This window comes from Comamonas antarctica (assembly GCF_013363755.1).
GTDB lineage: Bacteria > Pseudomonadota > Gammaproteobacteria > Burkholderiales > Burkholderiaceae_C > Comamonas > Comamonas antarctica.
Genome location: NZ_CP054840.1, coordinates 1 through 54,597, shown reverse-complemented (window position 1 = coordinate 54,597; position 54,597 = coordinate 1). Strand labels below are relative to the sequence as shown.

Genomic DNA, 54,597 nt, shown 5'->3' with positions numbered 1-54,597 from the left:
TGGCCGTGGTGCTGTGGGTCGTGCCGCCCGAGCCGCTGCAGCACAAGGACGCGCCGCGCGGGCGCCTTGCCGACCTGCTGCAGCAGCCCGATCTGCTGCGCCTGAACCTGGGCGTGTTCGTCTTGCACACGGTGCAGATGGCAATGTGGGTCGCGGTGCCGACGCTGCTGCTGCAGGCCGGCCTGCCCAAGGGCGCGCACTGGCACATCTACCTGCCCGCGGTGCTGCTGTCGTTCCTTGCCATGGGCGGCATGTTCTCGCTCGAGCGCAAGGGCAAGCTGCGCATGGCGCTGCTGGGCGCGATCGCGCTGGTGCTGGTGGTGCAGCTGGGCCTGGGCGCCGTGGCCGCGAGCGGCGCCACGCCGTCGCTGTGGACCATGGGCCTGCTGATGCTGGTCTTCTTCTGCGGCTTCAACATCCTCGAAGCCAGCCAGCCCAGCCTGGTCTCGCGCATGGCGCCCACGCCGCTGCGCGGCGCGGCGCTGGGCAGCTACAACACGCTGCAGTCGCTGGGACTGTTTGCGGGCGGCGCGATCGGCGGCGCGATTGCGAAATGGGCCGGCATGCCGGGGCTGTTTGCCACCACCGCCGTGCTGACCGCGATCTGGCTGCTCGTGACCTGGCCGCTCAAGCCGGTCGGCAAGGCCGGCGGCCACTGAGGAAGCACACCCCGCCCATGGCAATATCACGGGTTTGCCCGTAGTCTTGGGCAAACGGATATGCTCCTGCCTGTGACGTCTCCGAGGGGGACGGAAGCATCCAGGCATCTGGCGCGGGCTCCCTCAACCCATGGTTCGCGCTACTTATTTTTCGAGGTTTTTTCATGGCATCCGTCAACAAAGTCATCATCGTCGGCAATCTGGGCCGCGATCCTGAAATGCGCGCCTTCCCCAGCGGTGACCAGGTCGCCAACGTGACCATCGCCACCACCGACCGCTGGCGCGACAAGAACACCGGCGAGAACAAGGAAGCGACCGAATGGCACCGCGTGGTGTTCAACGGCCGCCTCGCCGAGATCGTCGGCCAGTACCTGCGCAAGGGCTCGCAGGTCTATGTCGAAGGCTCGCTGCGCACGCGCAAGTGGACCGACCAGGCCACGGGCCAGGAACGCTACGCGACTGAAATCCGCGCCGACACCATGCAGATGCTGGGCAGCCGCCAGGGCATGGGTGGCGGCCAGGGCGGCGGTTATGGCGACGACAGCGGCTATGGCGACAACGGTGGCGGCAATGGCGGCGGCAACGGCGGCTACGAAGCCCCGCGCCGCGCCGCGCCCGCACCGCGCGCCGCGGCTCCGGCCCCGCGCATGGCGCCTCCGGCCCAGGCACCGATGGCACCCGCGCCGCAGCGCGCGGCCTCGGGTTTCGACGATATGGATGACGATATTCCGTTCTGATCCGTACTGCTGCAATAGTTGACAAAGGGCCTACAGCCCAAAGCTGTAGGCCCTTGGTCTTATTGACATCGATTTGAATATCGAATCGCACGCCATAATCCTATGGATGTGAGTTTGCGTCGCTTGCCATGCGTGCCTCATTGCGATTTTTCCTGCTGAACAAGGGAACGCCGGACTGAATCACGGCAAGAACCTGCGATTGCCAGCGCACAGTCGCAGATATTTGAAAATCCGTAGCGCGGACCCGACGTAAATACCGAATCCTGTTTTTCAATATCCCTTGAATCGATATTGAATGGCCCGGCATGCGCGCGAGCCATTCATAGAATGAACCCCAAACAAACCAGGGGTTCATATGCTCGGTCCTCGCGCTGCATTCGTCCTTTGTTCCGCCCTTTCCATGGCGGGTTTTCAGGCCAGCACGGCGGCGGCACAGACCCGCCCCGATGACAAAACCCTGGCCGACAGCTATGTCTACCTGCTGGGACGCGGGCTCGTCATCCGCCAGGAACACCTGGATGCCAAGGCGCCGGGCTTTGCGTACAACCAGATCAAGTACAACCCGCTGGGCTCGGCAGATTTCGTCAACCCGAACTTCGATGTGGCCTATCTCGAGGCCTGGTTTGCGGTCGACGACCACACCCCCGTCATCCTCGAAGTCCCGAAGGTGGAGGGACGCTACTACACCGCCCAACTGCTCGATGAGTGGGGTGAAGTCATCGCTAACATCAACGAGCGCGCCTTCCCTTCCCGGCCTTATGGCAAGTTCGCGCTCGTCAAGCCGGGCTCCCGCCCCCAGCTGCCGCCGGACGTCGTGCCCATTGCCCTGCATTCGAGCAAGGCCAAGTTCCTCGGGCGCGTGGAAATCAAGGGAGATCCGGAGGGTGCCTTGAAGCTGCAAAAGCAGTTTCTCGTGCATTCGGCGGGCACGCCGTCGATCGCGCCGCCGCCCGACATGCCTGAATTCGACAACAACGCGCTGATCGGCGCGGCGCTGTTCGACCATCTCGAAGAGCGCCTGGGCAGTGCCCTCGATGTGGCGCCGAACGCCGCGCGCATGCAGCAACAGGCACGCTCGATCGCGGCCTACATCGCGTCGGGCAAGGCGGCCCGCGACGACATCGATGCCCGCCTGGTCCAGGTGGTGCGCGCGTTCGAGACCTACGCGCTGACCAAGAGCGCGCCCAACCGCAACCACTGGGTCGGCGGCGCCGCGGCGGGCAATTACCTCGGCAATTACTGGCTGCGCACTTCCGTGAACTATGCCGGCATCTGGGCCAATACCGCCGATGAGGTGCTGTACTTCGTCGCCACCAAGGATTCCGAGGAGCGGCCGCTCGATGGCTCGCAGCAGTATGTGATGCACTTCCCCGCCGACCGGCTGCCCGACGCGGTGGTCGACGCCTACTGGTCGGTCATCCTGGTCGGCGTGCCCGACTACCGCGTGGTGCCCAATGCGCTCCAGCGCTACAACTTCAACAACCATTCGGCGCTGCAGAAGGAGGCCGACGGCTCGCTCAAGATCGGCGTCGGGCCCCAGCCGCCCGCCGGGGTGCCGCAGTCCAATTGGATTCCCTCTGCGCAAGGCAAGCCGTTCTCCCTGACCTTCCGCACCTACGTGCCCAAGGACAGTGTCATCCGGGGCGACTGGCAACCGGTGCCCGTGGCACGTGTTCCGTAGCAGGACCGGCCTGTTGCTTAACCCATTCATTCGGAGAACGACCATGGTCAGCTGCGCACAGAGCATCGCCCCCTCCCCCGGCTTCGCCGCTGCAATGCCCGCCGGCCCCGTGCCGGGCACGCGCATCACGCCCGCCTATGCCCGGCTGGTGGCGCGCGATGCCTATTTCTGGGCCTGGCCCCTGCTCAACCTTGCCGCTCGCCGCGCGTCGTACGCGAAGGTGCCCGAACGGTTCTACCTGGGGGCGGCGCCGATGGCGCCGTTGAACCAGTTCACCATGCTCACGGACTACTTTCCGCCCGAGGTGCGGCTGGTGGCCTGCCCCAACCAGGATGTCGTCTACGGCGGGGGGTTGCTGGCGCTGGACCAGTCCCCGGTGGTGATCCAGGTGCCCGACTTCGGCAGCCGCTTCTGGGTCTACCAGGTCGTGGATTCCCGAACCGATGGCTTTGCGCAGCTGGGAAAGATGTATGGCACGACGCCGGGCTTCTACCTGCTGGTGGGGCCGGACTGGCACGGTGAGGTTCCCAGGGGCATCACGCGCGTGTTCCGGGCTTCGACCCACACCGGCAATGTCATACCGCGGCTTTTCCTCGATGACACGCTGCAAGACCGCGCGGCCATCCAGGAGCCGCTGCAGCAGGTGATGATGTATCCCCTGGACCAGTTCGACGGCACGCTCAAGCGCACGGACTGGTCCGCGCTGAAGAAGCTGCCCGCCCAGGACGGGGGCGATGCCGAAACACCCTGGGTGGCTCCCGGGACCTTCCTCGACCTGTTGCCCCAGGCCCTTGCCGACGCCCCGCCTCTTCCCGGCGAAGAGGCACGCTACGCGCAGGTGCTGGCCGTGATCGCGGCAGTCAAGGCCGATCCCGCGTTGCGCAAAGCGGTCGAAGAGGAACTGGCGCAGGCCGATGCCGAACTCATTGCGCCGCTGTTCCAGTTCCGCAATTTCGGCATCCCGCTGCCGCACCACTGGAGCACCACCAGCAACACCGCCGCGTTTGGCACGGACTATTTCACGCGGACGGCGGTGGCCAAGTCGAACATCTTCGTCAACGCGCCGAACGAGACCAAATATTTCTACCAGGACCTGGACGAGGACGGCAACCGGCTCCAGGGCGGCGGGCGCTACACGGTGACTTTCGCCAAGGACCAGACGCCGCCCGTCAACGGATTCTGGTCGCTCACGCTCTACAACGAGCATCACTTCTTCGCGCCCAACGCGGCCAATCGCTACTCGCTCGGCACCAAGAACAAGACGCTGAAGTACAACGACGACGGCTCGCTGACGCTCTACGTGCAGTCCGACGCGCCGGCCCCGGACCAGGAAAGCAACTGGCTGCCGGCGCCAAAGACCGGCGCGTTCTCGCTGTACGTGCGCGCGTACTGGCCAAAGGCGGCGATTGTGGACGGCTCGTGGACGCCACCGGCGGTGCGCCCGGGCGCATAGGCCGGGCTACCTTGGTCAGTCTTTCGGCCGTCTCGCGCGGCGCGGCCGACACAGCCATGCCGCCAGCACGGCCAGCACGCCCGCGGCCGCGAGAAAGGTGGCGCGGAAAGCCGCGATGATGGCCGGCATGGAGCTGTCCGCGACCGGGCTGCCCAGCAGGGCTGCAAACAGCAGCGGCAGCAATGCCGCGCCCGCCAGGAAGCCCAGGTTGCGCGACAGGCCCAGCAAGCCCGAGGCCAGGCCCTGGTGCGCGTCCGCGGCCCCCAGCATCACGGCGGTGTTGTTGGCCGCCAGGAACAGCTGGAAGCCCGGCGTGAGCAGCAGCAGGCCCAGCACATAACCGGCAACCCCTGTCCACCCGGGCAGGAGCGCCAGCGCGCCCAGGCCGATGGCCGCCATCAGCAGCCCGGCCACCAGCGTACGGCCCGCGCCAAAGCGGTCGGTGAGCCGTCCCGCGGGCCACCCCGAGAGCGCCGCCGCGGCCGGGCCCGCGGCCATTGCCAGGCCCGTGCCGGCGGCATCCAGGCCCAGGCCGAACGCCAGGAAAAACGGGCCGACCACCAGTGTGGCCATCATGATGGCCGCGACCAGCAGGTTCATTGCCAGGGCGCGCGCCAGCGCCGGTGCGCGCAGCAGCGCCAGCCCGTTGCCGGCCCGGTCCATGCGGGCGCCGGCGCGCTCCGGTGTTGCGGGTACCGCCAGCCACACCATCGGCAGCAGGACGGCGCCGCTGAGCGCCAGCAGCGCAAACGCGCTTTGCCAGCCGAGCGCACCAATCAGCAGGCCGCCCAGCGCCGGGCCGGCGGCGGTGCCCAAAGCCGACATGCTGCCCAGCAGCCCCATGGCCGAGCCCACGCGCTGCCTGGCCACCAGCCCCTTGGCCAGCGCCAGCGGCAGCGCCATCAGCGCCGCCGCGCCCAGGCCCTGGGCAACGCGCGCGGCAATCAGCCAGCCCAGGCCCGGCGCGAGCGCACAGGCGGCCGAGGCCAGCATGAACAGCGCCAGACCGGCCAGCAGCACGCGCCGGCTGCCGCAAAGATCGCCCATGCGGCCCACGCCGGCGATGGCCACCGTGACGGCCAGCAGATAAGCCAGCATCACCCATTGCACCTGCTGCAGGTCGGCCGAGAACGCGCGCGTCAGCGTCGGCAGCGCCACCGCCGCGCTGCTCGCGCCCAGCGCTGCCAGCAGCGTGGCGCCGGCCAGTGCGGCCAGCAGCAGCGGCCGGCCCTTGGATTGGAAATGGGTTTTCATGGGAGATCGCACGCCTGTTCGTGAGGGAGCAGCTACTATGCGACTTCAAGCCCACTTGAAGTCAAGCATGTCTCTCATCGATATCGGCGCGCTCGCCAGGGCCAGCGCCCTGCCCACTTCCACACTGCGCTACTACGAGGACCTGGGGCTGATCGAGTCAGTCGCGCGCAACGGGCTGCGCCGGCAATACCGCGAAGACACGCTGCTGCAGCTGGCCCTGATTGCCTTGGGCAAGGGCGCGGGTTTTTCGCTCGCGCAGATCAAGGCCATGTTCGACCAGGACCGCCAGCCCGACCTGCCGCGCCCCGGCCTACCGCGGTCCGGCCTGCTGCAGCGCGCCGAGGAGCTCGACCGCCAGGCACGGCGGCTGGCATCGCTGTCCAAGCTGCTGCGGCATGTGGCGGAGTGCCCCGCGCCTTCGCACCTGGAATGCGCGCGCTTTCGCAAGCTGCTGCAGGCGGCCTGCCCTACGCCGGCGCTGGCACGGTTGCTGGCCCCTGCCGCGCGCAAAGACTAGCGCCGTCAGCCGGGCGCCGCCGCGAATTCCCAGTCCCTTGCCTCCACCAGCTGGCAGAACGGCCCGGCCAGCGTGGCGTTGTGGTGCGCGACGATCTGCGCCGCCGTGAGCTGCGGCGTGTCGGTGCAGCTATGGGCGTCAGCCACCAGCACCGCCGCGAAACCCAGGTCGCGCGCCGCGCGGCAGCTGCTGTCGACGCAGTATTCGGTTTTCATGCCGGTGATCACCACGCCGCTGGCGCCCGCAGCGCGCAGGCGCTCGGCCAGGCCGGTCATGGCAAAGGCGTTCGGGCGGTGCTTCTCGAACACCTGCTCGCCGCCCGCGAGCCTGAGCTCGGGTGCCAGTTCGGTCAGCGGGCTGCCGGGCCCGATCGGCGAGCCTTCGGGGCCGATATGCCGCGCCAGGAAAATCGGCGCACCCGCGCGGCGCGCCTTCTCCATCAGCGCGTTGATATTGGCGAGCAGCTGCGCGCAGCGCCAGGGCGGGTCGGCGGCGTGGACCAGGCCGACCTGGACGTCGAGAATCAAAAGGGCAAACATGAAGCATCTCCTTGCGTGGTGCCAGCGACAAGGGATGTGAAAAAGGCCCTGTCCATCGCTGGCGGGCCTTTGAAGCGGGTCGGGCTAGGCGCTCACGACACTTCGCACGCGCCGCGGCAAGCGGTCGTGGTGGAGGTGGTGGTGGTGGTGGTGAGGCAAAGCGGAACCATGGGCTGACACTTTAACCGATGGCCGCGGGCCGCCGATGCGCCGCCAGGCACGACAGCACGCCCAGCACCACGCAGCCGAAGGCCGCCATCTCGGCCGGCGTGGGTGCGCGCTGCTCCCAGAGCAGGCCATAGACCAGCGCAAACGCCGTCTCGAACAGGATCATCTGGCCGACCAGGGTCAGCGGCAGCAGGCGGCTCATGCGGTTCCAGAAGGCATTGCCCAGCAGCGAAGCCAGCACCGCCACGGCCAGCGACACCGCAGCCAGCCGCGCCCATTCGTGCGCGCCATGCTGCGCGTTCTCGAACGCCCAGGCCAGCGGAATCAGCAGCAGGCTTTGCGCCCCCGTGACCAGCCCGGTCAGCAGGTTCCATTCGTGGGCCGAGACCTGTTGCTGGCGCGCCAGGCAGCGCGCGTTGCCGACGGCAAAAGCCGTCCATGACAGCAATGCCCCCACGGCGCAGGCCAGGCCCAGCAGCTTCTGGCCGCTGGCCTGCGCACCGGGATGCGCCAGCGCCTGCCAGCCGATGCACAGCGCCCCCAGCGCGCACAGCAGCAGCGAAGGCAGCATGCGCCGCAAGGGCACGGCGCCCTGGTCGCGGCTGCCGATCAGCGTGACGGCCACGGGCAGGAAACCAATAACCAGCGCGGTCATGGCGATGCCGCCGTTTTGCACCGCGGCCGACAGCAGCAGGTAGTACAGCGTGTTGCCCGCCAGCGCGAGCCAGAACAGCTGGCCCCATTGGCGGCGCGACACCCGGGTGCGCAGCCCGCGCCAGCGCGGCTGCCACCAGCAGCAGCGCCAGCAGCCCGTAGCAGAAGTAACGGCCGGCGCTGAGCTGCAGCGGACCGAACCCGCCCACCAGTTCGGGCGCGACAAAGACCAGCCCCCACAGCGCACCCGCAGCGGCGCCATAGGCGACGCCAGTGCTGCGGTGCCCGGCAGGCGAAGGAGTGGACAGAGGAAGCGAAGACATGCTGAATGCTATGCTCGCTGGCGCTTGAATTGGACTCGAATATCGGCCTTGAAACGCAAAAATTACTCGCCATGCCCCGCAAACTGCCGTCCTCCCCTGCGCTGCTCGACCGCTATGACAAGGCCATCCTGCGCCTGCTCCAGCGCGACAACCGCACTGCGCAGCGCGTCATCGCCGAGTCCGTGGCGCTGTCTACCGCCGCCGTGCAGCGCCGGATCGCGGCCATGGAAGCCGCGGGCGTCATTGCCGCCAATGTGGCGCTGGTGAACCCCGAAGCGGTCTCGGCCACCATCACTTCGATCGTCGAGGTGCTGCTGCACGACGAAAGCGCGGCCCGCGTCGATGCTGCGAAGGCGCTGTTCCGCGCCACGCCCGAGGTGCAGCAGTGCTACTACGTGACCGGTGGCTCGAGCTTCGTGCTGGTCATCGTCGCGCCCGACATGCGCCGCTACGAGCGGCTGACGCGGCTGCTGTTTGCCGAGAATCCCTGCGTGAAGAGCTACCGCAGCCTGATTGCGCTGGACCGCGTGAAGACCGGCGGCACCATCACCATCCCGGACTGACGCCGCAGCCGGCCACAAGCGCCCGGCGCGCCGTCCCACGCGGCCGCGCGTGCGCGCTCCCTACAGTGGATCGTTCCATCCATTTGAAAGGAAAGCGCCATGAGCGACAACCAGCACGGCGAGCCCAATCCCATCGTAAATGCCCTGTCCAACGCCGTGGCCGCGCTGCGCGCCGATGAAGACCAGCTGGCGCTGGCCAAGGCCCATGAGGCGTTGCATCCCAAGGCCATCGAGAAGCTGTCGGTGGAAGAAGCGCGGCGCCAGCCCACGGTTGCCGATGCCGTGCACCACCTGCTGACGCTGCAGGGCCGCTCCACGGACCCCGAGCAGCTGGTGCCGGGCGTGCGTGCGGCGCCGCTGTCCATCGACACCGGCAGCACGCTGCTGTCCGCCACGGTCTACACGCCGGTCGATACCGAAGTGCCCACCGGCCTGCCCGTGATCCTGTACTTCCATGGCGGCGGATGGGTCATTGCCAGCAAGGAAGTCTATGACGGCGGCGCGCGCGGCCTGGCCAAACAGGCCCATGCCATCGTGGTGTCGGTCGACTATCGCCAGGCGCCCGAGTTCAAGTTCCCCACCGCCTGGGAAGATGCGCTGGAGAGCTACCGCTGGCTGACCCACCATGCGGCGCGCATCGGCGGCGATCCCAGCCGCCTGGCGCTTGCGGGCGAGAGCGCGGGCGGCAATCTGGCCGTGGCCACGGCCTTTGCCGCGCGCAATGCCGGCCTGCCCATGCCGCGCCACATCCTGAGCGTCTATCCGGTGGCGCAGACCAGCCTCAACACCGAGTCGTACATCGAGAACGCGATTGCCAAGCCCCTCAACCGCGCCATGGTCAAGTGGTTTGTCGACCACCTGATCCGCACCCAGGACGACCTCGCCGACCCGCGCCTGTCGCTGATCGACGCCGACCTGCATGGCCTGCCGCCCGTGACCATCATCAACGCGCGCCTGGACCCGCTGCGCAGCGACGGCGCCAAGCTCGAGGATGCGCTGCAGAAGGCGCAGGTGCCCGTCGAACGCCGCGAATACGAAGGCGTGGCGCATGAATTCTTCGGCGCCGCCGCGGTGCTGGAGAAGGCGCGCGAAGCCCAGGCCTATGCCGGCGAACGCCTGCGCGCGGCGCTGAGCGGCTACTGAGCCGGCGCGCGCCGTCCCGCCTGATGCGCTTGGTTACAGCGACGGGCGGGGGTCTCTGCGAGCATGGAAGCACCTGTTTTCAAGGAGCAGCGCATGAAATACGTCGATGGCTTCGTGGTGGCCGTGCCGGCCGCCCACCAGCAGCAATACCTGGACCTGGCAAGGCGCGCGGCCCAGGTGTTCAAGGACCATGGCGCCACGCGTGTCGTCGAATGCTGGGGCGACGATGTGCCCGACGGCAAGCTGACCGACTTCCGTGGCGCGGTCAAGGCCGAGGACGGCGAGATCATCGTGTTTTCCTGGATCGAATACCCGTCGCGCGAAGTGCGCGACCACGTCAACCAGGAAGCCATGAAGGACCCGCGCCTCGAAGGCATGGACCAGCAGATGCCGTTTGACGGCAAGCGCATGATCTTTGGCGGCTTCGTGCCGCTGCTCGACACCTGAGGAGCCGCGCCGGCACGGCGGCGATCAGCGCGCGCGTGTAGTCGTGCGCGGGCGCGGTCAATACCTGCGCGGCATCGCCCACCTCGACCAGCCGGCCCTGCTGCATCACGCCCACGGTGTCGCACATGTGGCGCACCACGGCCAGGTTGTGGCTGATCAGCAGATAGGTCAGTCGAACTCGTCCTGCAGGTCCTGCATCAGGTTCAGCACCTGCGCCTGCACCGACACATCGAGCGACGATGTCGGCTCGTCGCAGACGATGAACTCGGGCCGGCTCACCAGCGCGCGCGCAATCGCGATGCGCTGGCGCTGGCCGCCCGAGAACTGGTGCGGATAGCGGCGCACGTCGTCGGGCGAAAGCCGCACGCGGCGCAGCGCCTCCTGCACGCGTTCGGCAGTTTCCGCGGCGCTGCTGCTCAGGCCCAGCACCTGCAGCGGCTCGGCAATGAGCTGACCCACCTTCCAGCGCGGGTTGAGGCTCGCATACGGGTCCTGGAAGATCATCTGGAAGCGCCGGCGCAAGGCCGCCGCCGAGGCGGGGTCGGCCCAGCGGTCGTGCCATCGATCACGATGCTGCCCGCGGTAGGCCGCGTCAGCCCGGCGATCATGCGCGCCACGGTGGACTTGCCCGAGCCCGATTCGCCCACCAGGCCAAAGCGCCCGCGCGGCCCATGGCCCAGACCAGTTCGAACCCCGCGCCGCGCAGCGCCTCGCCGGCCCATTCGCGGTACTGGCCGCCGTGCTGCACGGCCAGCTGCCGCACGGCGGCCGCCAGGGCCTCGGGCCCGAGCTGGTTGGCGGGCTGGTTCACCAGCTGGCGCACTTCGGCAATGGCTCCTGCGAGCCCAGCGGCCGCTTCGTGCTCGCGCAACTGCGGCGCGGGCTGCGCCGCCTTCAGCGCCCAGCCCAGGTGGCGCAAGGCATCGTCGGCACGAGCTTCCCCGGCCAGCGCGTAGACACCCGCCGGCAGTTGCCGCGGCAGGCCTGCAAGCTGCCACATCGGCTGCGCCAGGTCCACGCCCGCCAGCACTGCGTCCAGCACGCCGCCGGCGTCAGGCAGCAGCAGCACGCGCGCGGGGCTCGCATCGAAGCCGCTGGATTGCCCCCACTGGCGCTGCGCCAGCGTCATTGCCTCCCGCAGCGCGGGCAGCGCGGCCGGCGTGCACAGATGGACAGGAATGGCTGCGGCCTGCAGCGGGGCGAAGGCCGCGGTGGTAGCAGAGGTCATGGCGAGAAAAGGCGGGAAAACCCGCCAAGTCAGCCGCGTCGCCCCCGCCTTCCAAGCTGGATTTCCAACTTAGCTTATGCGGCCGCGCGGCGCGCTGGCGGTTTGGAACCATTGCGTTGCCTGGCGTTACCCATGCCAGGCAGGAAACCCGCGCGCGCCCGGCTCGCGCGCCACCTGCCGTTTCATTGGGAGTTGGCATGGAGTTTTCTACCTTTTTGCAGGAGATCGGCGCCGCGGCCCGGCTCGACACCAGCGCCGCCGCACAGGCGGGTGGCTGCACCATCGTGTTCAGCGAAACCATGGAGGTCACGTTCGAGCACGATGCCGACAAGTGCATGGTCCAGCTGTTCGCGCCGGTCATTGCCACCGGCAAGTGGCCTACCGAACTGCGCGCGCGCATGCTGGCCAGCGTGCTCCAGCTGCACCTGTTCGGCATGGGCACCGATGGCAACTATTTCGGCTTCGACCCTGACCTCGGGCGCATCGTGTTCTTCCGCAGCATCGCGCTGCCCGGGCTCACTCCGGAGCAGGCGGTGCAGGCGGTGGAGTCCTTCGTCAACCAGCTCGAACGCTGGCAGGCGCATCTGGTGCGCGCATCGGTGGCACAGGACAAGCCGGCCGACCTCGCCGTCCCAGCCCCGTCGCGCGAACTGCCGATGCAGCGCGCCTGACACCAGGAGACACGCGGAATGCAGATCGGCAGCATGCTCGGCACCGGGGTCAAGGCCCTGGCTTTCGCGGCACTGAACCGCTTCGACACGCTCAATTCGCTGGTCAATCGCATGACCGGCGGCAGCATCAACCGCGACACGCTGGCGCAGAAGGTGCTGCGCGACGCCGTGCACATGGGCCTGGAAATGCAGTTCGCCAAGCTCGGGATGGGCGAACGCAGCGCCACGCTGGTGCCGCTGGCGGGCAAGATTGTGTACGGCAACAACACCGACGAAATATACGCGTCGATCAAGGGCCTCACGCACGAAATGGTCCTGCACGACACCAATTACGGCGCGGGCGTGATCGCGGGAATCAAGGGCGTGGGAGCGGCCGGCTTGAAGCTCGGTGCCGCGGGGGTCGCGGAAGGGGTGGCGCAGGCCGTCACGGAAACCCAGTTCACCGAAAAGCTGCTGGCCACCATGCTCAAGCAGCACTCGTTCGAGACGCTCGCAGCGTACATGGACAAATCGCTGGCGGGAATGCCCTTCAAGGGCTTTGCCGGCGACCTGGTCAAGAACGTGCTGCAGCGCGCCGTGGTCGACCAGCCGGGGCTGGACCAGAGCGAGCGCCCGGTGTTCCGCCTGCTCGCCAATCTGGGCAATGACTTTCTCCGCAGCGGCAGTTACGGGCAATCGCTGAGCGACTATTTCATGGAATCGACCCAGGCCGCGCCGCACGATTTGCTGGAGGCCACGGGCAGGGGCATGGGGCAGGCGCTGATCAAGGTCGCGGGTGCCGCGGCCGACACCATCGGAGTCATCGCAGAGGGCTACTCGGACACCCGGGACCATCTGGCCAACGGCGAATACTTCCAGGGTGCCATCAAGGCGGTGAACACGGTGACGAATGCGACCGCCGTGGCGGCCGTCGGCGTGGTTGCGGGCACGGTCCCGGTGCTGGTGTCCACCGCCGCGACGCTGACCGGCATCACCGCGAGGGCCGCCGTCGGCGCCGTGGTTTTTGCGGCGCCGACGGTGCAGGCTGGCGCCACCACCCTCTACCAGGGTGCCATGACCGAAGCCGGCCGCATCTACGACACCGCCGCCGGCCCGCCGGCCTACCGGAATGCCTGGGATGTCTTCACCAAGGAGATCGACCAGGCCGCCCAGAGCGACAAACCGCCGGAACTGCCCCAGCCCGATGCACGCACCAGCGACAGCCAATGGGCCCACGCGCTGATCAGACAGCAGACCGCCCTGCAGTACGGGCTGCCGGGCACCTTGCCCGGCCTGGCGCTCTCGGTGGACGCCGTCGACCAGGCATTCGAGCAGGGACATATCGACGCCGCGCGCCGCGACGCCCTGCTCGGCCTCGCGGACCAGCTCTCGCCCGCCCAACTGTCCCCGCTGGGGCCGTTCAGTGCCACCCAGCAGGTCGCGCACAACGTCGTGACGGGCCATCTGGCGCGCATGGCCGCGGAATGCAAAGCCCGGATCCCGCTTGCCGGGCCCACGACCCAGGCGATGGCCCAGGCACTGGACACGTCGCCGGTCAAGCCCAGTGAAAAGGCCGGCTACAAGATGGCCGACACCTATGCCGCGCACGTGGGTCGGCTGGACCTGGACTTCCCCGACGGGGTCTACAGCTATACCGATGCCAGCAAGGACAACCTGCAAGGCGCAAGCAACCTGTGGTGGGGCGAGAACGTCTCCCTCGCCGACCGAGCCGAGCTGCGCAAGCTCTACAACACCTGCGGCGGCAACGAGGCGCAGATGCTCGAGGTCAGCAGCTACCTGGACCCGGCCGTGGCCCTGCAGGCGCTGTCCGCGCCGGTGCAGGCCGAGCTGGACCCCGGCGGCCAAGGCGTGCTGCAGTTGCCCCAGCCGCAGCCGGATGGACTGCAACTGAAGCTCGCCGACACCACGCCGCAATACCGCTACCAGCTGCGCCGCGAGGGCGACAACGTGCAGGTGACCATCACTTCCACCTGGAACATCGCCCAATACGGCCCGGATGCGCAGCAGTGGCGCAGCCCCCGCGGCGCGCAGGCCAGCCAGCTCACGTCCTCGATCACCATCACGGTGCCTCCGGGCGGTCCGGCGCGCCATTCCGCGCCCAGGCTGGAATGCACGATACGCAACGAATTCCAGTTTGCGGCGCATGGCCAGATGGAGCTTCCCGCCACCACGGCGTGACCAGATCGCTCGGCCGCGCGCAGGAGCCGCCACCATGAGCACCTCGATTCCCCTGACGGCCACCACCCAGCTGTCGCTGAGCGGCGCACGCTTCGCCCAGTTGATGGATGCCGACCTGCAGCGGGCAACCAAGCTCAATGTCTTCGACCGGGTATTGGATTTCTTCCGGCCGCAAAGCAAGGAAACGGCGCTCAGGCAGCTGCATACCATGCTGCATGACGGCGGCATCAGCGTCTTTGCCCGCTTCAACCTGCTGGCGCAGCTGGCCACACCCGACAGCCGTGCGCTGTTCACCCTGAGCGTGGCCGCCCACCCCACCGAACGCGAGCACTACACGGTGGAATACGCGGTCAACGGCGAAACGATCAAGACCGACACCATCAGCGCGCATGAGAAGGAAACCATCAACCGGCATCTGGGCAAGCCGGTGGATACCGCCCTGCTGCGCCAGCAGTTCACCAGCATCGACCGGCACCGGCTGGACACCCAGAAGTTGGTGGCCCGGGTGCGCAACGAGGATTTCCGGGTCGGCGGCGTCAACAAGAAGTTCCATGCGGGCAGCGGCCTGCTGCGCGCCGACACCCGCACTGGCAAGGAGGACTTCGAGCGCGAGTTGAAACTGGCGCAGCATGCCGAGGACCGGCCGGAACTGGCCAGCTACATCTCCACGCAGAAGAAGATCACCGACCCCGGCCTGCTGCACGCCGACCTGCGCAGCCCGGAAAACTCGGCCCGGCATGCGTATGCGGTAGTCGACACCTATGATCCGGCGCATGTCGCCAGCCATGAAATGGACCGCTGCATCCACCAGCTGTCACGCGAGCAGGCCAGCAGTCTGCTGCCGCAACTGGTCGACATGGCGCGCGTGCTCTACAAGAGCGAGGTTGCCCACCGTGACCTGCACATGCACAACCTGGTCGTGCACCAGGTCAAGGACACCGGCAGCGTGCATCTGAAAGCGATTGATTTCGGCCGCATGGTCATGCAGGAGGACTTCAAGGCCCGCAAGTTCGAGGACATCGATTACCTGTTCTCGCGCCAAGGCGCGACCGTGGCCGAAACCATCGGCCGCAACCATCTGGCACGCGCCGGCTCGGAAGTGGACATGAAGCACTATCCGATCCACAAGCTCTGTGAGAAATTCAACGACAAGGGCATCCCGATGAATGCGCTGCTGTCGCGTATCGGCGAGCATCTCAAGCACGATCTGCAGTATGCCGGCAAGGATGGAAAGCTGATCGATGCGGCCTTCCAGAAGGCCTCGGAGTCGCTGCAGCTGAGCTTTGCCCAGCTCCAGCGCAACGACTTCACGAAGATTTCCTTCGCCTGAGCCGTGCGTGCGCAGCCGCGCCGGCGCAGCGGCCTTCAGCCCTGCGCGGCCTGCGGGTAGGCCGCCACGGCCGAGATCAGCCCCCCGCCCAGGCAGACATCCCCGTCATACAGCACGGCCGACTGGCCCGGCGTGACCGCCCATTGCGCTTCGGGAAAGTCCAGGCGGAAGGTCTCGCCGGCGGCTGCGCTGATGACCGCCGGCGAATCGGGCTGGCGGTAGCGCGTCTTGGAGCCATAGGTGCCCGCGGCCGGCGGCTCGCCCGCGACCCAGCTGGCGCTGTCGGCATCGAGCTGCTGCGTCAGCAGCCACGGGTGGTCATGGCCCTGCACCACGCGCAGCACGTTGCGGTCGAGTTCCTTGCGCGCCACAAACCACGGCTGGTGTTCGCCACCGCCGCGCTGCGCGCCCTTTTCCTTGACGCCGCCGATGCCCAGGCCCTGGCGCTGGCCCAGCGTATAGAACGACAGGCCCTGATGGCGGCCGAGCTTGCGGTCGCGGTCGTCGAGGATCCAGCCCGGTTCCTTGTTGATGTAGCGGTTCAGGAAGTCACGGAACGGCCGCTCGCCAATGAAACAGATGCCGGTCGAGTCCTTCTTCTTTGCATTGGGCAGGCCGATTTCCTCGGCAATGCGCCGCACTTCGGTCTTGTGCAGCTCGCCCACGGGAAACAGCGTCTTCGACAGCTGGGCCTGGTTCAGGCGGTGCAGGAAATAGCTCTGGTCCTTGGCCGGGTCGAGCCCCTTGAGCAGCTCGAAGCGCTGCGTCTGCGCGTTCTGGCGCACGCGCGCATAGTGGCCGGTGGCGATCTTCTCGGCGCCCAGGCGCATCGCGTGGTCGAGAAACGCCTTGAACTTGATCTCGGCGTTGCACAGCACGTCGGGATTGGGCGTGCGCCCGGCCTGGTACTCGCGCAGGAACTCGGCAAACACCCGGTCCTTGTACTCGGCCGCGAAATTCACATGCTCGATCTCGATGCCGATCACATCGGCCACGGCCGCAGCGTCGACGAAGTCGACGTTGGACGAACAGAATTCGCTGTCGTCGTCATCTTCCCAGTTCTTCATGAAGATGCCGACCACGTCATGGCCCTGCTGCTTGAGCAGATAGGCGGTCACCGCCGAGTCCACGCCGCCTGAAAGGCCCACCACCACCCGATGCTTTGTCATAGGGGGGCGATTATCCCAGCCGCCCGCACGCAGCGGTGCGGTGGGGACAAATTGCAACTGCCGGGCGGCCCGAACGCTTCAGGAATGGACGCCGCTGCGCTGGCCTGCACGCGCAGCCAGGCGCGGCGACGGCGCCGGCACCTCGTAGACGCTGTCATCGACATGCAGCATGGAGAGATCGAAGCGCTGGCCTGCAAGATAGTCGCGAACCGACTGCAGCACCACCGGGCTGCGGTGGCGCGTGGCGCTCGATTCGAGCTCGGCCAGCGTCATCCACACGGTGCGCAGGATGCCGTCGTCCAGCGTGCGCTGCGCATGGTGCGTGCCCAGTTCGCCGGTGAACGCAAAGCGCACATAGGTGATGTCGGCCCCGGAGCGGGTGCGCGTGAAACGGTTCATGTAGATCCCGACCAGCGCCGTGGGCGTGAAGCCGAAGGCGGTCTCCTCGAGCACCTCGCGCACGCAGGCATCGATGGGCGATTCGGCAGGATCGAGATGGCCCGCGGGCACATTGAGCTTCAGACCATCGGCAGTCTCTTCTTCAACCAATAGGAATCGTCCATCTCTTTCGATGATGGCGGACACGGTGACATTGGGTTTCCAGCGATCAGGCATATCCCGCATTATCGCCAGAGTCCGTGCGCTGCATGAAGAGCGCATCCTCCCCATAGCTTGTCAGCCGCAACCTCTGCTCGGGGTCCGGCAGCGCTTGCGGCCGGTAGCCGTGGCGGCGCCAGTAGTCCTGCGTGCCCTGGACCGAGACCAGGCAGGAAACGTGGATGCCGCGCGCGCGCGCCTGCGCCCACAGCGGCGCGAGCAGACGCCTTGCGAGGCCCTGCCCCGCATGCGCGGGATGCACGGCCATGTCATGCAGATACAGCACCCCGGGCGCCGTGCAGGGCTCGAAATCGCCATGCAAAGGCGTGACCTTGCCTGCCTCGGACCAATAGGCCGCCAGATAGCCCAGCAGTGCGCCATCGCGCTCCAGCGCCAGCGAGCAATGCAGTGGATGCGCAAGGCGGCGCGCAAACACGCTTTCACTCTCGGCATACGCGGCGCCATAACAGGCGCGCTGGATCTCCATCAGGCCCTGCAGGTCGCTGTGCTGCAGGGGGCGTACGCAAGGTATCAGGTCTTTGGCGGCGGTCATGGCCGCAGTGTGCCGAACATCGGCTATCAGCGTATTTCAATCAATCAATTGGCACTATTAAACGCGAATGAATACCATTTGAACCAGCCCCCAAGCCAGGAAAGATCCAGATGACCCGCCTCAAGAACCTGCTCAAAGCCAACCAGCCGACGTTGATGAAGACCGGCAGCTATTACCTGATCCACATCACCGTCGCGGCCTGCGTGGCCTATGCGGTCACGCGCAATTTCTGGGCCTCGCTGACCTTGAGCCTGCTTGAGCCCACCGTGCAGGCCGTGGCCTATTTCTTCCACGAGAAGGCCTGGGCCCGGGCGGCCGCGCGACGCGCGCCGCAGCCGGCGCTGGCAGCGGTGCAATGATGCGCAGCCCGCACCCTCGGAGCCAGACCTTTGCTGCCTGGGCCGTGCAGCGGCTCGCAGCCTGGGCGCAGGTCCGCTAGAGAATGGGGCCTGGGCGGAGCGCGCAAGGCGAACTCCGCAACGCTTACTTGCCGCCGTCGAGTTCCTGCTTGGCGCCGTCGCCACGTGCATCGGTGATGCCCTGGGCATAGCCGGCAGCCGGGCTGGAGCCTCCGTCCGCCTGGCCATCGTTCGATGCGCCGCCAGGCGCGATCACCGGCTTGGGCGGCAGCGGCACGGCCGCCGGCAGCGTCTGCGTCTCGGCGACCTTCACGGGGTAATGCGGCGTGTGCTGCGGGTTGGAATCGGCGAGCAGCGGCGCGCGCGGCGCGGGCTGGTCAGGTGCCGGCCGCTCAGCCATCGGCATGCCGGCGGCGCCGGCTTTGGGCGCCGGCGTCGATTGCGAATCGCAGCCGGCGAGGGCCGCGGCGGCCAGGCAGGCCGCCGCGAGGGAAACGGAAAAAGTACGCATGTCAGTCACCTCCATGGACAAGGCCGGCGGCGGCTTGCGCCGCCGGGCCCGGCCTCCATCATGGCGCCAACCGGCCGCAAAACGTGCAGGAAGAAACCGCAGCCTGCGTCAAATCGCTCAGTCCAGTGTGATGTGGGCGCTCTTGATGACCTCGCGCCACTTCGCCACTTCGACCTTGTGGAACTCGGCCGATGCCGCAGGCGTCAGCGCCGAAGGCAGCACGCCCATGGCATCGAGCTTGGCCTTGACCACCGGGTCCGGCAGCGCCTTGGCAATCTCGGCATACAGGCGGTCGACGATGGGCTTGGGCGTGCCCGCGGGCACGGCGGCCATGAACCAGGCATCGGCCTGGAAGCCCTTGAGGCCCTGCTCGTCCATGGTCGGCACGTCGGGCAGCGACGCCAGGCGCTCGTTGTGCGCCACGGCCAGCGCGCGCAGCTTGCCGGCCTTGAGCTGGCTATCGACGGTCACGGCCGTCAGGAAGCCGAAATCGGTTTCACCCGCGACCAGCGACACCACCGACGGCGCGCTGCCCTTGTAGGGGATGTGGCTGATCTTGACCTTGGCCTGCATGGCATACAGCTCGGCGCCCAGGTGGTTCGGGCCGCCCGTGCCCGACGAGGGGTAGTTGAGCTTGCCCGGCTGGGCGCGTGCGGCCGCCGTCAGATCCGCCACCGACTTGAACGGGCTTTGCGCGCCCACGGCCAGCACCAGCGGGCTGCGTGCCACCAGGCTCACGACCGCGAAGTCCTTGAGCGGATCGTAGGGCAGCTTGGTGTACAGGCCGGGGGCCATGGCCATGCAGCCGACGTCGCCCAGCACGATGGTGTAGCCGTCGGCAGGCGACTTGGCCACCTGGTCGCAGCCCAGCGTGCCATTGGCGCCCGGCTTGTTCTCGACCACCACCGTGGCATTCATGTTCTCGCCCATCTTCTGCGCCAGCAGGCGTCCCAGGATGTCCGTCGAGCCGCCCGGCGAGAACGGCACCACCAGGCGGATCGGCTTGCTCGGATAGCCCGCGGGGCCAGCAGCCTGTGCCCAGGGCGCGAGCAACGCAGCGGCCGCCACGGCACTGCCCAGGGCCAGGCGCAGGCCTGCACGGCGGGTGGCTCCGGAAGCGGAAGAAAGACGGGAAGTGGGCAGCGACATGAATTCCTCTTAATGCGGGTTAGCGTTATTGCCGGCGCGTAGCATAACCCTGTTTAGGCCTGGTGAAACCGCGTCCTGACCCCGTCCTCGCCCGCTGTTTTTGCCCCAGCTTGGTGCATCCCCACGCAAGCCCATCCGGTCATGGGTGTTTGACCCTGCGCCCACAGCATCCGGGTTCTGAACTGGAAGACGCTGAGCCTACAATGGCGCGCATACAACTGGCTCCCGCCACCGGGCCGCTCGGGCAAATGCGCTGCATGCGACGCCTGCACGGGGCGTGGGCCAACCCCATAAATCGCCCCCCGCTGCCTGCCACGCTCGTGCTGCGGATGGATTCACCCTCGAGCTGGAGACGCTTGATGTCCGACAATACGGCCCCCCCTACCCCCCTCGACAAGCGTGCGCTGCTGCGCCGTGCGGCCCTCGAATACCACGAGTTCCCAAAGCCCGGCAAGGTGGCCATTGCGGCCACCAAGCCCATGGCCAATCAGCACGATCTGGCGCTGGCCTATTCCCCGGGCGTGGCAGCGCCCTGCGAAGAAATCGTCAAGGACCCGAATGCCGCTTTCAAGTACACCAGCCGCGGCAACCTGGTGGGGGTGATCTCCAACGGCACGGCCGTGCTGGGCCTGGGCGATATCGGTGCGCTGGCGTCCAAGCCGGTCATGGAAGGCAAGGGTGTTCTTTTCAAGAAGTTCGCCGGCGTTGACGTCTTCGACATTGAAATCGACGAAAAAGACCCGCAAAAGCTCGTTGATGTCATTGCCGCGCTCGAGCCCACCTTTGGCGCCATCAACCTCGAAGACATCAAGGCGCCCGAGTGCTTCTTTGTCGAACGCGAACTGCGCAAGCGCCTGAAGATCCCGGTTTTCCACGACGACCAGCATGGCACCGCCATCACCGTGGCTGCGGCCATGATCAATGCGCTCAAGGTGGCCGGCAAGAACATTGGCGAAGTCAAGCTGGTGGCATCGGGTGCGGGCGCCGCAGCACTGGCCTGCCTGAACCTGTTGCTCGAAGTCGGCCTGCGGCGCGAGAACGTGTTCGTCACCGACCTGGCAGGCGTCGTCTATGTCGGACGTACCGAGCTGATGGATGAAGACAAGGCGCTTTTCGCGCGCGATACCGACATGCGCAAGCTGTCGGAAGTGATTGCCGATGCCGATGTGTTCATCGGCCTGTCGGCGGGCGGCGTGCTCAAGCCGGAAATGGTGGCACGCATGGCCCCGCGTCCGATCATCTTTGCACTGGCCAACCCCAATCCGGAAATCACGCCGGAAGATGCAAAAAGCGTGCGTGATGACGTCATCATGGCAACAGGACGCACGGATTACCCGAATCAGGTCAACAACGTCCTGTGCTTCCCCTATATCTTCCGCGGTGCGCTCGATTGCGGCGCGACCACAATCACGCTGGAGATGGAAATTGCTGCGGTGCATGCGATTGCCGATCTGGCGCAGGCCGAGCAAAGCGAAGAAGTGGCTGCCGCCTACGTGGGCGAGCCACTGGTGTTCGGTGCCGAATACCTGATCCCCAAGCCCTTCGACCCGCGCCTGATGATGAAGATTGCGCCGGCTGTGGCGCAGGCTGCGGCCGATTCGGGCGTGGCCCAGCGTCCGATCCAGGACATGGACGCCTACCGCGAGCAGCTGCAGACCTTCGTCTACGCTTCGGGCACGACCATGAAGCCGATCTTCACCGCTGCCAAGCAGGCCGCACGCAAGCGCGTGGCCTATGCGGAAGGCGAAGAAGAGCGCGTGCTGCGCGCCGCGCAGATCGTGGTCGACGAACGCGTCGCTCGCCCGACGCTCATTGGCCGCCCGGCCATCATTGCCCAGCGCATCGAAAAATTCGGCCTGCGCCTCGAGCAGGGCCGCGACTATGACGTGGTCAACGTCGAGGACGACCACCGCTACCGCGACTTCTGGCAGTCCTACCACCGCATGACCGAGCGCAAGGGCATCACGGCGCCGATCGCCAAGATCGAGATGCGCCGCCGCCTGACGCTGATCGGCGCCATGCTGCTGCACAAGGGCGAAGTCGACGGCCTGATCTGCGGCACCTGGGGCCAGACCACGCACCACCTGAACTACATTGACCAGGTGCTGGGCAAGCGCGCCGGCGTGGAAACCTATGCCTGCATGAACGGCCTGCTGCTGCCCGACCGCCAGGTGTTCCTGGTCGACACCCATGTGAATTACGATCCCACGCCCGAGCAGCTGTGCGAGATCACCATCATGGCGGCCGAGGAAATGATGCGTTTCGGCATCAAGCCCAAGTGCGCGCTGCTGAGCCACTCGAACTTCGGCTCGAGCGTGCAGCCCAGCGCAGTCAAGATGCGCGCCACGCTGGAGCTGCTGCGCGTGCAGGCGCCCTGGCTCGAGGTCGACGGCGAGATGCATGGCGACGTGGCCCTCAACGGCAAGGCGCGCTCGGCGCTCATGCCCAACAGCACACTGGTCGGCGATGCCAACCTGCTGGTGCTGCCCAATATCGATGCCGCCAACATCTCCTACAACCTGCTCAAGACCGCAGCCGGCGGCGGCATCGCCATCGGCCCGGTGCTGCTGGGCGCGGCCCAGCCGGTGCATGTGCTCACGCCCAGCGCCACGGTGCGCCGCATCGTCAACATGACCGCGCTCACCGTCGCCGACGCCAACGCCGCGCGCTGATCTCCCAGGGGCTTCAGGCTCCCTGCCATGTAGGCGCCTGCCCAAAATTTGGGCAGGCGCTTGCTTTTTGGGGGGTGATGCGGCACACTAGCAGGTCGAAATTTCAGGCATGACCTGGGTTTCTGAAAGGTGTTTTAGATGCTGAAGGCTGTCGCCGCCCGTTGTTTGCAGACAGGTTTTGCGATCGTTCTAGGGACAGCCTGTGCCGTTGCGCCAATGCTGGCTTCAGCGCGCGGGGCCGATGCGCTCCCCGATCTGTCGACCATTGCGCTATCCGACTTGCCTCCCCAGGGACGCGTGACGCATGAATTGATCCGCGCAGGCGGACCTTTCCCCTTCGCCAAGGACGGCACCGTCTTTGGCAATCGCGAGCGCATCCTGCCCGGACGCAAACGGGGCTATTACCGGGAATACACCGTCAAGACACCCCGTTCCCAGGATCGCGGCGCCCAGCGCATCGTTTGCGGCGGTTCCGAACCGCGCCTGCCCGATGCCTGTTATTACACCCGCGACCATTACGCGAGCTTTTATTACATCACCGAATGAAGACGCAACCGACTTCGGCCAATGCAGGCCGCGAAGGATGCCTTGAGGGGCCCTTTGCCTCGTCTTATGTTTCGCAACCGGGCGACAGCTTTCTCGCGTCCGCCCCGATTGTGGACAGTCCCGCCAAAGAAAGAACCACGGAGATGGAAACACCACTTCGTAAGAATGCCGATATTCCCCTGCGCAATGTGCGACAGAACATCGTGCAGTCGATCCGTGCCTACCGTGTGCAGGATCTGCAGGAGGCCGCGCGGGTGCTGGGCAACCACTTCCTGTATGCCAATCTGGCGCATGCGCAGACCAAGCAGGATATTCTTGACCTGATTGCCACCCAGTTCATGTTTCCGGCCCACTTCGGCAAGAACTTCGACGCGCTCTACGACTGCCTGACCGATCCGCTGCACAAGGCCGGGCCGCAGCCGGGCTTCATCCTTGTGCTCGACCAGATCCCGACCACGACCAAGTTCGACAAGGAAGTGCGCGAGCAATTGCTCGACAGCTTCCGCGATGCAGCCGACTACTGGGCCGAGCGCAAGATCTCCTTCCGCTGCTTCTACTCGTTTCTCTGAGTCCGCCGCCCCATGAACAAAGCCCCTCGCGGGGCTTTTGTGCGTTCGAGACCAGGGCATGGCCTCAAGCGGCTGCGCCCACCTCTGCAGCCAGAGCCACATACTCGTCCACCGAGACTTCCTCGGCCCGGCGCTTGACATCGAAATCACCGGCATAGGCCTTGGTCTCCAGCCAGCGGCCCAGCGTATGGCGCAGCAGCTTGCGACGCTGGCTGAAAGCCACCTGCACCAGTTCCTCGAGCAGCCGCTTGTCCACGGGCGCGGGCGTGGCGCGCGGCACCATGCGCACCACGGCGCTGTTGACCTTGGGCGGCGGGTCGAAGCTCTCGGGCGGCACGAACAGCACCTCCTGCATCGCATAGCGCCATTGCAGCAGCACCGACAGCCGGCCGTAGGCGGCAGTTGAGGGCGCGCCGACCATGCGGTCGATGACTTCCTTTTGCAGCATGAAATGCTGGTCCTGGATCAGGTCGACATATTCCAGCAGGTGGAACAGGATGGGGGTGGAGATGTTGTAGGGCAGATTGCCCACCACGCGCAGCTGCCGGGTTTGCAAGCCTTGCGCCACGGCGGCAAAGTCGACCTTGAGCACGTCGGATTCAATGACATCGAGTTGCTGGTGCAGGCGCAGGCGCGAAGCCAGATCGCGGTCCAGCTCGATCACGGTGAGCCGGCCGACGCGTTCCACCAGCGGCTGGGTCATGGCCATCAGGCCAGGACCGATCTCGACCATGGGATCGCCCGCTTTGGGATCGATCGCGTCGACAATGGCATCGATGATGCCGCCATCGGTCAGGAAGTTCTGGCCGAAGCGTTTACGGGGAATGTGTTTCAAACCAAACCTTATTGCGGGGGCTCGCGGTACTCGACATAGGCGCGTCCGCGCACTTCCTGGACCCAGGTGCTGTAGGCCTTGTCCAGCTTCTGCTCGCGCACCACGTTGCGCAGCATGTCGCGCTGCTCGCGCGGTGTCAGCGTCGCCTGGCGGCGTTCGACCAGCTGGATCAGGTGCACGCCAAACCGCGAGACCACGGGCTGGCTGATCTGCCCAGGTTCAAGCTGGTTCAAGGCCTCCTCGAACTCGGGCACGAACTGGCCGGGACCGGTCCAGCCCAGGTCGCCGCCTTCCTTGGCGCTGCCATCCTGCGAGTACTCGCGCGCCAGGTCCTCGAATCGGGCCTGGCCGGCCTGCACGCGGCGGCGGTAGTCAGCCAGGCGCTCGGCGGCCTGACCCTCGTTGAGCTGTTCCGAGGGGCGCAGCAGGATATGGCGTGCATGGTTCTGCGTGACCACGGCTGCCACGCCCTGCTGCGAACGGTCCTGCACCTTCAGCAGGTGAAAGCCCGCGCCCGAGCGCAGCGGCCCGACCAATCCGCCCTTGGGGGTGGCAGCAACGGCACGTGTGAACAGTTCGGGGTAACGGTCGGCGGGGCGCAGGCCCAGTGTGCCGCCTTCGCTGGCTTCGGGCGCCTCGGAATACGCACGCGCCACGGCCGCGAAATCCTCGCCCGCACGCAGCTTCTCGAGTGCTTCGCGCGCGCGCGCCTCGCGCTGCGCCACCACGGCCGGCGCCGCATTCTCGGGCACCGCAATGAACACATGGCCCAGGTTTAGCGCGGTATTGGACAGGTCGCTGCCGGTGCGCTGCTCCTTGATGTACTGGTCAATGTCCAGCTCGGTCACCTTGACGCGGCCATCGACTTCACGCTCGCGCAGGCGCTGCAGCAGCAGCTGGTTGCGCAGCTCCTCGCGGAAGCGCGTCTTGCTGATGCCGTCGGCTTCGAGCCGCGACATCATCTGCTCGAGCGAGAGGCTGTTCTGGCGCGCGACGTTCTGCGCCGCCTGGTCGAGCGCGTAGTCGTCGACCTTGAGGCCCAGTTCGCGCGCGCTCTGCAGCTGCGCCTTTTCCAGGATCAGGCGCTCGAGCACTTCGCGCGCCAGCACGCTCTCGGCAGGCAGCTGCCCGCCCTGGCCCTGGATCGACTGGGCCACGCGTGCCATGCGTTCGCGCACTTCGGTGTTCGTCACCGGTTCGGAATTGACCACCGCCACGATGTAATCCGCCGAGCGCGCGCCCGTGTTGCCGGGCACGGCGCGGGCGCTGCCATCGAGCGCCCGGGACAGGGAGGCGCCCGCGCCACCGGACAGGGATGCGCCCGAGCCGCCGGAGGGGCGCAGGCCCTGGGCCTGGGCGCCGACGGCGGCAAGCGTGGCCAGGCACACGAGGCCCGTGGCAAAGGTGCGAGGGTTCAGGGAAAAAAGACGCATGAGCTGATGCTTTGTTTAATCGTAATTGCTGAAGCGGCTGGGCACCGTGGTGGTCTGGCGCAGGGGCTGATAGCGGGGGATATTGTCCTTCAAGCTCTGCAGCGGGTTCGCGCCCAGGCTCAAGCGGGAGAAGCCGACAAACTCGACCTGGAACAGCAGCCGGGTATTCGAGGTGGTGACACTGCTTTGCAGGCGCTCGAGCACGACACGCCCGACCCAGCAGCAGCTGTCGTATTCAAAGCCTACCACGGTGTCCACCAGCTTGCGGTCCTGCAGACTGTAGTTCAAACGGCCCACAGAGTACCAGCGCCCGCCCTCGCGGCCTTTGTCCTCGGACGCCCAAGGGTTTCGGATCGGCCATTGCCAGCCCACGTCGACCTGCTCGCTGGTGCCGCGCTGCAGCCGGTAGGCCGCACTGATGGTGCGGTAGTTGCCCGGGGAGTAGCGCGCGGCCACGGTGGTGCGCTCGGAATGCGCGGTCTCGCGGTTGTACTGCACGGCGGCATCGAGCGCCCACTGGGGCGTCCAGTTGATCGATGCACCGAACAGGATGTCCGACAGGCGGTCCGTGGCAGGCACCTCGCCGGGCAGCGTCACGCGCTGGTCGGAAAAACGCACCCGCTGGGCAACGCCGAAACGCGCCGACTCGGCGCCGGTGTCGGCGTCGATCAGGCGTGTGGTCAGCCCCAGCGTCAGCAGGTTGTTGTCGGCGAAGCGGTCATGCCCGCTGTAACTGTTCTCGCTGTAGATCGTTGCCAGGTTGAAGTCGTTGAGCCCGGTGTCATACACCGGCAGCATGCTCTGGTCGCGATAGGGCGTATAGGTGTAGAAGGCACGCGGCTCGAGCGTCTGCAGCAGGTTGCGGCCGAAGAGTTGCGTCTCGCGCTCGAAGACCAGGCCGCTGTCCAGGCTCAGCGTGGGCAGCGTGCGTGCCGCCGAAGTCATGCCGTTGCTCAGCGCACCGTCGAAATCGTACTGGCTCGCATGCAGCTTGAGCTTGGGCGTGAAGAACGCGCCCGGCGACAGGAAGGGGCGGCTGATTTCCGCCGACAGATAGCTGCGCTGGGCATTGGGCTGGCCGGTCAGCGTCGGATCGGCCTCGAAGCGTGTGGTATCGGCTTCGACCGTCATGTCCAGGCCATGGCCCAGGTTCAGCGGCGTGTAGCGCCACTGCAGTTGCGGCATGCGGTCATAGGGCGGCGTGATCGGCGATGCCACATCCTGCAGCGTCTGCCATTTGAGCGTGCGCAGCATCAGCGTGCTGTCCTGGCCGCTCCAGCCCAGCGTGGCATCGCTGGGCAGCAGGCGCGAGTTGAGCAGGCGGTTGGTTTCGCCGCGGCGCGTGAAATCGCGCCAGTAGTTGTCGTCGCTGACGCGGTTGAGATTCAGGTTCAGCCCCAGCGCTCCGAAAGGCGAGGCAATGGTGCCCTGGTGCAGCACGCCATAGGCCCAGCGGTCGCGGTCGCGCAGCCGGTCGCCGGGCATGTAATCGAGCCGCAGCTTGCCCTGGTAGGTGGGCTCCAGGTAGCGGAACTCCCCGCCCACGTTCACCCCGCGCTTGGTCATCAGCGTGCTCGACAGCGTCGCGTCGCGGTTGGGTGCAATGTTCCAGTAATACGGCTGCGTGTATTCGAAGCCGCTGACGTTGTCCAAGCCGATGGTCAGCGGCAGCAGGCCCGACTTGCGCTGGTCCGACAAAGGAAAGCTCACCACGGGAATCGGCAACACCGTCACGCCCTTGAATTGCAGCTTGGCCCCGCGCGCGTAGCCGACCTGCGTGCCCTGGTCGAGATGGATGGAGCGGGCCTTGAGCACCCAGTCCGGCTCCCAGCTGGCTTCGTTGTCGCGCTGGCAGGTCGTGTAGGTGGCGTTGTGGATGATGGAGCGCTCACGGTCCAGGAATTCCACTTCGCTGGCATCGCCATGGGCCTGCGTGGCCAGGAACCGGTAGTTCGCATCCGTGAAGTTGCCGCGGAAGGCCTCGACCTCGAGATCGAGCCGGTTGCCATCGAAGACATTGCCGGCGCGGTTGATGTGCACCTGGCCTTCGGCCTGGACGCGGTCGTCGGCCACGGTGTATTCCATGCGGTTGGCGCGGACGATGGTGTCGCTGCGGCGCAGCTCGGCATTGCCTTCGATCACGGCGCGCACATCGGCCTGGCCCGAGATCGAATCGCCAAACACGTAGGCCGGCTGCAGGTTGCGCGCGGCCTCGGGAATTTTCTCCTGCAGCATGGGGCTGGGGCGCAGCACCGGTGCAGGCAGCGGCTCCTGCTCGGCGGACTGCGCATTGGCCAGCGCCGGCAGGCTGGCCCAGGCCAGGGCCATCCACCACACGAGAGGACGAACGGCCGGCTGGCCGGGCGGCAGCCGTCGCCGGGGCTGCGGGCGGGATGCGGGCATGGCGATGGAAGACGGGCAAAAAGGCACGTTGAACGAAAAGATGGAAAGACCAGGGGCCGAGGCCGATGCATGCACGCGGGCAGACAGGCGAGTTTGTAGAATCCGATTATCCATGAGCCACCCCATCTCCCCCATTGCCAGCGTTGATTGGCCCGATGCCGATCGCCAGGCCGCCTTTGCCGCCTGGATTGCGCCCCTTGTCAATTTGCACCAGCTCCAGCCCGAGACGCTGCGCCCGGCGTCGGCCGACGCCAGCTTCCGGCGCTACCTGCGCCTGGACCGCGCGGGCGGCGGCAGCCTGATCGTCATGGATGCGCCGCCCGACAAGGAGGACTGCAAGCCCTTCGTCAAGGTGCAGGCGCTGCTTGCGGCGGCGGGGCTGACGGTACCCGACATTCTCGCCTGGGACGAAACGCAGGGTTTCATGCTGCTCAGCGATCTGGGCAGCCAGACGCTGATCGAACGCCTGGACCCGGCTTCCCCCGGCGCGGCCGAGCCCTGGTACCGCCAGGCCAGCGACCTGCTGCTGACCTGGCAGCTGGCCTCGCGTCCTGGCGTGCTGCCGCTCTATGACGAAGCCCTGCTGCGCCGCGAACTGGCGCTGTTTCCCGACTGGTACCTGGCAAGGCACAAGGGCGTGACGCTGCAAGGCAAGCAACTCGAGACGCTGTCCAAGGCGTTCGACACCATCGTCGCGCACAACCTCGCCGTGCCCAGCGTCTATGTGCACCGCGACTTCATGACGCGCAACCTGATGGTGCCGCGCAGCGAAGGCGGACCACTGGGCGTGCTGGACTTCCAGGACGCGGTCTACGGCCCCGTCACCTATGACATCGCCAGCCTGCTGCGCGATGCGTTCATCAGCTGGGAAGAGGAATTCGTCATCGACATCTGCGTGCGCTATTGGGAAAAGGCGCGCAAGGCCGGCCTGGTGGGCGCCACCAGCGCCAGCGGCTGGGGCGACGACTTCGGCGAGTTCTACCGCGCCGTCGAGTGGATGGGCCTGCAGCGCCATTTCAAGGTGGCCGGCATCTTCGCGCGCCTCACGCTGCGCGACGGCAAGCCCAAGTACCTGGCCGATGCGCCACGCTTCATCCAGTACATCCGCGCCACGGCCCACCGCTACCGCCAGCTCGGACCGCTGCTGAAGGTGATCGACGAGATCGAGAACATCCAGGTGGTCGAGGGCTACGCCTACGGCCGGATGTAAGCCGGGCAGCGTTTGCTTGCTGCTGTTGCCATTCCACACATTAAAAGGCGGGCGGTGTTCCGTGCGCCTGCTTATTTTTCCTGACCATGCCCCGATTCCACTGCCCTCTTCCACTGCATACCGGGGCCACGCTTGAGCTGCCCGCCGGCGCGGCGCGCCATGTGCAGGTGCTGCGACTGCAGCCCGGCGACAGCATCACGCTGTTCGAAGGCCAGGCCGGCGGCGGTTTCACGGGCGGCGAATTCGACGCCACGGTGCTGCGCATGGGCCGCAGCGAGGTGCTGGTGGAGATTGGCGCGCACCGCGCCGTGGAGCGCGAAACCGCGCGCGAAGTGCATCTGCTGGCCGGCATCACGGCCAACGAACGCATGGACTGGCTGGTCGAAAAAGCCACCGAGCTCGGCGCTGCGAGCATCACCCCGCTGCTGGCCGAGCGCAGCGTGCTCAAGCTCAAGGGCGAGCGCGGCGACAAGAAACGCGCCCACTGGCAGGCGGTGGCCGTGGCCGCCAGCGAGCAGTGCGGGCGCAACCGTGTGCCGGTGATCCACCCCGCCATCGACCTCGCCGGCTGGATCGGGAACGCTCCCGGCGCAAGTGCGCCGGCACGGCTGCTGCTGTCCCTGGGCGAAGGCACGCAGCCGCTGCGCGCCGCAGCCGATCAGCATGCGCCAGGGCAGCAGCCGGTGGTCTTTCTCTCGGGCCCCGAAGGCGGCCTCAGCCCCCAGGAAGAGGCGCTGGCGCGCGCCCACGGTTTTGCGCCCGTGACGCTCGGCACGCGCGTGCTGCGTGCCGAAACCGCGCCGCTGGCGGCGCTCGCGACGTTGACCTTGGACTGAGGAACGGCCTCGACGACAGGGGGCCTGAAAATCCCGTTCGCCCTGAGCCTGTCGAAGGATGAACGGGCGCGCGCTGGGCGAGGAGCCACCCTTCGGTGGCGGCCTCGCAGGGCCGCGAGCAGCCTGAGCCTGGTTATCCCGCCACCGGCAGGCTTGCAATCACCTGCGCCACGGCCGCCGTGAGCTTCTTCGCATACGGCACATGCAGGAACTCGTTGGGCCCGTGCGCGTTGCTCTTGGGGCCGAGCACGCCGCAGACCATCATCTGTGCCTTGGGAAAGCCCTGGCTCAGCAGGTTCATCAGCGGAATCGTGCCGCCCTGGCCGATATAGCCGCAGGACGCGCCGAATTGCGCCTGGCTCGCGTTTTGCAGCGCCTGCTCGAACCAGTTGTCCATGGCCGGGGCGTTCCAGCCGCTTGAGGAACTCAGCCCTTCCCAGGTGACCCTGGCCTGGTAGGGCGCGTTGTCTTCGAGCAGGGCCTTCATTTCCTGCACGCAGCTGGCGGCATCGACCAGGGGCGGCAGGCGCAGGCTCAGCTTGAATGCGGTGTAGGGGCGCAGCACGTTGCCGGCGTTTTGCAGCGATGGGAAACCTTCGGCGCCGGTCACGCTCAGCGTCGGCTCCCAGGTGCGCTTGAGCAGCGACTCGACGGGATCGGACGTAGTCGGCAGCGCAAAGGTGGTGGCGCCGCCGCAGTCGTAATGCGCCCAGGGAAAGCGCTTGGTGACCTCGTCGCCCAGAATGGCTGCCGTGGCACGCGCCTGGGCCAGCCGCTCGGCCGGCACCTCGCAATGGAAGCTCGCGGGCAGCAGCCGGCCGGTGGCGCTGTCTTCAAGCCGGTCCAGCACCTGGCGCATGATGCGAAACGACGACGGCACCACGCCCGAAGCATCGCCCGAATGCACGCCTTCGGTCAGGATCTCGACCTTGAGCGTGCCGCTGGCCATGCCGCGCAGGCTGGTGGTGAGCCACAGCTGGTCGTAATTGCCGGCGCCGCTGTCGAGGCAGATCACCAGCGCGACCTCGCCCAGCCGCGGGCGCAGCGCGTCGACATAGGGCAGCAGGTCGCGCGAGCCGCTTTCCTCGCAGGTTTCGATCAAGCCGCAAATGCGCGGGTGAGGCACGTTCTGGCGCTTGAGTTCCTGCACCGCGGCAATGCTGGCGTAGACCGCATAGCCGTCATCGGCGCCGCCACGGCCGTAGAGCTTGCCGTTCTCGTATTTGGGGGTCCACGGGCCCAGGTCGCTGCGCCAGCCCTCGAATTCGGGCTGCTTGTCGAGGTGGCCGTACATCAGCACCGTGCCCTGGCTCTGCGCCTGCGACTGGGTTGCGGCCACCTCGAAGTACAACACTGGCGTGCGGCCCGGCAGGCGCACGATCTCGAGCGTGAGGCCCGCGACCTTCTGTGCCTCGACCCAGGAGGCGGCATTGCGCAGCACGGTGTCGAGATAGCCCTGCTGCTCCCAGTCGGGCGCGAACATCGGCGACTTCGCGGGAATGGCGATGTATTCGGTCAGCTGGCCAACGATATCGCGGTCCCACTGGTCGCTGACGCGCTCCAGTGCAAGGGCCGGATCGAGGGCGGTGGCGGGGATGCGTGCATTCATGGCTAGAGCTCCTTCGGCGGTGCCACGGCCGGCCGTGGCGATCCGCCCATTGTCCCGCAGTGCCGGCCAGACTGCCAGCCCCGGTGCCCGGCGAGGGGCGCCCGGCGAGGGGCGCCCGGCTAGGAGCGCCCGGCCAGGGTCAATCGTGTTCCAGACAGAAGACGGCCGTGCCGGCGCGCAGGTTGGGCAGCGTGCGTACTTCCTGGCCGTCCTGCAGCCCGAACGCATCGCGCACGCTGAGCCGGTTCTTGTGCGCCAGCACCTCGAAATCCTTGAAGGTGCCGACGCGGATATTGGGCGTGTCGTACCACTGGTAGGGTAGCCGGCGCGTGACCGGCATGCGCCCGCGCAGCACCGACAGGCGGTTGGGCCAGTGCGCGAAATTGGGGAAGGCAACGATGCCCAGGCGGCCGATGCGCGCGGTCTCGCGCAGCATGACTTCGGCATTGCGCAGATGCTGCAGGGTGTCGATCTGCAGCACCACGTCGAAGCTGTTGTCGCCGAACATCGCCAGGCCGTCCTCGAGATTGAGCTGCAGCACGTCGACCCCGCGGCGCACGCAGGCCAGCACATTGGCGTCATCGAGCTCCACGCCGTAGCCGCTGCAGCCGCGTTCGTGCTGCAGGTACGACAGCAGCGCGCCGTCGCCGCAGCCCAGGTCGAGCACGCGCGCGCCCTGGGGCACCAGGCGCGCAATGGCCTGCATGGTGGTTTTCTCGGTCATGCGATGTCCTTTGCAATGCTGTCGAAATAGGAGCGCATGACGCCCAGGTAGCGCGGATCGTCGAGCAGGAAGGCATCGTGGCCGTGGGGCGCGTCGATCTCGGCGTAGCTCACGCGGCGGCGGTTCTCCAGCAGCGACTTGACGATCTCGCGGCTGCGCGCGGGCGCGAAGCGCCAGTCGGTGGTGAAGCTGACCAGCAGGTACTTGGCCTGGCTGGCCGCCAGCGCCTGCGTCAGGTTGCCCGCATGCGCGCGCGCCGGGTCGAAATAGTCGAGCGCGCGCGTGATCAGCAGATAGGTGTTGGCATCGAAGTAATCGCTGAACTTGTCGCCCTGGTAGCGCAGATAGCTCTCGATCTCGAACTCGATGTCCTGGGTGCTGTACTTCAGGTCCAGGCCGCCGCGCAGCTGGCGGCCAAACTTCTGGTTCATCACGTCATCGCTGAGATAGGTGATGTGGCCGATCATGCGCGCGATGCGCAGGCCGCGGCGCGGCACGACGCCATGGTCGTAGAAGTTGCCGCCATGGAAGTCCGGGTCGGTGACGATGGCGCGGCGCGCGACTTCGTTGAAGGCGATGTTCTCGGCGTTGAGGTTGGGCGCGCTGGCCACCACCACCGCATGCGCGACGCGCTCGGGATAGCGCAGCGACCAGCACAGCGCCTGCATGCCGCCCAGGCTGCCGCCGAGCACGGCCGCGAGCCGCGCGATGCCCAGCCGGTCGAGCAGGCGCGCCTGCGCATCGACCCAGTCCTCCACCGTGACCACGGGGAAATCCGCGCCATAGACGCGGCCCGTGTCCGGGTTCTGGTGCATCGGACCGGTCGAGCCGAAGCACGAACCCAGGTTGTTGATGCCGATCACGAAGAAGCGGTTGGTGTCGACCGCCTTGCCCGGGCCGATCATGTTGTCCCACCAGCCCTCGCTTTTCGGCTGGTCGGCATAGACGCCGGCGACATGGTGCGAGGCGTTGAGGGCATGGCACACCAGCACGGCATTCGAGCCGTCGGCGTTGAGCTCGCCATAGGTTTCGTAGGCGAGGTCGTAGTGGTGGATCGAGGCGCCGCCCTGCAGCGGCAGCGGCTCCTCGAAATGCATGGACAAAGGGGTGGCGATGAAGGACATGAAAAAACCCGGCATCGCTAAAAACGAGGCCGGGTCGAGATGTCGTCGGACGGGTCTTTAGCTGGATTTATAAAGCGCCCGCAAGCATTGGCAAATCGGCGCGTGAAGCCGCCATTATGCCAAAACGTCGACGCCCGGCGCCCACAGCGCCAGCACGCCCAGCACCAGGAAGATGCCGGCCGACACCAGATGCACGATGCGCAGCGGCACCAGCCGCGTGATGCGCTCGCCGAGCCAGACCACGGGCGCATTGGCCAGCATCATGCCCAGCGTCGTGCCGGCCACGACCCAGAAATAGGCGTTGTACTTGGCCGCCAGCACGACAGTGGCGATCTGCGTCTTGTCGCCCATCTCGGCTAGGAAGAAGGCAATCAGCGTGGTGCCGAAAACGCCCCAGCGCGAGGCTGTGGCGGTCTCGCCTTCGTCAAGCTTGTCGGGAATCAGCATCCAGACTGCCATGGCAATGAAGCACGCGCCGAGCACCCAGCGCAGCACCTGCGGGCCGATGAACGTTGTGACCCAGGCGCCGACGGCGCCGGCCAGCGCATGGTTGGCGAGGGTGGCGGCAAGAATGCCCAGCACGATTGGCCAGGGCTTGCGGAAACGCGCGGCAAGGACCAGCGCCAGCAACTGCGTCTTGTCGCCCATTTCGGCAATGGCGACGATGGCGGTGGAAAGGAGAAAGGCTTCCATGGGGTACTTGTAATAACAGGCCGGACACAGATGCGAAAGCATTGGCTGCGCCCCGACTCCGGCCATGTGGATCGGCACCCAGCCAATGGTCTCGCCCAGCGCGAACCGCATGCACCATAGGTTGTGAGAACCCAAGTTTGTTGATGCATGCCTCCGGTGCGTTGCGCACCGGACGGGCTACTCCCCAAAGACAAGCCGCGATTCTAGGGGCTTTGTAAGACAAACGCCCGCTCGCGGGTAAATACCAGTCTCAAAAGTGTTGTAGCAGTAGCGAAATTTGATTCCTTAGGAATTTGTGTGGGTATATATGGCCCATAATGTCCAAGCCTTTCCGCAAAGCAATGAGTAGTAGGCAGGTGCGTTTCGGTCTCTAAAGTTGTCACTGGTAGTTGACTCCATAGGGCTCCATCGCGTTTTCAAGTGTTTTTTCAGGAGTCCTCCATGGGCAACAAACTTTACGTCGGCAACCTGCCGTACTCTTTCCGCGACGGCGACCTCGAGCAAGCTTTCAGCGAATTCGGCAACGTCAACAGCGCCAAGGTCATGATGGAACGTGACACCGGCCGTTCGAAGGGCTTCGGCTTCGTCGAAATGGGCAGCGATGCTGAAGCACAAGCTGCAATCCAAGGCCTGCACGGCCAAAACCAAGGCGGCCGTGACCTCGTGGTCAACGAAGCCCGTCCGATGGAACCCCGCCCTCCCCGTAGCGGTGGCGGCTTCGGCGGCGGCGGCGGTTACGGCGGTAGCAACGGTGGCGGCTTCGGCGGCGGCCGTGGCAACGGCGGCGGCTTCGGCGGCGGCCGCGGCGGCTACTAAGCATTGACTAGGGTTTTCAATAACCCATTGTCGGAAAAAGGGCCATTGGCCCTTTTTTTTCGTCTTTTTCATGCAAATGCGCCTTTGGCCGGCTTTTTTTTTGCAATTCTTTTCCCTCATAATTTGATATCGGTGTACCCGATATGAGTGCAGGTGATTTGCAATGCGTGCGCAGGTTTTCTTCCATGGACCGCTGGCAACAATGTGAGCACCACAGCAATTGTGTTACTTGAGGAGTTTGAGGAGTCTCTAATGGGCAACAAGCTGTATGTTGGCAATCTCCCCTATGGAGTGCGCGACAACGACCTGGAGCAGGCATTCAGCCCGTATGGTTCGGTAACGAGTGCCAAGGTGATGATGGAGCGCGACACGGGCCGTTCCAAAGGGTTCGGGTTCGTCGAGATGGGCAGCGATGCTGAAGCGCAGGCAGCGATCCAGGGCATGAACGGACAATCGTTGGGCGGCCGCAGCGTCGTCGTCAATGAAGCGCGTCCCATGGAGCCTCGTCCTCCCCGCAGTGGTGGTTTCGGCGGCGGTGGTGGCTATGGCGGCGGTGGTGGTGGTTACGGTGGCGGCCGCGAAGGCGGTGGCGGCTACGGCGGCGGTCGTGAAGGCGGCGGTGGCTACGGTGGCGGCCGTGAAGGCGGTGGCGGCTATGGCGGCGGCCGCGACGGCGGTGGTGGCTATGGCGGTGGCCGCGAAGGCGGCGGCGGTTATGGCGGCGGCCGTAGTGACGGTGGCGGCTATTCGGGTGGACGCAATGATGGCGGTTTCCGCAGTCCTTATGGCTCTGGCCCGCGTGGCGGTGGCCGCGGCGGTTACGGCAATAACAACGGCGAATAATCCGCGACGCAAAAACAAAAGGCTTCTAACGAAGCCTTTTTTTCGTTTTGAATATGTAAAGCGAAGCGAAACGCGGTTTTCATGCACCAAGATCGCGCAGCGCTTTGTTTATCTGCACCGCATTGGGTTAACCCCCGGTCTTGTGCCGGTGCTTGGTTTGCCGACCTTGCAACAGGCGGTCGAATAACCGGTTTGGCAGCATCCGCAGCAATTTGGCAACCATTCCCATCTGCCAGGGAATCACCGCATAACTGGTTTGCCGCAGGATGACGCGGCAGGCGCGCCGCGCAAACTCGTCGGCCGTGAGCAGAAACGGCATGGAATAGCGGTTATTGCGCGTGAGCGGTGTGGCGACATAACCCGGCAGCAAGGTGACCACCTTCACGCCGCTGGCCCGCATCTCGCCGCGCAGGCTTTCGCAATAGCTGACCACGCCGGCCTTGCTCGCGCAGTAGGCGCCATGCCCTGGCAGTCCGCGGATCGCCGCCACACTGGCCACCCCGACCAGCGTTCCCGAACCCCGGGCCTGCATGGCACGGATGAACGGGTGGAAGGTGGCCGCCATGCCCAGGTTGTTGGTGGCAAACAGCTGGGCCATGACCTCGAGGTCTTCGCGTTCGCCCGTGTCCACCCCCCAGCTTACCCCGGCATTCGCAATCACGATCTGCGGCAGGCCCTGGCGCGCGATGCACTGCCTGGCGGCCGCGACGATGCTCTCGGCCTGCGCGACATCGGCGCCATAGACCGCATGGCGCGCCGGCTCCAGCCCCTCGGCGGCGGCCCAGTCATGCATTGCCTGGGTATTGCGCGCCACCAGCGCCAGGTCATGGCCCTGGGCGTAGAAGCGCGCTGCCAGCGCCTGGCCAATGCCACTCGAGGCCCCGGTGATGAATACCAGTGGACGCGCGGCGGGCATGTTCAGCGTCCGGCCGCGCTCGCGGGCGCGGGCTGCAGCACGCCGCGGACCCGGCCGTCGAGCTGCAGCACCTGGTCCAGATGGTCGTAATGGAGGCGGTCGGCGGTGAAGCGGTCGGTGCCGCGCCACAGCACCACCGGCTTGTCCGAGAGCACGCGCTCCTCGTTGGTCCAGGCATGCAGGAACTCGCCCTCGAAACGCAGCTCGGGCGAGCGTGTGCCGTCAGGCATTTGCTGGGCCGCGCGCGTGACGCGGGCGTTGCCGAACAGCTGGACTTCGGAGCCGTCGCCATTGCTCAGCCCGCGCAGCGCGGTGGCACGGGTCTGGCGGCCGTCGGGCGACTTGGCGTGGATCTCGACGGCATCGATTTCCAGCGTGTCGGTGTCGGGATAGTGGCGCGCCATGTCGCCTTGCAACTGGCGCGTCATGTTGCCCGCGGCATCGAAGTTCTGGACCGAGAAGTCCTTCATGAAATAGTCGGGCTCATGCACGGGCGCGCGCGCCGGCGCCGCCGGCAGCGTGGAGGGCGCATTGCGCACCAGCCACCAGCTGGCCAGCGCCATCAGCCCCATCAGCGCGACCGGCAGATAGATCGTGAAGCTTTCCCAGCCTCGGCGCCAGCGGGTACGCATCAGGCATATTCCTCAAGCAAGGCGGCGTAGCGGCCCGAGGCCACCAGCAGCAGATCGCAGAACTCGCGCGCCGCGCCCTGCCCGCCCGCGCGCTGGCTCACGTAGTCGGCGGCCGCGAGGGCTTCGGCATGCGCGTTGGACGGCGCGCCGGCAAACGCCGCGCGGCGCATCACCGGCAGGTCGGGCCAGTCGTCGCCCATGGCCGCGGCCTGGCTCCAGTCCAGCCCGAGTGCCTGCAGGAACTCTTCGGCCGCGGGCCGTTTGTCCTCGGTGCCGAAGCGCGCATGCACCACGCCCAGGTTCTTGAGCCGCAGCCGCAGCGGCGCCGAATCGCGGCCGGTGATGACCACCGGCGTGATGCCGGCTTTTTGCAGCAGCTTCAGGCCATGGCCGTCGAGGGTATTGAAGCGCTTGATGACTTCGCCTTCCTGCGTGAAATACAGGCCGCCGTCGGTGAGCACGCCATCGACGTCGAAAAACGCCACTTTCACGTCCTGGGCCTTGAGCAGCAGCTGTGGCGCGAAATCCAGCGCCGGCGACAGAGTGCGAGCGTCCATCAGATCACCTTGGCGCGCATCAGGTCGCGGATATGCACCACGCCCACCAGCCGATCGGCACCCTCGACCACGAGCACCGAGGTGATGCCGTGCTGCTCCATGAGACGCGCGGCATCGACGGCCAGCGCATCGGCCTGGATGGTGTAGGGCTTGGCATGCATGACCTCGCCCGCGGTGGTGCTCAGCAGGTCGGCGCCCTGCTCGATGCGCCGGCGCAGGTCACCATCGGTGAACACGCCCAGCAGCTTGCCGTCGGCATCGACGATTGCCGATGCGCCCAGGCCCTTGGCGCTCATCTCGCGCATCAGCAGCAGGAAGGGCGCCTCGGCCGGCACGCGCGGCACGTCGCTGCCCGAGCGCATGACATCGGCCACATGGGTCAGCAGCTTGCGGCCCAGCGCGCCACCGGGGTGGGAGCGCGCGAAATCCTCGGCCTTGAAGCCGCGCGCATCGAGCAGTGCCACCGCCAGCGCATCGCCCAGTGCCAGCTGCGCGGTGGTGCTGGCCGTGGGCGCCAGGTTCAGCGGGCAGGCCTCGCGCTCGACGTAGGTGTCGAGCACCCAGTCGGCATGGCGCGCCAGCGTGGAGCGCGCATTGCCGGTCATGCCGACCACGGGCACGCCCTGGCGCCGCAGCGCGGGCAGCAGCGCCGCGATCTCGTCGCTCTCGCCACTGTTGGACAGCGCCAGCACCAGGTCCTTTTCCGTGACCATGCCCAGGTCGCCGTGGCTGGCCTCGCCCGGGTGCACGAAGAACGCCGGCGTGCCGGTCGAAGCCAGCGTCGCGGCGATCTTGCGCCCCACATGGCCGCTCTTGCCCATGCCCATGACCACTACCCGCCCCTGGATGTCGAGGATGCGTTCGACGACCTGCGCGAACACGGGTGACAGGCGGTCGGACAGCGCCAGAAGCGCCTGGGCCTCGATGCCAAGGGTATCGCGCGCCAGTTGCAAGGCCTGGAAGCCGTCGAAAGGACGCGAGGAAGCTGCTGCAGATTTCATCCCCGGATTTTAGGGCCTGCGGTCGCGGGCGCCGTACCCGAACGCTTGCGTGGGGTCATGCGCCGCGGCCGCCGGCACGGGCTTTTCCACAGGCCCCTACGGGTCCGCCGCCTTGATCCCGCCTGCGTCCTGATTACACTCCTGCTGCTGCCAGGCCATGCCCGGCCCCCACAGAACATTTGCGCGCCATGCTCCACACCACCATCAACGATTACCTCCGGCAATACATCCGCACGGTGCCCGACTGGCCCGCGCCGGGCGTGCAGTTCCGCGACATCACGCCGCTGCTGCAGGACCCGAAGGTCTTCCGCGTGCTGATCGATGCCTTCGTGCACCGTTACATGGACCCGGCACTGCGCCCCGATGTGGTCGCGGGCCTGGATGCGCGCGGCTTCATCCTGGGCGCCGTGGTGGCCTATGAGCTCAATGTCGGCTTCGTGCCGATCCGCAAGAAAGGCAAGCTGCCCTTCACCACCGTCGAGGAAACCTATGAGCTCGAATACGGCAGCGCCACCGTCGAGCTGCATGCCGACGCCGTCAAGCCCGGGGACCGGGTGCTGCTGATCGACGACCTGATTGCCACCGGCGGCACGATGATGGCCGGCAAGAAGCTGCTGGAGAAGCTCGGCGCCGAGGTCATCGAAGGCGCGGCCATCGTCGACCTGCCCGAGCTGGGCGGCTCCGACCGGCTGCGCGCAGGCGGGCTGCCGCTTTACACGCTGGTCGACTTCGCCGGGCACTGAGCAGCCCGATGCCGCCCGTTCCCGTCCAACGCCGGCCGCTGCTGCAGCGTGCGGCCGCCATCGTCGTCCGCGCCGTGGGCATCCTGCTGGGCCTGGTGCTGGCCGGCTTTGGCGCGCTCGCGCTATGGAGCCATGCGCCGGGCGGCCGGCTGGCCGCGGTGGCGCTGGCCGTGCTGTGGGTCATCTGGGTCGGCACCACGGGGCTGCTGGCCAGCGCCGATCCGCGCGCCTGGCGTGCCTGGGGGCTGCTCACGGCGGGCTGCGTGCTGCTGGGCCTGTGGTGGGGCACGATCACGCCATCGAACGACCGGGTCTGGGCCGCCGATGTCGCCCGCACGCTGCGCGCCGAGCGCCAGGGCTCCGAAGTGGTGCTGTACAACGTGCGCAATTTCGATTGGCGTGGCGAGGACGACTACACCGCGCGCTGGGAAACCCGGCGCTACGACCTCGACCGCCTGCGCTCGGTGGACATGGCGCTGTCGTACTGGATGGGTCCGGCCATTGCCCACACCCTGGTGTCTTTTGGCTTCGACGACGGCCGGCAACTGGTGTTTTCGGTCGAAGTGCGCAAGGAGCGCCACGAGCAGTTCTCGGCGCTGGCCGGGTTCTTCAAGCGCTATGAGCTGGCGCTGGTCGCGGCCGACGAGCGCGACATCCTGGGCGTGCGCGCACGTGTGCGCGACGAGGACGTCTACCTCTACCGCGTGCACATGCCCGCGCCGGCCATGCGCGCGCTGTTCGAGCAGTACCTCGACGAAGCCGAGTCGCTGCGCAACACGCCGCGCTTCTACCAGACGCTGACCGCCAACTGCACGACCATCGTCTACGCCATGATGCAGCGCATCGTGCCCGGCCTGCCGCTGGACCTGCGGCTGCTGGCATCGGGTTATCTGCCCAGCTATGTGCAAGAGGTCGGTGCATTGACAACCGGCTATTCGCTGCAGGAGCTCAAGGCCCGGGGCCGCATCACCGAGCGCGCGCGCCAGGCCGGCCCGAACGCCGACTTTTCCGCGGCCATCCGGCAAGGGCTGCCGGTGCAGGCGCGCTGAGATTTGCGCGACATGCTGCTGCTGCCCCGCCTTGCCACCACGCTGGCGCTGTGCACGGCCGCGCTGCTCGCGGGCTGCGCCGGGGTGCAGGTCAGTTCGGTGCTGCCCTCGGACTACCTGTCGCAGCGGCGCTCCGACATTCTCACCGCCGGCAGCCTCAGCGCCGCGACGCTGGAGACGCTGCGCGTGATCGGCCTAGAAAGCAAGCGCTGCAACGCGCAGCCCGTGCAGTGCCGCGACGCCATCGTCGGCATGCCGGGACTGACGGACGACCAGCGCCTGTCCGCGCTGGCCGAGCTCTGGACGCAGACCGCGCTGCAGGCCCAGCGCGCCGCGCCGGGCAGCCATGGCAGCGACGAGATCGATGCCTGGCTCGAAGCCGCGCGCCACGCCTACGCCTACCTGTTCTTCTCCTCGCGCCAGCCCGGCGAGCGGATCTTCGAAGACCGCCAGACCCAGGTGCGCGACTACTACAACCACGCCGTGGAGCAAGCCATCACCGGGCTGTTCCAGCATACCCAGCCAAGCCATCTCGCGGCATTGGAAGCGTCCGGGCTGCAATGGAATGGCTGGACCCTGCGCACCGATCTCTCGGGCATCCGGCTGCCGCAGGCCGGGGTGGTGCCGCGCGAGCTGATCCCGGCCTCGTCGCTGACCTTCTCGGGCCTGCGCAACCTCTACCGGCGCGATGGCATCGGCGGCGAACTGGTGGCGGTGTTTCCCGTCAATGGCCCGCAGGACGGCGCCACCGCCAGCGGCGCGCTGCTGTCCGAGGATGCCGAGGAGCCCTTCCAGGAAGCGCCCTACCCCGCGCTCTCGGCGCTGCTGCGCTTCGAAGGCGAAACGCTGACCGAGGTGCTGCAGACGCGCAGCGTCCAGGTGCAGATGTACGACCCCTACCGCATCGGGGAGGTGCTGATCGCGGGCGCGCGGGTGCCGCTGGCGGCGAATTTCACCTCGGGCTACGGCCTGTGGCTCGCGCGCTCGGGCTTTTCGACGCAGGCGTTGCGCTCGCTGCTGGGCCTCGACAACGGGCTGCTGCGCCCGCAGATCTACCTCATGCAGCCCTATGACCCGGGCCGGCGCGTGGTGCTGATGCTGCACGGCCTGGCCAGCAGCCCCGAGGCGTGGATCAATGTCGCCAACGAGGTGCTGGGCGACGAGACGCTGCGCCAGAACTACCAGATCTGGCAGGTCTACTACCCGACCAATGCGCCGCTGGCGCTCAACAACCGCGCGATCCGCGATGCGCTGCAGCAGACCTTTGCGCATTTCGACCCGCAGGGCGTAGCCAAGGCGTCGCAGCAGGTCACCGTGATCGGCCACAGCATGGGCGGCGTGCTCGCGCGCCTGCTGGTGTCCTCCACGCAAGGCCAGAGCTGGGACCGCCTGCTCGAGAACTACCAGCTGCAGCCCGGGCAGCAGGCCGCGCTCGAGCGGCGCATGGCGCCGCTGCTCAACTTCGAGCCGCTGCCTGCGATCACCGACGCCATCTTCATTGCCGCCCCGCACCGCGGCACGGACTTCGCCAACCATCGCATCGCGCGCTGGGCGGCGAACCTGATCACGCTGCCGTTCTCCATGCTCGAACAGGTCGGCGACGTCACGCGCGCGCTGGCCCAGCTCAAGCCGCGGCCCGGCAAGCAGGGCCTGCTGCGCATTCCCAACAGCATCGACAACCTCAGCGATGCCGACCCGTTCGTGCGCCTGACCTCCCACCTGCCGCTGGCGCCGCAGCTGCGCTACCACTCGATCATCGGCGACGCCAACCCCGCGCTGCCGCTGGCCGATTCGAGCGATGGCATCGTGCCCTACGCCAGCGCCCACCTGCCTGGCGCGGCCTCGGAGCTGGTGATCGCGTCAGGCCACAGCGTGCAGGAGCATCCGCAGGCCATCATCGAGATCCGGAGGATATTGCATGAGCAGTTGCAAAGGGCGGGGGCCGGTGCCGCGCGCTGAGTGACATGTTTTTGGAGGCCAGGCCGTTCACCCTTCGACAGGCTCAGGGCGAACGGTAAAACCGTTCGTGGTGAGCTTGTCGAACCATGAACGGCCTGCCCTAGGAATGCATCGTCGTGTTTTCGCTCCCCCGAGGAACGGCCCGTCCTCGGAAAAGCGTTCTACCTCATTTCCCCCAGCGCAACACCAACGGATCGAGCCGGCGCGCGATATCGAGCAGTTGGCGCCGCACTTCGGGATGCATGGCGGGCCAGGGGTGGCGCGGCGCGTCGCAGGCAATCACGCCGCCGGCATGCATCAGCGCCTTGGCGGCGAGAAAGCCGGCCTGGCGGTTCTCGTGGTTGATCAGCGGCAGCCAGCGCTGGTACTCGGCAAACGCCTGGTCCTTGTCGCCGCGGCGGAAGGCTTCGATGATGGGGCGGATGCCGTCGGCAAAGGCGCCGCCGGTCATCGCCCCCGTGGCGCCGGCTTCCAGGTCGGCCAGCAAGCTGATGCCCTCCTCGCCATCCCAGGGGCCTTCGATGGTTTCGCCGCCCAGTGCGATCAGCTCGCGCAGCTTGCCCGCGGCGCCCGCGGTTTCCATCTTGAAGTAGCGCACCTGCTCGATTTCCTGCGCCATGCGCGCCAGAAACGCCGGCGGCAGCGGCGTGCCCGCGGCCGGCGCGTCCTGGATCATGATGGGGATGTCGATGGCATCGGACACCGCCGCGAAAAAGCGCTGGATCTGCGTGTCGCCGAAGCGAAAGCTCGCGCCATGATAGGGCGGCATGACCATCACCATGGCCGCGCCCATGTCCTGCGCGCGCCGGCTGCGCGCCGCGCAGATCGCGGTGCTGGTGTGGGTGGTGGTGACGATCACCGGCACGCGCCCGGCCACATGCTCGAGCGCCAGGCGGGTGAGGGTTTCGCGCTCGTCGTCGCCCAGCAGGAACTGCTCGGAGAAGTTGGCCAGGATGCACAGGCCGTCGACACCGGAGTCGATCATGAAGTCGATGCAGCGCTTCTGGCTGGCCAGGTCCAGCGTGCCGTCTTCGTGGAAGGTCGTGGGCACGACCGGGAAGATGCCGCGGTAGCGCGGGTTGGAAAGTCCAGGCATGGCGTGGCTCCTCACTCGATGATGTCGAACTGGTCGAGGTACTCGGTCTTGAGCGTCAGGCCCAGGCCGGGAACATCGTCGCGCAGCTGCACGAAGCCGTTGTCGGCAATCGGCTCGCCGTCGAAGAGGTACCAGAACAGTTCGTTGCCGACCTCGACATCGAAGATCGGGAAATACTCGGCCATGGGCGAGGCCAGCGTGCTCATCGTCAGGTGGTAGTTGTGCATCTGGCCCGCGTGCGGCACCACCGGCACCGAATACGCTTCGCACAGCGCGTTGATCTTGTGCGCGGCGGTGATGCCGCCGACGCGGTTGGTGTCGTACTGCACCACGCTCACCGCCTTCCTGTCGAGCAGCTGCTTGAAGCCGTAGAGGCTGAACTCGTGCTCGCCGCCCGAGATCGGAATGATGTTCATCGCGTTGAGCTCGGCGTAGCCATCGATGTCGTCGGCGATCACCGGCTCCTCGAGCCAGCGCGGCTCATACTTCGCGAGCTTGGGCAGCATGCGCTTGGCGTATTCGAGGTTCCAGCCCATGTAGCACTCGAGCATCAGGTCGTTGTCGTAGCCGATCACTTCGCGGATCGCCTCGACCGACCTGAGGTTTTCCTTCACACCGTGCTGCAGGTGCGCGGGGCCATAGCCAAAGCGCATCTTGAAGGCCGTGAAGCCCTGGTCCAGGAACTGCTGCGCCTCGTCCTGCATGGCCCTCAGGTCGCCGCGGTAGAGCTTGGAGTAGTAGCAGGGGATCTTTTCCTTGGTGCGGCCGCCCAGCAGCTTGAACACCGGCTTGTTCACGCTCTTGCCCAGGATGTCCCAGATCGCGAGGTCGACGGCGGAGATCGCGGCCATGGTTACGCCCTTGCGGCCCCAGGCGTGGGTCGAGCGGTACATGCGCTGCCACAGGTATTCGTAGTCCCAGGGATCCTGGCCGACGACCAGCGGCGCGAGGTACTGGTCGATGATGGCCTTGGCGATCGCCGGGGCCAGCGCGACGTTGCCGATGCCGACGATGCCGTCATCGGTCTCGATCTCGACCACGGTCCACGAATGGAAGCGGAAGGTGCTCATGCTCTCGGTGTTGGAGTACACCAGATCCATGGCGTTGGAGCAGAAATTGCCCTGGGGTGGAACGGTCTTGCCCTTCCATTGGAAAACACGCGCGCGCACTGACTTGATCTTCATACAGACCTCTTTGAAAAACGGGTGAAACAGGCCGCAGCCCGCGGAATCAGACGCAGGCCGTAGCCTGGGCCACGCCCATGCGCGCGCGCCCCATGCGGCTGGCGATCAGCAGCGCCTGCCAGGTGGCCTCGACATTCGCGCGGCCCTGGCCGGCGATGTCATAGGCCGTGCCGTGCGCGGGCGTGGTGATGGGAATCGGCAGCCCACCCTGCACCGTCACGCCGCGCGAAAAGCCCAGCAGCTTGATCGCGATCTGGCCCTGGTCGTGGTACATCGTGACGATGGCCTGGTACTCACCGGCCTGGGCCTTGAGGAAGATCGTGTCGGCCGGAAACGGCCCGTGGAACGGCGCGTCGCTGGGCCAGTCGCGCGCCTGCAAGGCGCGCACTGCGGGGGCAATGATGTCGATCTCCTCGCGCCCGCAGGTGCCGCCGTCGCCGTTGTGCGGATTGAAGCCCGCGATCGCCACCTTGGGCGCGGCCATGCCGCTGGCGCGCAGCGCGTTGTAGAGCAGCTCCGCGGCCTGGGCGATGCGCTCCTGGCTCAGATAGTTGGCGACGTCCTTCAGCGGCACATGCGAGGAGATGCGCGAGGTCCAGAGATCGCCCAGCGTGTTGAACTCGCAGAAGTAGCCCTGCACGCCCAGGTATTCGGCGAAGTGGTGCAGCTCGTCCTCGTGGCGCAGTCCGCCGAGCTTCATCGCCTGCTTGTTCAAGGGCGCGAAGCAGATCGCGTCGATCTCGCCCGCGAGCGCCGCGTCCATGCACTGGTCCAGCACCTGCAGCACCGAGCGCCCGCCGGCCGCGCCGACCTGGCCGACCTGCACCTGGGCCGCGGCAATGCTGTTCACGGCGACAAATGCCGGCAGCCGGGTATCGGTGCGCGCGCGCGCTTGCGCCAGACCGGCCAGCGGCGTGGTCGCGACCTGCCGGCCCGCGCTGCGCTGCCCCTGCTCCCAGAGCCACGGGTCCCCGATCAGCACCAGGTTGGCCTGCTGCACGGCTTCGGGCTTGGCCAGCAGCCTGGCAATCAGTTCGGCGCCGATGCCGGCGGGATCCCCCAGGGTCAGGGCGACGACGGGAAGAGAGGCTGCAGACATGGCTCAGTCCAGTTTGATGTCGTTCTTGCGGATGATCTCGCCAAAGCGCTGGTACTCGGCGAGGTGGAAGGCGCCGAAATCGGCCTGGCTCATGGGCCGCAGCTCGGCGCCCACGGCCTCGAGCCGGGCTTTGGTCTCGGCCATGGCCAGCACCTTGTTGACCTCGTCGTGCAGCTTCTGCTGCACCGCCTTGGGCGTCGCGGCCGGCATGTAGATGCCGTACCAGGCGCTGATCGCGACGGCGGGCAGGCCGGCTTCGGCCATCGTCGGCACCTGCGGCAGCTGCGGGTTGCGCTGGGGCGAAGTCACGGCCAGCGCGCGCAGCTTGCCGGCCTTGATCTGGCCGATCACCGACGGCATGGTGTCGAAGCTCATCTGCACCTGGCCGCTGACCAGGTCGACCAGCGCGCCGGCGCTGCCCTTGTAGGGCACATGCGTGATGGCGATGCCGGCTGCGTCCTTGAACACCTCGGCCGCGATGTGCTGGGTGCTGCCGGTGCCGCTGCTCGCGAAGTTGATCTGGCCGGGCTGCTTCTTCGCCAGCGCCACCAGTTCCGCGACGCTGTTGGCCGGCACCGAGTTGCCGACGACCAGCACATTCGGCACCGAGCCGACAAAGGCCACGGGCACCAGGTCCTTGTTGTTGTCGTAGCCCAGCTTCAGCAGGTGCGGCGCAATCGCATGCGCCGTGACCACGCCCATCACCATGGTGTGGCCATCGGTGGACTTGGCGGTCACGTCTACGGCCATGGTGTTGGAGACGCCGGGGCGGTTTTCCACCAGCACCGGCTGCTTGAGCAGCGGCGCGAGCCGGTCGGCGACGGCGCGCGCCATGGCGTCGGTGCCGCCGCCCGGCGCGGAGCCGACCAGCATGCGCAGCGGCCGTGTCGGCCAGCTTGCCGGATCCTGCGCCAGCAAGCTAGCCGGCAGCAGGCAGGCCCCCCAGGCCGCAGCCGCGGCCAGCAGATGACGTCTTTGCATCGTTGTCTCCCGTTTTTATCGTGGTAGCTGCATCGTAGGCAGGGTGTTGATACCCGTATATTCAATGTTTTTGATAGATTGATAACCAGAGGAAATCAGGAGGCCGACCTTGGGATCGATCGACAAACGCGACAACACTCCGCAGCTGCTCAACCGCCTGCGCATGCGCCAGGTGGCGCTGATGCTGGCCATCGACGAGCGCCAGACGCTGCGTGCGGCGGCCGTGCAACTGGGGCTGAGCCAGCCTGCGGCGACCAAGATGCTGCATGAACTCGAGGACGCGCTGAGCCAGCCGCTGTTCGACCGCGTGGGCCGGCAGTTGCAGCGCAATGCCGCGGGCAACCGGGTGTTCGAATACTTCCGCGCGATGCACGGCAGCATGGAAGCGCTCAATCGCGAATTGGGCGAGTTGCGCCAGGGCAGCGCCGGCCGGCTGGTCGTGGGCAGCATCATGGCGGCCTCGCCCGGGCGCCTGACCCGCGCGCTACTGGACCTGAAGCAGCAACTGCCTTTGCTGGCGATGGAAGTCGCGGTCGATACCAGCGACCGGCTGCTGGCGCAGCTGCAGGAAGGCGTGCTCGAAGTGGTGGTCGGGCGCATGGCGCCGGCGTCCGCGGCCGAATACCTGTTCCGGCCCATCGACGATGAAAGCCTGGCGTTCATCGTGCGCAACGACCACCCGTTGCTGGCGCTGCCCAAGGTCAGGTTCGAGCATCTGCAGCACTATGGCTGGGTGCTGCAGCCGCCGGGCAGCCCGATGCGCGCGCTGCTCGAGCAGGAATTCCGCGAGCACTGCACGCCGCTGCCGCGCGGCCTGATCGAGACCGGCTCCATCCTCACCACCATCAATCTGGTGCGCAGCTCGGACATGCTGGGCGTGATCCCGCAGACCGTGGGCGCGCTCAACGACGCCCATGGCATGCTGCGCATCGTGCCCTACAACCTGCGCCACAAGCTGGAATCCTATGGCAGCCTGGTGCGCCGCGACCGGCCGCTGAGCCGGTCCGCCGAGCTGTTCCTGGAACTGCTGCACCGGAGCGGGCCCGACGCGCAGTGAACGCCCCGGGAGGCCTCACTTGCCGATGCAAAAGCTCGAGAAGATCACGCCCAGCAGGTCATCGGACGTGAATTCCCCGGTGATCGCATTGAGCGCGTTCTGCGCCAGGCGCAGTTCCTCGGCCAACAGGTCGAGGTGCGGGCCGGCGGCGCGCAGCTGGGCGGCGGCCATGTCCAAATGCTGGCCCACGGCCTGCAGGGCTTCGACATGGCGCGCGCGCGCCAGGTATAGGCCTTCGGGGGCCGATTGCCAGCCCGCGACTTCGAGCAGGCGCCGGCGCAGCGCGTCGAGGCCGTCACCGGTGCGCGCCGACAGGCGCAGGCCGTCGGCCTGCAGTTCGGCGCCGGCCGAATCGGTCTTGTTCCAGACGTCGATCACCGGCACCTGCGCCGGCAGGCGTTCGGCGAGCGTAGCGCGGATGGCGTCGTCGCCCGCGCGGTAGTCGCCCTGGTCCTGGCGCGTGAGGTCGTGCAGGAATAGCACGGCGTCGGCCGCGGCAATCTCGTCCCAGGCGCGCGAGATGCCGATGCGCTCGACCGTGTCGTCGCTCTCGCGCAGCCCGGCGGTGTCGATCACGTGCAGTGGCACACCTTCGATCTGTATGGTCTGCTGCACCTTGTCGCGCGTCGTGCCCGCGATCTCGGTGACGATGGCCAGCTCGGCGCCGGCGAGCGCATTGAGCAGCGAGCTCTTGCCCGCATTGGGCTGGCCCGCGATCACCACCTTGATGCCTTCGCGCAGCAGCGCGCCCTGGTGCGCGCGCGCCAGCACCGCGTCCAGCGACCGGTGCAGGCGCTCGAGCTGGCCGCTGGCATCGGCCTGCTGCAGGAAATCGATGTCTTCCTCGGGAAAGTCCAGCGTCGCCTCGACCAGCATGCGCAGCCGCACCAGCGCGTCGCGCAGCGTGTGGATCTCCTGGGAGAACGCGCCCGACAGCGAGCGGCTCGCGCTGCGCGCCGCGGCCTCGGTGCTGGCGTCGATCAGGTCGGCAATCGCCTCGGCCTGGGCCAGGTCGATCTTGTCGTTGAGAAAGGCGCGCTCGGTGAACTCGCCGGGCTGGGCCAGGCGCAGTCCCGGCAGGCAGGCGCGGCCCGTGTCTTCGAGCTCAGCCGCGGCTTCAAGGCAGCGCGCGAGCAGCAGTTGCAGCACCACCGTGCCGCCATGCGCCTGCAGCTCGAGCACATCCTCGCCGGTGTAGCTGTGCGGCCCGGGAAAGAACAGCGCCAGGCCATGGTCGATAGGCTGGCCCTTGGCATCGCGCATCGGCAGATAGGTCGCCTCGCGTGGTTTCAGCGCGCGCCCGCAGATGCGCTGCACCAGCGGCGCCAGGCCCTTGCCGGACACACGCACGATGCCGACGGCTCCGCGACCCGGGGCGGTGGCAATGGCGGCAATGGGTTGGTCGTGGCGGGGGAGCATGGGAGGTCTCTTGGGTGGGGAAAAAAGCGATGGATAAAAGGCCGCTCCATGAAAGAAGCCCCCGTTCGTGGTGAGCCTGCCTAGCCGGCCGCGTCGAACCATGAACGGCCCATTCTCATGCCTTGAGCGCAGGCCGTTCATCCTTCGACAAGCTCAGGACGAACGGGGTTCAGCCGGTGCTGGGCATGATAGCCGCGCCCAGCCCTTGTGGATAACCAGTGCAAAAACAAGCACGGCCGCAGAGCGGCCGTGTTGGTCAAAGCGTCAACCCAATCAGCGGAACTTCGGCAGATTGAACTGGGGCGGCACGCCCATGCGGGTGTTGATCAGCCATTGCTGGGCGATCGACAGGATGTTGTTGGTCAGCCAGTACAGCACCAGGCCGGCGGGGAAGAAGAAGAACATCACGCTGAACATCAGCGGCATGATCCACATCATCTTGGCCTGCATCGGGTCCGGCGGCGCGGGGTTGAGGGCGGTCTGCAGCAGCGAGCTCAGCGTCATCAGCACCGGCAGGATGAAGAACGGGTCGGGCGACGACAAATCCTTGATCCAGCCGATCCAGGGCGCGTTGCGCATTTCAACGCTCGACAGCAGCACCCAGTACAGCGCGATGAACACCGGGATCTGGATGATGATGGGCAGGCAGCCGCCCATCGGATTGACCTTCTCCTCGCGGTAGATGCGCATCATCTCCTGCTGCATCTGCTGCGGCTTGTCCTTGAGGCGCTCGCGCATCTCCATGATCTTTGGATTGATGGCCTTCATCTTGGCCATGCTGGCGTAGGCCTTGGCGTTCAGCCAGAAGAACAGGATCTTCAGCACCAGCACCAGGCCGACGATCGACCAGCCCCAGTTGCCCAGCAGGCTGTGGATCTTGTCGAGCAGCCAGTACAGCGGCTTGGCCATGATGGTCAGCCAGCCATAGTCCTTGACCAGTTCCAGGCCGGGGGCCAGCGATTCAAGCGTCTTTTCGAGCTGCGGGCCCGCAAACAGCTTGGCCTCGATGCTCTTGCTCTGGCCGGGTTCGACCGTGCCGAACGGCGTGATCATGCCCACGGCATACAGATTGTCGCTGACCTTGCGCGCGAAGATGTCGCGCTGCAGGCCGTCGGCCAGCAGCCAGGCGCTGGCGAAGTAATGCTGCACCATGGCCACATAGCCGTTGGCCGAGGCCTTCTCGAATTCGGCCTTGCCTTTTTCGATGTTCTTGAAGTCGACCTTCTGGTACTTCTTGGCTTCGGTGTAGACGGCCGGGCCGGTGAAGGTCGAGTACATGCTCGACTCGCCCGGAGGCGCATTGCCGTCGCGCACCAGCTGCACGTACAGCTGCGGGTTGATGGCGGCGGTGCCGGCGTTGACCACTTCATGACGCACGGCGATGTCGTAGGCGCCGCGCTTGAGCGTATAGGTCTTGGCCAGCTTCACGCCGCCGACTTCGGCCGACTCGAAACGGATCTGCAGCTCGTTCTGACCGTCTTGCAGCGTGGTCGCACCGGGCACCAGCTGCATGGGCGTCTTGTGGTTGGGGAAGCTGCCGCCGATCAGGCCGGTCTCGGCCAGGTAGACGCGCTGCGGGCTTTCATCGAACAGCACGAAGCGCTTGGACTTGTCGGCCATGTCCGCGTACTGGCGCATCTCGGCATGCTTGAGCGTGCCGCCCTGGGTGTCGAAGGTCAGCGCCAGCACGTCGGTCGTGACCTGGACGTTCTCACGCGCGATGGCCGCAGCAGCGACGGGCGCGGCGCCCGGAACCTGGTTGGGGTCGACCGGCGCGGGCGTGGACGCGGGCACCGTCGAAGCGCCGGACGTGACCGGAGCCGCGGGCGCGGCCACCGGCGTGGTCACGGGCGTGGGGAAGAAGGTGGCCTGCTTGCCGTTGTGAAGTTGCCACTTGTCCCATAGCAAGACCATGGAAAAGCCAAATATCACCCACAGGATGGTGCGGCGAATGTCGTTCATGAAGACTTCTTTGAGGAAGGTTGGGTGGTCGAAGAAGAAGGCTGGCAGCAGGCAAACAGCCGCGGCGCCTGCGCGGGAACCGGGTCATGACCGCCATCACACCATGGATGGCAACGCGCCAGCCGGCGCAGGGTCAAATAGCTGCCGGCTGCCGCGCCATGCTGCTCGAGGGCTTCAAGCGAGTAGGCGGAGCAGGTCGGCTCGAAACGGCAGGCCGAGCCTATCCACGGGCTCAAGGTCAGGCGGTACAGCCGTACCAGCCCCATGAGCAGGTCGCGCATCATGGCGCCACCGGCGGCGCTGCGGCCGGCGCCGGCGCGGACTGGCGGCGCACGGCATAAGTGAAGAGCTGGTGCAGCTCGGCGCGCACGGCCTTCTTCAACACATCGGAAGTGGCGCTGATGAACTGCTTGCGGTCGAAGGTGGCGCGCAGGCGCACCACGTAGGCGGCGCAGGCCAGCTGCGGCGCATATTCATCCCCCAGCACATAGACCTGGCGCTGGATCGCGTGGCGCGTGACCGAACGCCGGGCCCAGCGCTTGGGCGCCATGGCGCCGAGCCAGGCGCCTTGCGCCATGCCAAACAGGGCCTGCGGCGTTTGCTCTGCAAGCAAACTGCCGGGCCCTGAAGGAGGCGTCACAGGCACATCCGCGTCAAGTACCAGCCGATGCAAGGCAAAGTGCGGGGTACGGGAGACGATGCCTCCCGCCATCGCAGCCTGGAACTGCGGACGCGTTTTCAGCCGATGCATACGTGGCACCTCCGAGGAGGAGCCCAAGCGGTGAACCGTTGGGCAGGCGCCAAGAATGGCCTTAGACGGCCAGACGCTTGCGGCCCTTGGCGCGGCGAGCGTTGATGACGGCACGGCCGCCCTTGGTCTTCATGCGGACGAGGAAACCGTGGGTACGGGCGCGACGTGTCTTGGAGGGCTGGTAAGTACGTTTCATGGTGTTGTTCCTTGAGGAGGTTCAGATTCGCACCGGTTCGGCAAAAAGCCGTCTTCCGGCAACACCCGCCAACCGCAAAAAACAGCCGGCCGGGCCATATCACCCTGAACACATTCAGGGAAACCCGCGATTATCGCTACATTCGTTCCATGATGCAATGACCTTTCCCCGCGCAGGTCAGCGGCTTTTCTCCTCGGGAGTTGAGGACAACCGCCTGATATTTTGTGGATAAGTCCTGTAAAAGCTACAATCGGTGCCCCGCAACTGTTCCTCTATCCACAACAAGACTCTGAAGATGACCGAGGAACCTAACAACGACGCTGGCCAAGGCCTGTGGCAGGTCTGCGTGGAGCAGCTGGGGCAGGATCTGCCCGAACAGCAGTTCAACACCTGGATCAAGCCGCTGACCGCCACGGTCGCGGAAGACTTTTCAAAGGTCACGGTGTACGTGGCCAACCGTTTCAAGCTCGACTGGATCCGCGCCCAGTACGCCGGCCGCATCTCGGCCATGCTCGAGGCCCTTTACGGCCAACCCGTGACGCTGGAGTTGGCGCTCGCTCACCGTGAATCGGTGACGCGCACTTACGTGCGCCCGTTTTCCGCCGACCGTCCGAACGTCCAGGAAACGCAGCAGATCACGACCAGCGCCGCGCCCGAGGAACCGGCTGCGCCGGTGTTCCGCACGCGCCTGAACGCGGCCCTGACCTTCGACACGCTGGTCGAAGGCACGGCCAACCGCATGGCGCGCTCGGCGGCGATGCATGTCGCGGGCTCGCCCGGCCATCTGTACAACCCGCTGTTCATCTACGGCGGCGTGGGCCTGGGCAAGACCCATTTGATGCATGCCGTGGGCAACCAGTTGTTGGCCGACAAGCCCGACAGCAAAGTTCTCTACATCCACGCCGAGCAGTTCGTCTCGGATGTGGTCAAGGCCTACCAGCGCCGCACCTTCGATGAATTCAAGGAGCGCTACCACTCGCTGGACCTGTTGCTGATTGACGACGTGCAGTTCTTCGCCAACAAGGACCGCACGCAAGAAGAATTCTTCAACGCGTTCGAGGCGCTGCTGGCCAAGAAGAGCCACATCGTCATGACCAGCGACACCTATCCCAAGGGCCTGGCCAACATCCACGAGCGCCTGGTGTCGCGCTTCGACTCGGGCCTCACGGTGGCGATCGAGCCGCCCGAACTCGAGATGCGCGTCGCGATCCTGATCAACAAGGCGCGCGCCGAGAACGCCGACATGCCCGAGGAAGTCGCGTTCTTCGTCGCCAAGAACGTGCGCTCCAACGTGCGCGAGCTTGAAGGCGCGCTGCGCAAGATCCTGGCCTATTCGCGCTTCAACCAGAAGGAAGTCTCGATCCAGTTGGCGCGCGAAGCGCTGCGCGACCTGCTGTCGATCCAGAACCGCCAGATTTCGGTGGAAAATATCCAGAAGACCGTCGCCGACTATTACAAGATCAAGGTCGCCGACATGTACAGCAAGAAGCGCCCGGCCAGCATTGCGCGGCCGCGCCAGATTGCGATGTACCTGGCCAAGGAGCTGACGCAAAAGAGCCTGCCCGAGATCGGCGAGCTGTTTGGCGGCCGCGACCACACCACGGTGCTGCATGCGGTGCGCAAGATCGCCGGCGAACGCCAGCAGCTCACCGAGCTGAACCAGCAGCTGCACGTGCTCGAACAGACGCTCAAGGGCTGAGGCGCTTGAAACCCTCGGCCGCCGCCTCCCAAAAACCTTGCCCGAACGGGCAAAATGCTGGGTGGCGCGGCGCCAGGGCCCGGCCCGCACCCCACCCCCC

At 66.7% G+C, this 54,597-nt stretch carries 54 protein-coding genes, 1 pseudogene and 1 riboswitch (1 of these 56 only partly in view); of the genes and pseudogenes, 24 read left to right on the top strand and 31 right to left on the bottom strand.

The genetic code is table 11. From position 1 onward, the window contains the following. The 4 genes from HUK68_RS00275 to HUK68_RS00260 form a co-directional block, all read left to right on the top strand. Nucleotides 1–659: the 3' portion of an MFS transporter gene (locus HUK68_RS00275; RefSeq protein WP_175505690.1), read on the top strand. The gene continues 523 nt to the left of window position 1, outside the view; only the last 659 of its 1,182 coding nucleotides appear in the window; its start codon lies beyond the left edge, outside the window; the stop codon is at nt 657–659. A gap of 164 nt (nt 660–823) precedes the next feature. Next, nucleotides 824–1,396, top strand: a complete 573-nt coding sequence (gene ssb / locus HUK68_RS00270; protein ID WP_175502384.1) for a single-stranded DNA-binding protein — start codon at nt 824–826, stop codon at nt 1,394–1,396. Nucleotides 1,397–1,796: 400 nt separating this feature from the next. Continuing rightward, complete coding sequence (locus tag HUK68_RS00265) at nt 1,797–3,077, top strand: DUF1214 domain-containing protein (protein ID WP_175502383.1); 1,281 nt, start codon at nt 1,797–1,799, stop codon at nt 3,075–3,077. Nucleotides 3,078–3,120: 43 nt separating this feature from the next. Next, nucleotides 3,121–4,530: a DUF1254 domain-containing protein gene (locus tag HUK68_RS00260; RefSeq protein WP_175502382.1), complete on the top strand. Its 1,410-nt coding sequence runs from the start codon at nt 3,121–3,123 to the stop codon at nt 4,528–4,530. A gap of 15 nt (nt 4,531–4,545) precedes the next feature. On the opposite strand, the gene HUK68_RS00255 is transcribed toward HUK68_RS00260, so the two are convergent. Then, nucleotides 4,546–5,784: an MFS transporter gene (locus tag HUK68_RS00255; protein ID WP_175502381.1), complete on the bottom strand. Its 1,239-nt coding sequence runs from the start codon at nt 5,782–5,784 to the stop codon at nt 4,546–4,548. A 67-nt stretch (nt 5,785–5,851) separates the two neighbouring features. On the opposite strand from HUK68_RS00255, the gene HUK68_RS00250 reads away from it, so the two are divergent. Beyond that, complete coding sequence (locus HUK68_RS00250) at nt 5,852–6,301, top strand: MerR family transcriptional regulator (RefSeq protein ID WP_175502380.1); 450 nt, start codon at nt 5,852–5,854, stop codon at nt 6,299–6,301. A 5-nt stretch (nt 6,302–6,306) separates the two neighbouring features. On the opposite strand, the gene HUK68_RS00245 is transcribed toward HUK68_RS00250, so the two are convergent. Beyond that, nucleotides 6,307–6,840 carry a cysteine hydrolase family protein gene (locus HUK68_RS00245; protein ID WP_175502379.1) on the bottom strand — a complete coding sequence of 178 codons (534 nt, stop codon included), beginning with the start codon at nt 6,838–6,840 and terminating at the stop codon, nt 6,307–6,309. Nucleotides 6,841–7,021: 181 nt separating this feature from the next. Next, complete coding sequence (locus HUK68_RS00240) at nt 7,022–7,765, bottom strand: DMT family transporter (protein WP_350355228.1); 744 nt, start codon at nt 7,763–7,765, stop codon at nt 7,022–7,024. A gap of 291 nt (nt 7,766–8,056) precedes the next feature. Between HUK68_RS00240 and HUK68_RS00235 the strand changes: the two genes are divergently transcribed. The 3 genes from HUK68_RS00235 (at nt 8,057) to HUK68_RS00225 (ending at nt 10,138) form a co-directional block, all read left to right on the top strand. Beyond that, the gene (locus tag HUK68_RS00235) at nt 8,057–8,548 is read left to right on the top strand and encodes an Lrp/AsnC family transcriptional regulator (protein WP_175502378.1); all 492 of its coding nucleotides are present in this window, start codon (nt 8,057–8,059) and stop codon (nt 8,546–8,548) included. A 99-nt stretch (nt 8,549–8,647) separates the two neighbouring features. Beyond that, a complete protein-coding gene (locus tag HUK68_RS00230; protein ID WP_175502377.1) occupies nt 8,648–9,691 on the top strand; it encodes an alpha/beta hydrolase in 1,044 nt (347 codons plus the stop codon). A gap of 93 nt (nt 9,692–9,784) precedes the next feature. Then, nucleotides 9,785–10,138, top strand: coding sequence for a DUF1428 domain-containing protein (locus HUK68_RS00225; RefSeq protein ID WP_175502376.1), 354 nt, complete (start codon nt 9,785–9,787; stop codon nt 10,136–10,138). Nucleotides 10,139–10,148: 10 nt separating this feature from the next. On the opposite strand, the pseudogene HUK68_RS00220 reads toward HUK68_RS00225, so the two are convergent. Continuing rightward, a pseudogene (locus HUK68_RS00220) lies at nt 10,149–10,788 on the bottom strand (ATP-binding cassette domain-containing protein); the annotation flags it as partial. Continuing rightward, nucleotides 10,743–11,366 (bottom strand): M17 family metallopeptidase, encoded by a 624-nt coding sequence (locus tag HUK68_RS00215; RefSeq protein ID WP_175502375.1) that lies wholly within the window; start codon nt 11,364–11,366, stop codon nt 10,743–10,745. The gene HUK68_RS00215 and the pseudogene HUK68_RS00220, both read right to left, overlap by 46 nt. A gap of 197 nt (nt 11,367–11,563) precedes the next feature. Between HUK68_RS00215 and HUK68_RS00210 the strand changes: the two genes are divergently transcribed. Genes HUK68_RS00210 through HUK68_RS00200 form a run of 3 tightly spaced genes read left to right on the top strand, consistent with a single transcriptional unit; the run spans nt 11,564 to nt 15,545 of the window. Continuing rightward, complete coding sequence (locus HUK68_RS00210; protein WP_175502374.1) at nt 11,564–12,037, top strand: type III secretion system chaperone; 474 nt, start codon at nt 11,564–11,566, stop codon at nt 12,035–12,037. Between the two features lie 18 nt (nt 12,038–12,055). After that, nucleotides 12,056–14,215 carry a hypothetical protein gene (locus tag HUK68_RS00205; protein ID WP_175502373.1) on the top strand — a complete coding sequence of 720 codons (2,160 nt, stop codon included), beginning with the start codon at nt 12,056–12,058 and terminating at the stop codon, nt 14,213–14,215. A 34-nt stretch (nt 14,216–14,249) separates the two neighbouring features. Then, entirely contained in the window at nt 14,250–15,545 is a 1,296-nt protein-coding gene (locus HUK68_RS00200) for a hypothetical protein (RefSeq protein WP_175502372.1), read from the top strand. A 35-nt stretch (nt 15,546–15,580) separates the two neighbouring features. On the opposite strand, the gene mnmA is transcribed toward HUK68_RS00200, so the two are convergent. From mnmA to HUK68_RS00185, 3 genes are all read right to left on the bottom strand, one after another. Then, a complete protein-coding gene (mnmA, locus tag HUK68_RS00195) occupies nt 15,581–16,714 on the bottom strand; it encodes a tRNA 2-thiouridine(34) synthase MnmA (protein WP_175502371.1) in 1,134 nt (377 codons plus the stop codon). Between the two features lie 78 nt (nt 16,715–16,792). Further along, nucleotides 16,793–17,329, bottom strand: coding sequence for an NUDIX hydrolase (locus tag HUK68_RS00190; RefSeq protein ID WP_175502370.1), 537 nt, complete (start codon nt 17,327–17,329; stop codon nt 16,793–16,795). After that, entirely contained in the window at nt 17,322–17,864 is a 543-nt protein-coding gene (locus tag HUK68_RS00185) for a GNAT family N-acetyltransferase (protein WP_175502369.1), read from the bottom strand. Before HUK68_RS00185 ends, HUK68_RS00190 begins: the two co-directional genes overlap by 8 nt. Nucleotides 17,865–17,974: 110 nt before the next feature. Between HUK68_RS00185 and HUK68_RS00180 the strand changes: the two genes are divergently transcribed. Then, nucleotides 17,975–18,223, top strand: a complete 249-nt coding sequence (locus HUK68_RS00180; RefSeq protein ID WP_175502368.1) for a DUF2061 domain-containing protein — start codon at nt 17,975–17,977, stop codon at nt 18,221–18,223. A 124-nt stretch (nt 18,224–18,347) separates the two neighbouring features. Here the strand turns inward: HUK68_RS00180 and HUK68_RS00175 are convergent, their stop codons facing one another. Together HUK68_RS00175 and HUK68_RS00170 are read right to left on the bottom strand one after the other, a co-directional pair. Then, nucleotides 18,348–18,734, bottom strand: a complete 387-nt coding sequence (locus HUK68_RS00175) for a hypothetical protein (protein ID WP_175502367.1) — start codon at nt 18,732–18,734, stop codon at nt 18,348–18,350. 117 nt (nt 18,735–18,851) lie between these two features. Next, complete coding sequence (locus HUK68_RS00170) at nt 18,852–19,883, bottom strand: Bug family tripartite tricarboxylate transporter substrate binding protein (protein WP_175502366.1); 1,032 nt, start codon at nt 19,881–19,883, stop codon at nt 18,852–18,854. 359 nt (nt 19,884–20,242) lie between these two features. Here HUK68_RS00170 and HUK68_RS00165 point away from each other — a divergent pair, with 359 nt between their 5' ends. The 3 genes from HUK68_RS00165 to HUK68_RS00155 all read left to right on the top strand — a co-directional run bounded on the left by HUK68_RS00165 (nt 20,243) and on the right by HUK68_RS00155 (nt 23,670). Then, nucleotides 20,243–22,555, top strand: a complete 2,313-nt coding sequence (locus HUK68_RS00165; RefSeq protein WP_175502365.1) for an NADP-dependent malic enzyme — start codon at nt 20,243–20,245, stop codon at nt 22,553–22,555. Between the two features lie 138 nt (nt 22,556–22,693). Further along, entirely contained in the window at nt 22,694–23,101 is a 408-nt protein-coding gene (locus HUK68_RS00160; RefSeq protein WP_175502364.1) for a guanyl-specific ribonuclease, read from the top strand. 143 nt (nt 23,102–23,244) lie between these two features. Then, on the top strand, nt 23,245–23,670 hold the full coding sequence (locus tag HUK68_RS00155) for a barstar family protein (protein ID WP_175502363.1): 426 nt from the start codon (nt 23,245–23,247) through the stop codon (nt 23,668–23,670). Nucleotides 23,671–23,734: 64 nt separating this feature from the next. On the opposite strand, the gene rsmA is transcribed toward HUK68_RS00155, so the two are convergent. Genes rsmA through HUK68_RS00140 form a run of 3 tightly spaced genes read right to left on the bottom strand, consistent with a single transcriptional unit; the run spans nt 23,735 to nt 28,341 of the window. Next, nucleotides 23,735–24,505, bottom strand: coding sequence for a 16S rRNA (adenine(1518)-N(6)/adenine(1519)-N(6))-dimethyltransferase RsmA (gene rsmA / locus HUK68_RS00150; protein ID WP_175502362.1), 771 nt, complete (start codon nt 24,503–24,505; stop codon nt 23,735–23,737). An 8-nt stretch (nt 24,506–24,513) separates the two neighbouring features. Beyond that, nucleotides 24,514–25,938, bottom strand: a complete 1,425-nt coding sequence (locus tag HUK68_RS00145) for a peptidylprolyl isomerase (RefSeq protein WP_175502361.1) — start codon at nt 25,936–25,938, stop codon at nt 24,514–24,516. 15 nt (nt 25,939–25,953) lie between these two features. Beyond that, on the bottom strand, nt 25,954–28,341 hold the full coding sequence (locus HUK68_RS00140; protein ID WP_244146217.1) for an LPS-assembly protein LptD: 2,388 nt from the start codon (nt 28,339–28,341) through the stop codon (nt 25,954–25,956). A 112-nt stretch (nt 28,342–28,453) separates the two neighbouring features. Here HUK68_RS00140 and HUK68_RS00135 point away from each other — a divergent pair, with 112 nt between their 5' ends. Together HUK68_RS00135 and HUK68_RS00130 are read left to right on the top strand one after the other, a co-directional pair. Beyond that, on the top strand, nt 28,454–29,551 hold the full coding sequence (locus HUK68_RS00135) for an aminoglycoside phosphotransferase family protein (protein WP_175502360.1): 1,098 nt from the start codon (nt 28,454–28,456) through the stop codon (nt 29,549–29,551). 86 nt (nt 29,552–29,637) lie between these two features. Further along, nucleotides 29,638–30,387, top strand: a complete 750-nt coding sequence (locus HUK68_RS00130) for a 16S rRNA (uracil(1498)-N(3))-methyltransferase (protein ID WP_175502359.1) — start codon at nt 29,638–29,640, stop codon at nt 30,385–30,387. Nucleotides 30,388–30,520: 133 nt separating this feature from the next. On the opposite strand, the gene HUK68_RS00125 is transcribed toward HUK68_RS00130, so the two are convergent. The 4 genes from HUK68_RS00125 to HUK68_RS00110 form a co-directional block, all read right to left on the bottom strand. Then, entirely contained in the window at nt 30,521–31,996 is a 1,476-nt protein-coding gene (locus tag HUK68_RS00125) for a M20 family metallopeptidase (RefSeq protein WP_175502358.1), read from the bottom strand. A gap of 139 nt (nt 31,997–32,135) precedes the next feature. Then, nucleotides 32,136–32,720 (bottom strand): methionine biosynthesis protein MetW, encoded by a 585-nt coding sequence (gene metW / locus HUK68_RS00120; protein WP_175502357.1) that lies wholly within the window; start codon nt 32,718–32,720, stop codon nt 32,136–32,138. Further along, nucleotides 32,717–33,844, bottom strand: coding sequence for a homoserine O-succinyltransferase MetX (metX, locus tag HUK68_RS00115; RefSeq protein WP_175502356.1), 1,128 nt, complete (start codon nt 33,842–33,844; stop codon nt 32,717–32,719). Before metX ends, metW begins: the two co-directional genes overlap by 4 nt. Nucleotides 33,845–33,958: 114 nt before the next feature. Further along, on the bottom strand, nt 33,959–34,537 hold the full coding sequence (locus HUK68_RS00110; protein WP_175502355.1) for a TMEM165/GDT1 family protein: 579 nt from the start codon (nt 34,535–34,537) through the stop codon (nt 33,959–33,961). A 17-nt stretch (nt 34,538–34,554) separates the two neighbouring features. After that, nucleotides 34,555–34,735, bottom strand: a riboswitch (yybP-ykoY riboswitch). Between the two features lie 243 nt (nt 34,736–34,978). On the opposite strand from HUK68_RS00110, the gene rbp (HUK68_RS00105) reads away from it, so the two are divergent. Continuing rightward, entirely contained in the window at nt 34,979–35,353 is a 375-nt protein-coding gene (gene rbp / locus HUK68_RS00105; protein WP_175502354.1) for an RNA-binding regulator, read from the top strand. Nucleotides 35,354–35,369: 16 nt separating this feature from the next. On the opposite strand, the gene HUK68_RS00100 is transcribed toward rbp (HUK68_RS00105), so the two are convergent. Then, nucleotides 35,370–35,540 carry a hypothetical protein gene (locus tag HUK68_RS00100; RefSeq protein WP_175502353.1) on the bottom strand — a complete coding sequence of 57 codons (171 nt, stop codon included), beginning with the start codon at nt 35,538–35,540 and terminating at the stop codon, nt 35,370–35,372. 65 nt (nt 35,541–35,605) lie between these two features. Between HUK68_RS00100 and rbp (HUK68_RS00095) the strand changes: the two genes are divergently transcribed. Further along, on the top strand, nt 35,606–36,196 hold the full coding sequence (rbp, locus tag HUK68_RS00095; protein WP_175502352.1) for an RNA-binding regulator: 591 nt from the start codon (nt 35,606–35,608) through the stop codon (nt 36,194–36,196). Between the two features lie 127 nt (nt 36,197–36,323). On the opposite strand, the gene HUK68_RS00090 is transcribed toward rbp (HUK68_RS00095), so the two are convergent. From HUK68_RS00090 to HUK68_RS00075, 4 genes are read right to left on the bottom strand one after another with little or no spacing between them, the layout of a single operon-like run. Continuing rightward, complete coding sequence (locus HUK68_RS00090) at nt 36,324–37,112, bottom strand: SDR family oxidoreductase (protein ID WP_175502351.1); 789 nt, start codon at nt 37,110–37,112, stop codon at nt 36,324–36,326. A 2-nt stretch (nt 37,113–37,114) separates the two neighbouring features. Then, nucleotides 37,115–37,744: an LPS export ABC transporter periplasmic protein LptC gene (gene lptC / locus HUK68_RS00085; protein WP_175502350.1), complete on the bottom strand. Its 630-nt coding sequence runs from the start codon at nt 37,742–37,744 to the stop codon at nt 37,115–37,117. Then, nucleotides 37,744–38,301: a KdsC family phosphatase gene (locus tag HUK68_RS00080; protein WP_175502349.1), complete on the bottom strand. Its 558-nt coding sequence runs from the start codon at nt 38,299–38,301 to the stop codon at nt 37,744–37,746. The genes lptC and HUK68_RS00080 overlap by 1 nt, the downstream gene beginning before the upstream one ends. Further along, complete coding sequence (locus tag HUK68_RS00075; protein WP_175502348.1) at nt 38,301–39,302, bottom strand: KpsF/GutQ family sugar-phosphate isomerase; 1,002 nt, start codon at nt 39,300–39,302, stop codon at nt 38,301–38,303. Before HUK68_RS00075 ends, HUK68_RS00080 begins: the two co-directional genes overlap by 1 nt. 188 nt (nt 39,303–39,490) lie before the next feature. On the opposite strand from HUK68_RS00075, the gene HUK68_RS00070 reads away from it, so the two are divergent. From HUK68_RS00070 to HUK68_RS00060, 3 genes are read left to right on the top strand one after another with little or no spacing between them, the layout of a single operon-like run. Beyond that, nucleotides 39,491–40,045, top strand: coding sequence for an adenine phosphoribosyltransferase (locus tag HUK68_RS00070; RefSeq protein WP_175502347.1), 555 nt, complete (start codon nt 39,491–39,493; stop codon nt 40,043–40,045). Between the two features lie 8 nt (nt 40,046–40,053). After that, the gene (locus HUK68_RS00065) at nt 40,054–41,094 is read left to right on the top strand and encodes an Lnb N-terminal periplasmic domain-containing protein (RefSeq protein ID WP_175502346.1); all 1,041 of its coding nucleotides are present in this window, start codon (nt 40,054–40,056) and stop codon (nt 41,092–41,094) included. A 12-nt stretch (nt 41,095–41,106) separates the two neighbouring features. Then, nucleotides 41,107–43,053, top strand: a complete 1,947-nt coding sequence (locus tag HUK68_RS00060; protein ID WP_175502345.1) for an esterase/lipase family protein — start codon at nt 41,107–41,109, stop codon at nt 43,051–43,053. A gap of 166 nt (nt 43,054–43,219) precedes the next feature. Here the strand turns inward: HUK68_RS00060 and HUK68_RS00055 are convergent, their stop codons facing one another. Genes HUK68_RS00055 through HUK68_RS00040 form a run of 4 tightly spaced genes read right to left on the bottom strand, consistent with a single transcriptional unit; the run spans nt 43,220 to nt 47,413 of the window. Further along, complete coding sequence (locus HUK68_RS00055; protein WP_175502344.1) at nt 43,220–44,149, bottom strand: dihydrodipicolinate synthase family protein; 930 nt, start codon at nt 44,147–44,149, stop codon at nt 43,220–43,222. 11 nt (nt 44,150–44,160) lie between these two features. Then, entirely contained in the window at nt 44,161–45,333 is a 1,173-nt protein-coding gene (locus tag HUK68_RS00050; protein ID WP_175502343.1) for an L-rhamnonate dehydratase, read from the bottom strand. A 46-nt stretch (nt 45,334–45,379) separates the two neighbouring features. After that, complete coding sequence (locus HUK68_RS00045; RefSeq protein ID WP_175502342.1) at nt 45,380–46,432, bottom strand: 4-hydroxythreonine-4-phosphate dehydrogenase PdxA; 1,053 nt, start codon at nt 46,430–46,432, stop codon at nt 45,380–45,382. A gap of 3 nt (nt 46,433–46,435) precedes the next feature. Continuing rightward, a complete protein-coding gene (locus HUK68_RS00040) occupies nt 46,436–47,413 on the bottom strand; it encodes a Bug family tripartite tricarboxylate transporter substrate binding protein (RefSeq protein ID WP_175502341.1) in 978 nt (325 codons plus the stop codon). A gap of 109 nt (nt 47,414–47,522) precedes the next feature. On the opposite strand from HUK68_RS00040, the gene HUK68_RS00035 reads away from it, so the two are divergent. After that, nucleotides 47,523–48,470, top strand: coding sequence for a LysR family transcriptional regulator (locus HUK68_RS00035; RefSeq protein WP_175502340.1), 948 nt, complete (start codon nt 47,523–47,525; stop codon nt 48,468–48,470). Nucleotides 48,471–48,485: 15 nt separating this feature from the next. Here the strand turns inward: HUK68_RS00035 and mnmE are convergent, their stop codons facing one another. From mnmE to rpmH, 5 genes are all read right to left on the bottom strand, one after another. After that, nucleotides 48,486–49,889, bottom strand: coding sequence for a tRNA uridine-5-carboxymethylaminomethyl(34) synthesis GTPase MnmE (gene mnmE, locus HUK68_RS00030; protein WP_175502339.1), 1,404 nt, complete (start codon nt 49,887–49,889; stop codon nt 48,486–48,488). Nucleotides 49,890–50,162: 273 nt separating this feature from the next. Then, the gene (yidC, locus tag HUK68_RS00025; RefSeq protein ID WP_175502338.1) at nt 50,163–51,851 is read right to left on the bottom strand and encodes a membrane protein insertase YidC; all 1,689 of its coding nucleotides are present in this window, start codon (nt 51,849–51,851) and stop codon (nt 50,163–50,165) included. Next, nucleotides 51,848–52,135, bottom strand: coding sequence for a membrane protein insertion efficiency factor YidD (gene yidD, locus HUK68_RS00020; protein ID WP_175502337.1), 288 nt, complete (start codon nt 52,133–52,135; stop codon nt 51,848–51,850). Before yidD ends, yidC begins: the two co-directional genes overlap by 4 nt. Then, entirely contained in the window at nt 52,132–52,602 is a 471-nt protein-coding gene (locus HUK68_RS00015; RefSeq protein WP_175502336.1) for a ribonuclease P protein component, read from the bottom strand. Before HUK68_RS00015 ends, yidD begins: the two co-directional genes overlap by 4 nt. 61 nt (nt 52,603–52,663) lie before the next feature. After that, nucleotides 52,664–52,798 carry a 50S ribosomal protein L34 gene (rpmH, locus tag HUK68_RS00010; RefSeq protein ID WP_012207856.1) on the bottom strand — a complete coding sequence of 45 codons (135 nt, stop codon included), beginning with the start codon at nt 52,796–52,798 and terminating at the stop codon, nt 52,664–52,666. Between the two features lie 295 nt (nt 52,799–53,093). On the opposite strand from rpmH, the gene dnaA reads away from it, so the two are divergent. After that, nucleotides 53,094–54,497 (top strand): chromosomal replication initiator protein DnaA, encoded by a 1,404-nt coding sequence (gene dnaA, locus HUK68_RS00005; protein WP_175502335.1) that lies wholly within the window; start codon nt 53,094–53,096, stop codon nt 54,495–54,497. Nucleotides 54,498–54,597 lie beyond the last annotated feature (100 nt).

Excerpts from the sequence above, each read along its gene's own strand:
- HUK68_RS00265 (WP_175502383.1), top strand. The coding sequence starts at position 1,797 with ATGGCGGGTTTTCAGGCCAGCACGGCGGCGGCACAGACCCGCCCCGAT.
- HUK68_RS00155 (WP_175502363.1), top strand. The coding sequence starts at position 23,245 with ATGGAAACACCACTTCGTAAGAATGCCGATATTCCCCTGCGCAATGTG.
- HUK68_RS00065 (WP_175502346.1), top strand. The coding sequence starts at position 40,054 with ATGCCGCCCGTTCCCGTCCAACGCCGGCCGCTGCTGCAGCGTGCGGCC.
- HUK68_RS00090 (WP_175502351.1), bottom strand. The coding sequence starts at position 37,112 with ATGCCCGCCGCGCGTCCACTGGTATTCATCACCGGGGCCTCGAGTGGC.
- rbp (WP_175502352.1), top strand. The coding sequence starts at position 35,606 with ATGGGCAACAAGCTGTATGTTGGCAATCTCCCCTATGGAGTGCGCGAC.
- ssb (WP_175502384.1), top strand. The coding sequence starts at position 824 with ATGGCATCCGTCAACAAAGTCATCATCGTCGGCAATCTGGGCCGCGAT.
- HUK68_RS00015 (WP_175502336.1), bottom strand. The coding sequence starts at position 52,602 with ATGCATCGGCTGAAAACGCGTCCGCAGTTCCAGGCTGCGATGGCGGGA.
- rbp (WP_175502354.1), top strand. The coding sequence starts at position 34,979 with ATGGGCAACAAACTTTACGTCGGCAACCTGCCGTACTCTTTCCGCGAC.
- mnmE (WP_175502339.1), bottom strand. The coding sequence starts at position 49,889 with ATGCTCCCCCGCCACGACCAACCCATTGCCGCCATTGCCACCGCCCCG.
- HUK68_RS00255 (WP_175502381.1), bottom strand. The coding sequence starts at position 5,784 with ATGAAAACCCATTTCCAATCCAAGGGCCGGCCGCTGCTGCTGGCCGCA.
- HUK68_RS00080 (WP_175502349.1), bottom strand. The coding sequence starts at position 38,301 with ATGGACGCTCGCACTCTGTCGCCGGCGCTGGATTTCGCGCCACAGCTG.
- HUK68_RS00045 (WP_175502342.1), bottom strand. The coding sequence starts at position 46,432 with ATGTCTGCAGCCTCTCTTCCCGTCGTCGCCCTGACCCTGGGGGATCCC.
- HUK68_RS00060 (WP_175502345.1), top strand. The coding sequence starts at position 41,107 with ATGCTGCTGCTGCCCCGCCTTGCCACCACGCTGGCGCTGTGCACGGCC.
- HUK68_RS00055 (WP_175502344.1), bottom strand. The coding sequence starts at position 44,149 with ATGCCTGGACTTTCCAACCCGCGCTACCGCGGCATCTTCCCGGTCGTG.
- dnaA (WP_175502335.1), top strand. The coding sequence starts at position 53,094 with ATGACCGAGGAACCTAACAACGACGCTGGCCAAGGCCTGTGGCAGGTC.
- HUK68_RS00140 (WP_244146217.1), bottom strand. The coding sequence starts at position 28,341 with ATGCCCGCATCCCGCCCGCAGCCCCGGCGACGGCTGCCGCCCGGCCAG.
- HUK68_RS00185 (WP_175502369.1), bottom strand. The coding sequence starts at position 17,864 with ATGACCGCCGCCAAAGACCTGATACCTTGCGTACGCCCCCTGCAGCAC.
- HUK68_RS00110 (WP_175502355.1), bottom strand. The coding sequence starts at position 34,537 with ATGGAAGCCTTTCTCCTTTCCACCGCCATCGTCGCCATTGCCGAAATG.
- HUK68_RS00130 (WP_175502359.1), top strand. The coding sequence starts at position 29,638 with ATGCCCCGATTCCACTGCCCTCTTCCACTGCATACCGGGGCCACGCTT.
- HUK68_RS00225 (WP_175502376.1), top strand. The coding sequence starts at position 9,785 with ATGAAATACGTCGATGGCTTCGTGGTGGCCGTGCCGGCCGCCCACCAG.
- HUK68_RS00050 (WP_175502343.1), bottom strand. The coding sequence starts at position 45,333 with ATGAAGATCAAGTCAGTGCGCGCGCGTGTTTTCCAATGGAAGGGCAAG.
- HUK68_RS00260 (WP_175502382.1), top strand. The coding sequence starts at position 3,121 with ATGGTCAGCTGCGCACAGAGCATCGCCCCCTCCCCCGGCTTCGCCGCT.
- HUK68_RS00135 (WP_175502360.1), top strand. The coding sequence starts at position 28,454 with ATGAGCCACCCCATCTCCCCCATTGCCAGCGTTGATTGGCCCGATGCC.
- HUK68_RS00180 (WP_175502368.1), top strand. The coding sequence starts at position 17,975 with ATGACCCGCCTCAAGAACCTGCTCAAAGCCAACCAGCCGACGTTGATG.
- HUK68_RS00250 (WP_175502380.1), top strand. The coding sequence starts at position 5,852 with ATGTCTCTCATCGATATCGGCGCGCTCGCCAGGGCCAGCGCCCTGCCC.
- HUK68_RS00100 (WP_175502353.1), bottom strand. The coding sequence starts at position 35,540 with ATGGAAGAAAACCTGCGCACGCATTGCAAATCACCTGCACTCATATCG.
- metX (WP_175502356.1), bottom strand. The coding sequence starts at position 33,844 with ATGTCCTTCATCGCCACCCCTTTGTCCATGCATTTCGAGGAGCCGCTG.
- HUK68_RS00170 (WP_175502366.1), bottom strand. The coding sequence starts at position 19,883 with ATGTCGCTGCCCACTTCCCGTCTTTCTTCCGCTTCCGGAGCCACCCGC.
- HUK68_RS00205 (WP_175502373.1), top strand. The coding sequence starts at position 12,056 with ATGCAGATCGGCAGCATGCTCGGCACCGGGGTCAAGGCCCTGGCTTTC.
- HUK68_RS00160 (WP_175502364.1), top strand. The coding sequence starts at position 22,694 with ATGCTGAAGGCTGTCGCCGCCCGTTGTTTGCAGACAGGTTTTGCGATC.
- HUK68_RS00175 (WP_175502367.1), bottom strand. The coding sequence starts at position 18,734 with ATGCGTACTTTTTCCGTTTCCCTCGCGGCGGCCTGCCTGGCCGCCGCG.
- HUK68_RS00040 (WP_175502341.1), bottom strand. The coding sequence starts at position 47,413 with ATGCAAAGACGTCATCTGCTGGCCGCGGCTGCGGCCTGGGGGGCCTGC.
- mnmA (WP_175502371.1), bottom strand. The coding sequence starts at position 16,714 with ATGACAAAGCATCGGGTGGTGGTGGGCCTTTCAGGCGGCGTGGACTCG.
- HUK68_RS00200 (WP_175502372.1), top strand. The coding sequence starts at position 14,250 with ATGAGCACCTCGATTCCCCTGACGGCCACCACCCAGCTGTCGCTGAGC.
- HUK68_RS00075 (WP_175502348.1), bottom strand. The coding sequence starts at position 39,302 with ATGAAATCTGCAGCAGCTTCCTCGCGTCCTTTCGACGGCTTCCAGGCC.
- yidC (WP_175502338.1), bottom strand. The coding sequence starts at position 51,851 with ATGAACGACATTCGCCGCACCATCCTGTGGGTGATATTTGGCTTTTCC.
- metW (WP_175502357.1), bottom strand. The coding sequence starts at position 32,720 with ATGACCGAGAAAACCACCATGCAGGCCATTGCGCGCCTGGTGCCCCAG.
- HUK68_RS00145 (WP_175502361.1), bottom strand. The coding sequence starts at position 25,938 with ATGCGTCTTTTTTCCCTGAACCCTCGCACCTTTGCCACGGGCCTCGTG.
- HUK68_RS00215 (WP_175502375.1), bottom strand. The coding sequence starts at position 11,366 with ATGACCTCTGCTACCACCGCGGCCTTCGCCCCGCTGCAGGCCGCAGCC.
- HUK68_RS00190 (WP_175502370.1), bottom strand. The coding sequence starts at position 17,329 with ATGCCTGATCGCTGGAAACCCAATGTCACCGTGTCCGCCATCATCGAA.
- HUK68_RS00230 (WP_175502377.1), top strand. The coding sequence starts at position 8,648 with ATGAGCGACAACCAGCACGGCGAGCCCAATCCCATCGTAAATGCCCTG.
- rpmH (WP_012207856.1), bottom strand. The coding sequence starts at position 52,798 with ATGAAACGTACTTACCAGCCCTCCAAGACACGTCGCGCCCGTACCCAC.
- lptC (WP_175502350.1), bottom strand. The coding sequence starts at position 37,744 with ATGCGTACCCGCTGGCGCCGAGGCTGGGAAAGCTTCACGATCTATCTG.
- HUK68_RS00245 (WP_175502379.1), bottom strand. The coding sequence starts at position 6,840 with ATGTTTGCCCTTTTGATTCTCGACGTCCAGGTCGGCCTGGTCCACGCC.
- HUK68_RS00210 (WP_175502374.1), top strand. The coding sequence starts at position 11,564 with ATGGAGTTTTCTACCTTTTTGCAGGAGATCGGCGCCGCGGCCCGGCTC.
- HUK68_RS00235 (WP_175502378.1), top strand. The coding sequence starts at position 8,057 with ATGCCCCGCAAACTGCCGTCCTCCCCTGCGCTGCTCGACCGCTATGAC.
- HUK68_RS00165 (WP_175502365.1), top strand. The coding sequence starts at position 20,243 with ATGTCCGACAATACGGCCCCCCCTACCCCCCTCGACAAGCGTGCGCTG.
- HUK68_RS00125 (WP_175502358.1), bottom strand. The coding sequence starts at position 31,996 with ATGAATGCACGCATCCCCGCCACCGCCCTCGATCCGGCCCTTGCACTG.
- yidD (WP_175502337.1), bottom strand. The coding sequence starts at position 52,135 with ATGATGCGCGACCTGCTCATGGGGCTGGTACGGCTGTACCGCCTGACC.
- HUK68_RS00070 (WP_175502347.1), top strand. The coding sequence starts at position 39,491 with ATGCTCCACACCACCATCAACGATTACCTCCGGCAATACATCCGCACG.